This is a genomic window from Corallococcus sp. AS-1-12 (genome assembly GCF_020036995.1).
Classification (GTDB): Bacteria; Myxococcota; Myxococcia; order Myxococcales; family Myxococcaceae; genus Corallococcus.
The window spans coordinates 230,687-287,353 of sequence record NZ_JAIQDD010000005.1 but is presented as its reverse complement, the minus strand read 5'-3'; the positions used below and the strand labels follow the sequence as shown (position 1 = coordinate 287,353).

At 71.3% G+C, this 56,667-nt stretch carries 51 protein-coding genes and 1 other RNA gene (2 of these 52 only partly in view); 36 read left to right on the top strand and 16 right to left on the bottom strand.

Going from position 1 to position 56,667, the window contains the following annotated elements:
- The 9 genes from ftsE to K8556_RS10850 all read left to right on the top strand — a co-directional run.
- Window positions 1-259, top strand: partial view of a cell division ATP-binding protein FtsE gene (ftsE, locus tag K8556_RS10890; RefSeq protein ID WP_206876490.1) — the 3' end only. 434 nt of this gene lie to the left of the window's left edge; 259 of the gene's 693 nt are visible here — the last part of the coding sequence; its start codon lies off the left edge, out of view; it ends in the stop codon at window positions 257-259.
- Window positions 256-1,158: an ABC transporter permease gene (locus K8556_RS10885; protein ID WP_223739970.1), complete on the top strand. Its 903-nt coding sequence runs from the start codon at window positions 256-258 to the stop codon at window positions 1,156-1,158. Before ftsE ends, K8556_RS10885 begins: the two co-directional genes overlap by 4 nt.
- A gap of 89 nt (window positions 1,159-1,247) precedes the next feature.
- The gene (locus K8556_RS10880; protein ID WP_223739969.1) at window positions 1,248-2,384 is read left to right on the top strand and encodes a murein hydrolase activator EnvC; all 1,137 of its coding nucleotides are present in this window, start codon (window positions 1,248-1,250) and stop codon (window positions 2,382-2,384) included.
- Window positions 2,385-2,466: 82 nt separating this feature from the next.
- Window positions 2,467-3,327: an alpha/beta fold hydrolase gene (locus tag K8556_RS10875; protein WP_223739968.1), complete on the top strand. Its 861-nt coding sequence runs from the start codon at window positions 2,467-2,469 to the stop codon at window positions 3,325-3,327.
- Between the two features lie 84 nt (window positions 3,328-3,411).
- The gene (locus tag K8556_RS10870) at window positions 3,412-4,758 is read left to right on the top strand and encodes a S41 family peptidase (RefSeq protein WP_223739967.1); all 1,347 of its coding nucleotides are present in this window, start codon (window positions 3,412-3,414) and stop codon (window positions 4,756-4,758) included.
- A 67-nt stretch (window positions 4,759-4,825) separates the two neighbouring features.
- Window positions 4,826-6,709 (top strand): PEGA domain-containing protein, encoded by a 1,884-nt coding sequence (locus K8556_RS10865; protein WP_223739966.1) that lies wholly within the window; start codon window positions 4,826-4,828, stop codon window positions 6,707-6,709.
- A gap of 2 nt (window positions 6,710-6,711) precedes the next feature.
- Window positions 6,712-6,990, top strand: a complete 279-nt coding sequence (locus tag K8556_RS10860; protein WP_223739965.1) for a hypothetical protein — start codon at window positions 6,712-6,714, stop codon at window positions 6,988-6,990.
- A 247-nt stretch (window positions 6,991-7,237) separates the two neighbouring features.
- Window positions 7,238-8,215, top strand: a complete 978-nt coding sequence (locus K8556_RS10855; RefSeq protein ID WP_223739964.1) for a D-alanine--D-alanine ligase — start codon at window positions 7,238-7,240, stop codon at window positions 8,213-8,215.
- Window positions 8,216-8,532: 317 nt separating this feature from the next.
- Window positions 8,533-10,056 (top strand): cellulose synthase family protein, encoded by a 1,524-nt coding sequence (locus K8556_RS10850; RefSeq protein WP_223739963.1) that lies wholly within the window; start codon window positions 8,533-8,535, stop codon window positions 10,054-10,056.
- A gap of 93 nt (window positions 10,057-10,149) precedes the next feature.
- Here K8556_RS10850 and K8556_RS10845 read toward each other — a convergent pair whose 3' ends face one another.
- A complete protein-coding gene (locus K8556_RS10845) occupies window positions 10,150-10,677 on the bottom strand; it encodes a hypothetical protein (protein ID WP_223739962.1) in 528 nt (175 codons plus the stop codon).
- An 82-nt stretch (window positions 10,678-10,759) separates the two neighbouring features.
- On the opposite strand from K8556_RS10845, the gene K8556_RS10840 reads away from it, so the two are divergent.
- On the top strand, window positions 10,760-11,782 hold the full coding sequence (locus K8556_RS10840) for a PEGA domain-containing protein (protein ID WP_223739961.1): 1,023 nt from the start codon (window positions 10,760-10,762) through the stop codon (window positions 11,780-11,782).
- A 55-nt stretch (window positions 11,783-11,837) separates the two neighbouring features.
- On the opposite strand, the gene K8556_RS10835 is transcribed toward K8556_RS10840, so the two are convergent.
- A complete protein-coding gene (locus tag K8556_RS10835; RefSeq protein ID WP_223739960.1) occupies window positions 11,838-12,434 on the bottom strand; it encodes a hypothetical protein in 597 nt (198 codons plus the stop codon).
- Between the two features lie 50 nt (window positions 12,435-12,484).
- On the opposite strand from K8556_RS10835, the gene K8556_RS10830 reads away from it, so the two are divergent.
- The gene (locus K8556_RS10830; RefSeq protein WP_223739959.1) at window positions 12,485-14,323 is read left to right on the top strand and encodes a M1 family aminopeptidase; all 1,839 of its coding nucleotides are present in this window, start codon (window positions 12,485-12,487) and stop codon (window positions 14,321-14,323) included.
- Between the two features lie 6 nt (window positions 14,324-14,329).
- On the opposite strand, the gene ftsY is transcribed toward K8556_RS10830, so the two are convergent.
- Complete coding sequence (ftsY, locus tag K8556_RS10825; RefSeq protein ID WP_223739958.1) at window positions 14,330-15,886, bottom strand: signal recognition particle-docking protein FtsY; 1,557 nt, start codon at window positions 15,884-15,886, stop codon at window positions 14,330-14,332.
- Between the two features lie 68 nt (window positions 15,887-15,954).
- Between ftsY and K8556_RS10820 the strand changes: the two genes are divergently transcribed.
- Entirely contained in the window at window positions 15,955-16,518 is a 564-nt protein-coding gene (locus tag K8556_RS10820; RefSeq protein WP_223739957.1) for a hypothetical protein, read from the top strand.
- 10 nt (window positions 16,519-16,528) lie between these two features.
- Here the strand turns inward: K8556_RS10820 and rnpB are convergent.
- Window positions 16,529-16,922: RNase P RNA component class A (rnpB, locus tag K8556_RS10815), an RNA gene on the bottom strand.
- Between the two features lie 90 nt (window positions 16,923-17,012).
- Here rnpB and K8556_RS10810 point away from each other — a divergent pair.
- From K8556_RS10810 to K8556_RS10765, 10 genes are all read left to right on the top strand, one after another.
- Window positions 17,013-17,462: an AAA family ATPase gene (locus K8556_RS10810; RefSeq protein WP_223739956.1), complete on the top strand. Its 450-nt coding sequence runs from the start codon at window positions 17,013-17,015 to the stop codon at window positions 17,460-17,462.
- Complete coding sequence (locus K8556_RS10805) at window positions 17,449-18,216, top strand: tRNA(His) guanylyltransferase Thg1 family protein (RefSeq protein ID WP_223739955.1); 768 nt, start codon at window positions 17,449-17,451, stop codon at window positions 18,214-18,216. Before K8556_RS10810 ends, K8556_RS10805 begins: the two co-directional genes overlap by 14 nt.
- A 119-nt stretch (window positions 18,217-18,335) precedes the next feature.
- Entirely contained in the window at window positions 18,336-19,073 is a 738-nt protein-coding gene (locus K8556_RS10800; protein ID WP_223739954.1) for an SUMF1/EgtB/PvdO family nonheme iron enzyme, read from the top strand.
- A 217-nt stretch (window positions 19,074-19,290) separates the two neighbouring features.
- Entirely contained in the window at window positions 19,291-19,788 is a 498-nt protein-coding gene (locus K8556_RS10795) for a hypothetical protein (protein WP_223739953.1), read from the top strand.
- 46 nt (window positions 19,789-19,834) lie between these two features.
- Window positions 19,835-21,586 (top strand): Hsp70 family protein, encoded by a 1,752-nt coding sequence (locus K8556_RS10790; RefSeq protein WP_223739952.1) that lies wholly within the window; start codon window positions 19,835-19,837, stop codon window positions 21,584-21,586.
- Between the two features lie 6 nt (window positions 21,587-21,592).
- Window positions 21,593-23,113: a S16 family serine protease gene (locus tag K8556_RS10785; protein WP_223739951.1), complete on the top strand. Its 1,521-nt coding sequence runs from the start codon at window positions 21,593-21,595 to the stop codon at window positions 23,111-23,113.
- On the top strand, window positions 23,110-25,395 hold the full coding sequence (locus tag K8556_RS10780) for a DnaJ domain-containing protein (RefSeq protein ID WP_223739950.1): 2,286 nt from the start codon (window positions 23,110-23,112) through the stop codon (window positions 25,393-25,395). Before K8556_RS10785 ends, K8556_RS10780 begins: the two co-directional genes overlap by 4 nt.
- The gene (locus tag K8556_RS10775; protein ID WP_223739949.1) at window positions 25,392-27,176 is read left to right on the top strand and encodes a hypothetical protein; all 1,785 of its coding nucleotides are present in this window, start codon (window positions 25,392-25,394) and stop codon (window positions 27,174-27,176) included. Before K8556_RS10780 ends, K8556_RS10775 begins: the two co-directional genes overlap by 4 nt.
- A gap of 287 nt (window positions 27,177-27,463) precedes the next feature.
- On the top strand, window positions 27,464-28,615 hold the full coding sequence (locus K8556_RS39730; RefSeq protein WP_223739948.1) for an HNH endonuclease: 1,152 nt from the start codon (window positions 27,464-27,466) through the stop codon (window positions 28,613-28,615).
- A gap of 67 nt (window positions 28,616-28,682) precedes the next feature.
- The gene (locus K8556_RS10765) at window positions 28,683-30,413 is read left to right on the top strand and encodes a DUF262 domain-containing protein (protein WP_223739947.1); all 1,731 of its coding nucleotides are present in this window, start codon (window positions 28,683-28,685) and stop codon (window positions 30,411-30,413) included.
- A 3-nt stretch (window positions 30,414-30,416) separates the two neighbouring features.
- Here the strand turns inward: K8556_RS10765 and K8556_RS10760 are convergent, their stop codons facing one another.
- Both K8556_RS10760 and K8556_RS10755 read right to left on the bottom strand, forming a co-directional pair.
- Window positions 30,417-31,055, bottom strand: coding sequence for a ribonuclease HI family protein (locus K8556_RS10760; protein ID WP_223739946.1), 639 nt, complete (start codon window positions 31,053-31,055; stop codon window positions 30,417-30,419).
- Window positions 31,056-31,086: 31 nt separating this feature from the next.
- Window positions 31,087-31,821, bottom strand: a complete 735-nt coding sequence (locus K8556_RS10755; protein ID WP_223739945.1) for a zinc ribbon domain-containing protein — start codon at window positions 31,819-31,821, stop codon at window positions 31,087-31,089.
- A gap of 159 nt (window positions 31,822-31,980) precedes the next feature.
- Between K8556_RS10755 and K8556_RS10750 the strand changes: the two genes are divergently transcribed.
- Together K8556_RS10750 and K8556_RS10745 are read left to right on the top strand one after the other, a co-directional pair.
- Window positions 31,981-32,781: a carboxypeptidase regulatory-like domain-containing protein gene (locus tag K8556_RS10750; RefSeq protein WP_223739944.1), complete on the top strand. Its 801-nt coding sequence runs from the start codon at window positions 31,981-31,983 to the stop codon at window positions 32,779-32,781.
- A gap of 161 nt (window positions 32,782-32,942) precedes the next feature.
- Window positions 32,943-33,128, top strand: a complete 186-nt coding sequence (locus tag K8556_RS10745; protein ID WP_223739943.1) for a hypothetical protein — start codon at window positions 32,943-32,945, stop codon at window positions 33,126-33,128.
- Between the two features lie 160 nt (window positions 33,129-33,288).
- Here the strand turns inward: K8556_RS10745 and K8556_RS10740 are convergent, their stop codons facing one another.
- Window positions 33,289-33,582, bottom strand: coding sequence for a TIGR02300 family protein (locus K8556_RS10740; protein ID WP_223739942.1), 294 nt, complete (start codon window positions 33,580-33,582; stop codon window positions 33,289-33,291).
- 140 nt (window positions 33,583-33,722) lie between these two features.
- Between K8556_RS10740 and K8556_RS10735 the strand changes: the two genes are divergently transcribed.
- Entirely contained in the window at window positions 33,723-35,021 is a 1,299-nt protein-coding gene (locus K8556_RS10735; RefSeq protein WP_223739941.1) for a GYF domain-containing protein, read from the top strand.
- A gap of 225 nt (window positions 35,022-35,246) precedes the next feature.
- Here the strand turns inward: K8556_RS10735 and K8556_RS10730 are convergent, their stop codons facing one another.
- Genes K8556_RS10730 through K8556_RS10720 form a run of 3 tightly spaced genes read right to left on the bottom strand, consistent with a single transcriptional unit; the run spans window position 35,247 to window position 38,100 of the window.
- On the bottom strand, window positions 35,247-35,510 hold the full coding sequence (locus K8556_RS10730; protein WP_223739940.1) for a DUF3006 domain-containing protein: 264 nt from the start codon (window positions 35,508-35,510) through the stop codon (window positions 35,247-35,249).
- Window positions 35,507-36,883: a ComEC/Rec2 family competence protein gene (locus K8556_RS10725; RefSeq protein WP_223739939.1), complete on the bottom strand. Its 1,377-nt coding sequence runs from the start codon at window positions 36,881-36,883 to the stop codon at window positions 35,507-35,509. Before K8556_RS10725 ends, K8556_RS10730 begins: the two co-directional genes overlap by 4 nt.
- Complete coding sequence (locus K8556_RS10720) at window positions 36,880-38,100, bottom strand: ComEC/Rec2 family competence protein (protein WP_223739938.1); 1,221 nt, start codon at window positions 38,098-38,100, stop codon at window positions 36,880-36,882. The genes K8556_RS10725 and K8556_RS10720 overlap by 4 nt, the downstream gene beginning before the upstream one ends.
- Window positions 38,101-38,213: 113 nt before the next feature.
- Between K8556_RS10720 and deoC the strand changes: the two genes are divergently transcribed.
- The 4 genes from deoC (at window position 38,214) to K8556_RS10700 (ending at window position 41,972) form a co-directional block, all read left to right on the top strand.
- Entirely contained in the window at window positions 38,214-39,074 is an 861-nt protein-coding gene (gene deoC, locus K8556_RS10715; protein ID WP_223739937.1) for a deoxyribose-phosphate aldolase, read from the top strand.
- Window positions 39,075-39,095: 21 nt separating this feature from the next.
- Window positions 39,096-39,491, top strand: coding sequence for a TraR/DksA family transcriptional regulator (locus K8556_RS10710; protein ID WP_223739936.1), 396 nt, complete (start codon window positions 39,096-39,098; stop codon window positions 39,489-39,491).
- A gap of 36 nt (window positions 39,492-39,527) precedes the next feature.
- A complete protein-coding gene (locus tag K8556_RS10705) occupies window positions 39,528-41,255 on the top strand; it encodes a phospho-sugar mutase (RefSeq protein WP_223739935.1) in 1,728 nt (575 codons plus the stop codon).
- A 78-nt stretch (window positions 41,256-41,333) separates the two neighbouring features.
- On the top strand, window positions 41,334-41,972 hold the full coding sequence (locus tag K8556_RS10700) for a hypothetical protein (RefSeq protein ID WP_223739934.1): 639 nt from the start codon (window positions 41,334-41,336) through the stop codon (window positions 41,970-41,972).
- Between the two features lie 57 nt (window positions 41,973-42,029).
- Here K8556_RS10700 and K8556_RS10695 read toward each other — a convergent pair whose 3' ends face one another.
- From K8556_RS10695 to K8556_RS10675, 5 genes are all read right to left on the bottom strand, one after another.
- The gene (locus K8556_RS10695) at window positions 42,030-43,157 is read right to left on the bottom strand and encodes a hybrid sensor histidine kinase/response regulator (protein ID WP_223739933.1); all 1,128 of its coding nucleotides are present in this window, start codon (window positions 43,155-43,157) and stop codon (window positions 42,030-42,032) included.
- A 404-nt stretch (window positions 43,158-43,561) separates the two neighbouring features.
- Window positions 43,562-44,491 (bottom strand): ABC transporter permease, encoded by a 930-nt coding sequence (locus K8556_RS10690; RefSeq protein ID WP_223739932.1) that lies wholly within the window; start codon window positions 44,489-44,491, stop codon window positions 43,562-43,564.
- A complete protein-coding gene (locus K8556_RS10685; protein WP_223739931.1) occupies window positions 44,484-45,611 on the bottom strand; it encodes an ABC transporter permease in 1,128 nt (375 codons plus the stop codon). Before K8556_RS10685 ends, K8556_RS10690 begins: the two co-directional genes overlap by 8 nt.
- A complete protein-coding gene (locus tag K8556_RS10680; protein WP_223739930.1) occupies window positions 45,604-47,163 on the bottom strand; it encodes an ABC transporter ATP-binding protein in 1,560 nt (519 codons plus the stop codon). Before K8556_RS10680 ends, K8556_RS10685 begins: the two co-directional genes overlap by 8 nt.
- 38 nt (window positions 47,164-47,201) lie before the next feature.
- On the bottom strand, window positions 47,202-48,395 hold the full coding sequence (locus tag K8556_RS10675; RefSeq protein ID WP_223740139.1) for a BMP family protein: 1,194 nt from the start codon (window positions 48,393-48,395) through the stop codon (window positions 47,202-47,204).
- 60 nt (window positions 48,396-48,455) lie between these two features.
- On the opposite strand from K8556_RS10675, the gene K8556_RS10670 reads away from it, so the two are divergent.
- The 5 genes from K8556_RS10670 to K8556_RS10650 all read left to right on the top strand — a co-directional run bounded on the left by K8556_RS10670 (window position 48,456) and on the right by K8556_RS10650 (window position 53,253).
- Window positions 48,456-49,760 (top strand): thymidine phosphorylase, encoded by a 1,305-nt coding sequence (locus tag K8556_RS10670; RefSeq protein WP_223739929.1) that lies wholly within the window; start codon window positions 48,456-48,458, stop codon window positions 49,758-49,760.
- 14 nt (window positions 49,761-49,774) lie between these two features.
- A complete protein-coding gene (gene moeB, locus K8556_RS10665) occupies window positions 49,775-50,935 on the top strand; it encodes a molybdopterin-synthase adenylyltransferase MoeB (RefSeq protein WP_223739928.1) in 1,161 nt (386 codons plus the stop codon).
- A gap of 135 nt (window positions 50,936-51,070) precedes the next feature.
- Window positions 51,071-51,430 (top strand): PilZ domain-containing protein, encoded by a 360-nt coding sequence (locus tag K8556_RS10660; RefSeq protein ID WP_223739927.1) that lies wholly within the window; start codon window positions 51,071-51,073, stop codon window positions 51,428-51,430.
- 68 nt (window positions 51,431-51,498) lie between these two features.
- The gene (locus tag K8556_RS10655) at window positions 51,499-51,903 is read left to right on the top strand and encodes a cytidine deaminase (RefSeq protein ID WP_120566738.1); all 405 of its coding nucleotides are present in this window, start codon (window positions 51,499-51,501) and stop codon (window positions 51,901-51,903) included.
- Between the two features lie 12 nt (window positions 51,904-51,915).
- Window positions 51,916-53,253 carry a 5'-deoxyadenosine deaminase gene (locus tag K8556_RS10650; RefSeq protein WP_223739926.1) on the top strand — a complete coding sequence of 446 codons (1,338 nt, stop codon included), beginning with the start codon at window positions 51,916-51,918 and terminating at the stop codon, window positions 53,251-53,253.
- Here K8556_RS10650 and K8556_RS10645 read toward each other — a convergent pair.
- Window positions 53,250-54,662 (bottom strand): sensor histidine kinase KdpD, encoded by a 1,413-nt coding sequence (locus K8556_RS10645; RefSeq protein WP_223739925.1) that lies wholly within the window; start codon window positions 54,660-54,662, stop codon window positions 53,250-53,252. The genes K8556_RS10650 and K8556_RS10645 overlap by 4 nt on opposite strands.
- A 294-nt stretch (window positions 54,663-54,956) precedes the next feature.
- Between K8556_RS10645 and K8556_RS10640 the strand changes: the two genes are divergently transcribed.
- Both K8556_RS10640 and K8556_RS10635 read left to right on the top strand, forming a co-directional pair.
- Entirely contained in the window at window positions 54,957-55,694 is a 738-nt protein-coding gene (locus K8556_RS10640) for a PspA/IM30 family protein (protein ID WP_223739924.1), read from the top strand.
- A 33-nt stretch (window positions 55,695-55,727) separates the two neighbouring features.
- Window positions 55,728-56,667 carry the 5' portion of an ABC transporter substrate-binding protein gene (locus K8556_RS10635; RefSeq protein WP_223739923.1) on the top strand. Its footprint extends 248 nt past the window's final position, so the window shows 940 of its 1,188 coding nt (coding positions 1-940); its start codon is at window positions 55,728-55,730; the stop codon falls past the right edge of the window.

The window sequence follows — 56,667 nt, the reverse complement described above, 5'->3', positions numbered from 1 at the left end:
CGTGGTGATTGCTCGCGCGCTGGTGAACGACCCCACCATCCTCCTGGCGGACGAGCCCACGGGCAACCTGGACCCGGCGCTCACCGTTGAAATCATGGACCTGCTCACGGACATCAACATCCGGGGCACCACGGTGATGGTGGCCACGCACGACGCCACGCTCCTGTCGCGCTACCAGAAGCGCACGGTGCGCCTGGAGCGCGGGCTCATCGTCTCCGACGAGGACGGCGTCAAGGCGGCGCGGCGGATGCTGGTATGAGCGTGCTGTCGAAGGCGGCCTACTTCTGGCGCTCGGCGGCCGGGGGGCTGAAGCACTCGCCCTTCGTGCACTTCATCGCCGTGTCCACCATCGCCATCGCGCTGTTCGCGGCGGGGCTGGCGCGGGGCGCGTCGCACGTGGTGGACAACCTGCTCGCGTCGCTGGGCGGCGAGGTGGAGGTGACGCTCTACCTGGCGCCGCAACTGGGCGAGGACGAGGTGCACGGCGTCCACACGCGCGTGGTGGAGCTGAGCCACGGCGAGGTGACGGTGGTGCCGCCGGAGGCGGCGCTCAAGCGGCTCAGGAGCGAGCTGGGCGACCTGGGCGAGGCGCTGTCGGAGCTGCCGGAGAACCCGCTGCCCGCGACGCTGGAGCTGCGCGTGCCGGAGGCGCGCCGCTCCCCCGCGGCGCTGGCGGCCCTGGCGAAGGAGCTGCGCGCGCTGCCCGGCGTCACCGGCGTGGACTACGGCGAGGCCGCGGTGGAGCGGCTGTCCGCCATCGCCCGCGCGCTGAGCTTCGGGGCGCTGGTGGCGCTGGTGGTGGTGCTGGGGACGACCATCGTCATCGTCGCGGCCACGCTCCAACTGGCCATCTATTCGCGGCGCGAGGAGATTGAAATCCAGAAGCTGGTGGGCGCCACGGACCGCTTCGTGAAGGCGCCGTTCCTCCTGGAGGGGCTGCTGCAGGGGCTGTTGGGCGCGCTGCTGGCGGTGGGCGGGCTGTGGCTCTTCGGGCGGCTTCTGGGGCCCACGCTGGGCTCGCTCTTCGCGTTCCTCCTGGGGCCGGGCGTGGCCGCGCCGTGGGTGGAGACGCGCACCGCGCTGGAGCTGCTCGCGGCCGGCTGCGCGCTGGGGCTGGGCGGCAGCTTCGTCGCGGTGGGGCGCTTCCTGCGCGTATGAGACCGGGCGCGGAGGGCACCGCGGCAGGGCTGTGGTCGCGTCTCGGGGCGGCGCATCCCTGGCGTCGCGGCGGAGCGCTGTCCTCGCGCATGAGGCGCTTCACGTGGCTCTGGGCGCTGCTGGGCGCGAGCGCCGCGTTCGCCCAGCATGACGAGGAGTCGGAGCGCGCGGCCATCCGCGAGAAGCTGGCCGCGCAGCGCGCGACGCTGGCCCTGGTGGAGGCGAAGAAGCTCTCCGTGCTGGAGGGCATGGAGCTGATGGAGGACATGGCCGCCTTCTCCCGCCGCCGCGTGCGCGCGCTGGAGGGCGACCTGAACCTCTTCCGCCGCCGCGTCGCGCTCGCGGAGCGCGAGGAGGCCGTGCTGCGCGAGGCCCTGCGCGCCCAGTTGCGCCGGCTGTCCCCGCGCCTGCGCACCCTGTACCGGCTCCAGCGCCGCCGCCCGCTGGAGGTGCTCCTGTCCGCGGACGACTTCGCCGCGCTCATGTGGCGCGCCCGCGCGCTGGAGGCCAGCATGGCGGGCGACCTGGAGCTCCTGCGCACCGTGCAGCACGTGGCCACCCTCCAGCGGCAGGCGACGCTGGAGCTGAAGCGGCTGCACACGTCCCTGGCGCAGCGCGTGGCCTTCCTCCAGCAGCAGTCCAAGCAGGCCCAGGCGCAGCAGGAGGCGCTGGAGGAGGTGGTGGGGAGGCTGGCCGGCGAGGCGGAGCTGGCGAAGCGCGCCGTGCGCGAGCTGGAGGGCGCGGACGCGGAGCTCGCCCGCATGCTGGCGGACCTGCACGAGGCCCCCGCGACGAGCGGCTTCGGCGCGCTGAAGGGCAAGCTGCCCCGGCCCGTGGCCGGCATCGTGGAGGTGGGCTTCGGCCGCGTGGTGAACCCGCGCTTCAACACCGTCACCGTGCAGAAGGGCGTGGACATCCGCGCCCCGGCGGGCACCCCCGTGCACGCGGTGGCGGAAGGGACCGTCGTCTACGCGGGCTGGCTGCGCGGCTACGGCAACCTGCTCATCGTCGACCACGGCGACGACTTCCACACCCTGGTCGCCCACCTCTCCACCATCGCCGTCGCCGTGGGCGCTCGCGTGGCCCCGGGGGACGTGGTGGGGGAGGTGGGGGACACCGGCTCCCTCAAGGGCGCCTACCTGTACTTCGAGGTCCGCCGCGCCGGGCAGGCCGTCGACCCCGCCCCCTGGCTGGCCCCAGCCACCGCGGCTGCCGGGGCGCCGTGACATTGTCCGCTCTGATGCGCTGCGTCCAAGGGGCGGGCGCGTTAGAAACAGGGCGTCATTGGTGGACGAAGGAGGCCCTCGCGTGGACCTGATGGGTGGGATGCAGGAGGCGATGCGCCGCGTGCTGGTGGCGCGGGGCGTGGCGTCGGAGACGGTGAGCGTGGGTGGGCAGGCGGTGCACCACTACGCGCTGGAGGGGCAGGGCAAGGGGCCCCCGGTGGTGCTGGTGCACGGGCTGGGCGGGTCCGCCAACGGCTTCGGCCGCACGTTCTTCGGGCTGGCGAAGCGCTTCTCCCGCGTGCTCGCGCCGGACCTGCCGGGCCACGGCTTCTCCGGCGAGTACTGCGGCGGCCCCACCTGCGTGCGCAGCCAGTTCGACGTGCTGCGCGCCTACTTCGAGGACGTGGTGAAGACGCCCGCCCTCGTGGTGGGCAACTCGCTGGGCGGGGCCATGGCCGTCAACCTGGCCTCCGAGCATGCGGCCTGGGTGAAGGCGCTGGCGCTGGTGGCCCCCGCGGGCGCGGAGCTGACGCCGCAGGCGCTGTCGGCGCTGCTGGGGCACTTCGCGGTGAAGTCGAGCGCGGACGTCCGCGCCCTGACGCGCAAGCTCTTCCACCAGCCGCCCCTGGGCGCGCTGCTGCTCGCGCCGGCGCTGCGCAAGCTCTACACGACGCCCACGGTGCAGGCGCTCGCGGCGGACGCGCTCGCGACGCAGGCGAGCATCGCGCCCCAGGCGGTGCGGGACCTGAAGATGCCGGTGCTCTTCCTGTGGGGCGGCAGCGAGCGGCTCCTGCCCCCGGAGATCCTCGCCTGGTACCGGCAGCACCTGCCCGCCCAGGCGGAGGTGCACGTGGTGGAGGGCTTCGGCCACGTGCCGCAGATGGAGCGGCCGGACGCGTTCGTGTCCCACCTGGTGGGCTTCGCGGACCGGACCCGCCTCTAAGGGCGGGAATCGTCCGGCGGGCCGGGTGTAGACTCGGGGGCCTTGCGACGGCCCCTTCCACCCGACCCCCGAGGACGCGCTCCCGTGACCCGTTTCCCGAAGCCGTGGCGCGTGGGATTCGCCGCGCTCCTGTTGTGGGGCGCGCCCGTGCTCGCGCAGAAGCCGGGGGACGCGGCCGGCCGGGAGGAGTCCGCGTACCGCCAGTTGGAGCTGTTCGCGCGGGTGCTCTCCTACGTGGAGAACAACTACGTGGAGAGCGTGGACCGCAAGACGCTCATCCAGGGCGCCATCCAGGGGATGCTCGACACGTTGGATCCGCACACCGTCTTCATGCCTCCGGAGGTCTTCCGGGAGATGAAGATCGACACGTCCGGCGAGTTCGGCGGCCTGGGCATTGAAATCGCGCGCAAGGGCGACCGGCTGGTGGTGGTGGCGCCCATCGACGACACGCCCGCGGCGCGCGCGGGCATCAAGGCCGGGGACGAGCTGCTCGCCATCGACGGGGAGAGCACCCAGGGCATGGACCTGGGCCGCGCGCTCCAGAAGATGCGCGGGCCGGCGGGGGGCCGCGTGCTGCTCACGCTCATGCGCGCGGGCTTCAACGCGCCCCGGGAGCTGGCCATCCTGCGCGACCACATCCGCATCGTGTCCGTGGAGAGCGCGCTCTACGACGGCATCGGTCACGTGAAGGTGAAGAACTTCCAGGACCGCACGGACCAGTCACTGAAGAAGGAGCTGGACCGGCTGCGCGCGCTCAACGGCGGCAGGGAGCTGGACGGGCTGGTGCTGGACCTGCGCAACAACCCCGGTGGCCTGTTGGATCAGGCCGTGGCCATGAGCGACCGCTTCCTGCCGGGCAACCTGCCCATCGTGTCCACGCGCGGGCGGGACGGCCGCAACGCCTCCGAGGAGAGGAGCCGCGACCGCGACACGGAGAAGGACTACCCGCTGGTGGTGCTGGTCAACGCGGGCAGCGCCTCCGCGTCGGAGATCGTCGCGGGCGCGCTCCAGGACCACGGCCGCGCGGTCATCATGGGCACGCAGACCTTCGGCAAGGGCAGCGTGCAGACCATCATCGAGCTGGAGGACGGCTCCGGCCTGAAGCTCACCATCGCGCGCTACTACACGCCCAAGGGCCGCAGCATCCAGGAGAAGGGCATCACCCCGGACTTCCTGGTGCCGGAGGACGCCTCCGGGAAGGCGGCGAGCGAGGCGCCCCGGGAGAAGGACCTGCGCCGCCACTTCAAGGCGGAGCCGTCCCAGACGACGTCGGAGGTCGCCACCCAGCCCCGGACCCTGCCCGCGAACCTGAAGGACTGGGCGGTGACGGCGAAGCTCGCGGATCCACAACTGAAGGTGGCGCTCAACTACCTCCATGGGTTGGCGCCAGGGCCCGCGTCTCGGGCCTCCGGGAGCACGGCGGGTCGCTGAAACCCCCTTTCGAGGTGGCGTTCCGCCTCGCAGTGCGTGTAATGCGCACAGCAACGAGGGAGACCGGATGCGACGTCCTTTCAATCGCGCGCTGCACGCGACGCTCAGTGGCTGGCTGGTGGGAATGCTGGCCGTGGGCCCCGCCGCCGCGCAGCAGCAACACGTACCGCTGCGGCTGATGCCGCGAACGCTGCCGACGGCGGCGGGCCCCCGCGTGGCGGTGGTGGCCATTCCCGTGGATGCCTCGCTGGAGGGTGAGGCGCTGGCGCTGGCGCACTGGGCGGAGCAGGCCGTGGCCCGCTCCGGCCGGCTGGAGCTGGTGCGGCTGACGGACGCGCTGGACCCCCAGGGCGCGAGCGCGCGTCAGGCGAAGGCCGTGGAGGGCAACGCCGCGTTCAAGGACGGCGCGAAGGCCTACGACGAGCTGGACACCGTGAAGGCGCTCCAGAGCTTCGACAAGGCGGTGAAGGCCTACGAGCAGTCGGACCTGTCGCGCGCGTTCCCGCTGCTCAGCCGCGCGCGGGTGATGAAGGCCGCGACGCAGGTGGCCAACGGGGAGAACAAGGCCGCGGAGCTGGAGATGCGCGGCGTGCTCGCGGTGGATCCGCGCGCCACGTTCAATCCCAACTTCTTCCCGCCCGAAGAGGTCGCCTTCGTGGAGAAGGAGCGCAAGGCGCAGGTGGAGGGCGCGCAGGCCACGCTGAACGTGAGCACGCAGCCCGCCGCCGCGCAGGTGTTCGTGGACGGCACCTACCGGGGCGTGTCCCCGCTGGCGCTCACGGGCCTGACGCGCGCGGACCACTACGTGACGCTGGTGGCGCCGGGCTACACCGTGACGGAGGGCCGGGCGCGCGAGGGCGAGTCCTCCTTCTCCCTCACGAAGCTGCCGGTGCAGCAGCGCTACGCCGCGCTCGTGGAGCGCATCGCGAAGAACGCCGACGACGAGGAGCGGGACAAGGCGCTGCAGGAGCTGGGCGCGCTCGCGGACGTGCCGCAGGTGCTGGCGCTGCTGGTGCGCGGCGGCCCGGGCAACGCGCCGCTGACCGTCACCGGCCTGCGCATGGACGTGGCGGACGGCCACAACCTGTCCTACGCGCTGGGCCAGGTGCCGCGCGGCGAGGCGATGGCCACGGGCTCGGAGGCGCTGCTGACGGGGCTGGTCGGCCAGGACGCGGCGCGCGTGGACGGCAAGCCGGTGAAGCACTTCGCCAGCGGCGGAGGCGTGAGCCGCCGCACCGCGGGCTACGTGCTGCTCGCCACGGGCGTGGCGCTGCTGGCGGGTGGCATCTACTTCGGCCTGGAGGCCTCCTCCAAGGCGGACGCGTTCAAGACCGCGCCGCAGGGCAGCACGCGCGCGGACGACCTGAAGAGCACCGGCAAGACGTACGCGCTGGTGGCGGACATCGGCGTGCTGGCGGGCCTGGTGTCCGCGGGCGCCGGCAGCTACCTGGCGTTCTACAAGAAGGGTGGGGGCTCGTCGTCCAGCGCCCCCGCGAGCCTTCCGGCCAAGGCCGCCGCGCCGGTCCGCGAGGAGAAGCCCCTGGAGCAGGCGCTGCCCATGCCGCCCCCGCCCGCCACCAAGGCGGAGCCGGCCCCCAAGGCGAACGCCACGCCCACGCCCACGCCCGCCGCCGAGCCGGCTCCGGCGAACAATCCCCCGCCCCCTGTCTTCGAGCCGCCCCCGACGCCGCCGCCCGCGCCGCCCGCGAAGAAGATGACGCGCAAGGAGCGCGAGGCCGAGGCGAAGCGCCAGCGCGCGGAGGAGGCCCGCCTCAAGCGCGAGGAGGAGCAGCGCCAGAAGGAGGAGGAGGCCCGCCGCAAGCAGGAGGAAGAGGCGAAGCGCAAGGCGGACGAGGAGGCGAAGCGCAAGGCGGAGGAAGAGGCCCGGCGCAAGCGCGAGGAAGAGAAGAAGCGCCCCAAGCTCGACGAAGACGATCTCCGGAACTACTAGCCATGCGCCGCCTTTCATCGCTCATCGTTCCCTCGGCCCTCGCCCTGGGCCTGTCCGCCTGCAGCCTGCTCGTCAGCTTCGACCCCGAAGGGCAGCCCTGCGACCGCGGCCAGTGCCTGGAGGGCTACGTCTGCCGCGACCAGATCTGCACCGCCGAGGACGCCACCCCCTCCGACGCCGGTACGTCCGACGCCGGCACCACCGACGCCGGTGGTGACCCGGACGCCGGCCTCGAGGATGGCGGTCTGCTGTCCGACGGCGGCGCCGGTGACGGGGGCTGAAGTCCCTCTTGCCGGACCCGGCCTCGCGTCCCCTGCCTCCAGGGGCGCGGGGCGCGGCGCCCTGTCAGCACTCCCGCACGTGGCCCGGGGGCCGCGCCGTGTCCCCCCGGACACGGCCGCCTGCCGCCCCGGGCCCCGGGAAACCCCCGTCATTCCAGTCACTTGAACGCGACGTCCGCGCCGGGGAGCACTTCCGGTGCGTGGCATCATCAGTGCTCTGACGCGGGCCCAAGGAGGCATCATCGACATGGGCAAGCGCGTGGGAGTGCTGATGGGCGGGTGGGGCGAGGAGCGGGAGATTTCGCTCAAGACGGGGGAGGCCGTGGTGGCGGCCCTGGAGACCCTGGGGCACACCGTCACCCGCGTCTTCGCGGGCCCGGGCCTGGACCGGGCGCTGCGCGCGGCGGACATCGACGTGGCCTTCCTCGCGCTGCACGGCCGCATGGGCGAGGACGGCCGCGTGCAGGGCCTCCTGGAGCTGCTGGAGATTCCGTACACCGGCTCCGGCGTGCTGGCCTCCGCGCTGGCCATGGACAAGCCCATGGCGAAGAAGCTCTTCCAACTGCACAACCTGGCCTCGCCTCGGGGCTACCGGGTGACCCGCGAGGACGCGGAGCGCGCGCTGGCGCTGCACGGCGACAGCGGCTTCCCCTGCGTGGTGAAGCCCGCGAAGGGCGGCTCGTCCGTGGGCCTGTCCGTGGTGCATGACGCCGGGGCGCTGGTGCCCGCGGTGGTCCAGGCGTGCCGCTTCGGCGGCGAGGCCCTGGTGGAGCGCTTCGTCCAGGGGCAGGAGGTGACGGTGGGCATCCTCGGCGACAGCGTGCTGGGGAGCTGCGAGGTGTCCTACCCGCGCGAGGGCTTCGACTACGAGGCCAAGTACAAGGGCGGCGGCGCCCAGTACTTCCTGCCGCCCCGCCTGTCCGACACCCGCCGCGTCAACGTGGAGACCCTGGCCCTCGCCGCGTACCGCGCCCTGGGCTGCCGGGGCTACGGCCGCGTGGACCTGATGTGCTCCGACACGGAGAACGACGTGGTGCTGGAGTTGAACACCCTGCCGGGCTTCACCCCCACCAGCCTCCTGCCGAAGATCGCCGCCCGCGCGGGCCTGGACTTCCCCGCGCTGGTGCAGGGCGTGCTGGACCGCGCCACCCGCGACGAGTCCCACGTCGGGGAAGGCCCCGCTGTCGCGCCCGCCGCTCCCGTGCCCCTGCGCGCCGCGCGCTAGGTCCTCTGGCGCTCGGAGCACCTGGGACGTCGTCCCGGCATCGCCCCGACGCAGGGAAGAAGGGGGTGACAACCTGCGTCAAAACCGCCGCTGAAGGCCTCTCGAATCCGGGGAATAGTTTGACACGACCCGGGTGGCTCCCTATTGTCCGCCGGCGATCAGTAGCCGGAAGGTCAAAGCCCTGTCTTTTCGGGCACATACGGGGCGGGGCTCAGCAGACCCACAGGCGGCGGTCAGCGTGAGCGGTCGGTCGGCATGCCGCCACGTCTGGTAGGACCGCTGGCGCCAGTGCCAGCGGGAGGGGCTGAGCGTCACCGATGACCACCGTCGAGATCATCTTCCTGGCAGTCTACTTCAGCTTGCTGAGCGTGCTGGGAGTCTACGGCTCCCACCGCTACCGCATGGCGTTTTTGTACTACCGCCACAAGTTCAAGCTGCCGACGCCCAACGGCACGCTGAAGGCGCTGCCACGCGTCACCATCCAGTTGCCCATCTTCAATGAGATGTACGTGGTGGAGCGCCTGGTGGAGTCGGTGTGCCGCATCGACTACCCGCGCGAGCTGCTGGAGATCCAGGTGCTGGACGACTCCACGGACGAGACGTGCGCCATCGCGCGCGCCTGCGTGGAGCGCCACCGGCAGAAGGGCCACGACATCGTCTACATCCACCGCGTCAACCGCCAGGGCTTCAAGGCGGGCGCGCTGGAGAACGGCCTCAAGCTGGCCACGGGCGAGTACGTGGCGGTGTTCGACGCGGACTTCGTCCCCAGCCCGGACTTCCTGATGCGCACGGTGCCCTTCTTCGCGGACGCGAAGGTGGGCATGGTGCAGGTGCGCTGGGGCCACCTGAACCGTGAGTTCTCCATCCTCACGCAGGCGCAGAGCATCTTCCTGGACGGGCACTTCATCATCGAGCACACCGCGCGCAACCGCGCCGGCTGCTTCTTCAACTTCAACGGCACCGCGGGCATCTGGCGCCGCAGCACCATCTCCGACGCGGGCGGCTGGCAGCACGACACGCTCACGGAGGACCTGGACCTGTCCTACCGCGCCCAGCTCAAGGGCTGGCAGTTCATCTTCCTGCCGGAGGTCATCTCCCCCGCGGAGGTGCCGGTGGACATGAACGCCTTCAAGAGCCAGCAGCACCGCTGGGCCAAGGGCTCCATCCAGACGGCGAAGAAGCTGCTCCCCACCATCCTCAAGAGCGACCTGCCGCTGCTGGTGAAGCGCGAGGCCTTCTTCCACCTCACCAACAACATGGCCTACCTGTTGATGGTGCTCCTGTCCGTGCTGATGCCCATCAGCATGGTGGTGCGCTTCCAGCACGGCCTGTACGGCACGCTGTTCCTGGACCTGCCGTTCTTCATCACCGCGACGGCCAGCGTCTGCGTCTTCTACGTGGCCGCCCAGCGCGAGCGCGGCGTGAAGGGCTGGGAGCGCTTCAAGTACCTGCCCTTCCTGATGAGCCTGGGCATCGGCCTGGCCATCAACAACGCGAAGGCCGTGGGCGAGGCGCTGCTCAACCAGCAGTCGGGCTTCGCGCGCACGCCGAAGACGGGCGCCGAGGGCAAGAGCGTCAAGGCCGTGAAGAAGAGCTACCGGGGCAGCAAGACGCTGATGCCGGTGGTGGAGCTGCTCTTCGCCGCCTACTTCACCGGGGCGCTGTGGTTCGCCATCGACTCGCGCATCTACACGTCGGTGCCCTTCATCATCCTGTTCCTGGCGGGCTTCCTCTACGTGGGCGTGTCCAGCCTGCTGCAGGGCCTGGCGGGCCGGGCGAAGGCGCCGGACGCCGCCCCCGCCGTGGCGTCCTCGGAGGAGCAGCCGCGCCAGGCGGCCTGAGCCGTCCGCGCCGCGCTTCCCGCCGTCCCCCTCGCGCCGCCGCTTCCCTCCTGGAACCCCAGGGCGGGGAGGGCGGCGCGGTGCTTTTTCCCGCTACAGGCCCGCGTCGGGCGCGCCGCGCAGCAGCACCTGCTCCTGGCGCACCGGCGCGGGGCCGGAGGTCGCGGGGCGGCAGCCCTCGTCGATGGCGGTGCTGGACGCGGCCCTCAGCGTGAGGCCGGCGTCCGTGCAGGCCACCGCCTCCGTGGGGAAGGCGACGGGGCAGGGCGTCCCGGAGGCGCTGAAGCCGGTGGCGCGCGTCTCGCCCACGAAGCCCTCCGGCGTGCGTGTGAGGACGATACCCACCGAGCCTGCGTCCGGGGACTCCATCCCGCCGTCCGCCCACGCGCGCACCACCGCCAGGGACAGGGTGCGGCCGTCGTCCTGGCCCAGGTAGCGGAAGGCCGGGTTCTGCGCGTGGTGGTAGTCCCCGGACAGGTCCTTCTCACAGCCGGGCGGCACGTGGATGGGCGGCGGCACGGAGGCCGTGGAGGTCTCCACCCGGGGTGGGGCCTTGCCCGGACAGGCCGCGAGCGAGAGGACACAGAGGCCAAGGGGGAGGGTGACGAGGGCGCGGTGCATGGGGGGCGGATATTCTCCCAACGCACGGCCCGGTGGGACGGTGTTTGCTTCCCCTGGGATGACTCTCTAACCTTCGGCCGACATGAGTCTTCGCCGCTTCGCCATCCTGTCGCTCGTCGCCACCCTGGCGCTGCCGTCCGCGGCGTTCGCCCAGGACATTGATGACCTCCTGGGCCCCTCGGAGACGAAGCCCACGACGCCCAAGGGCACCAGGCCCAAGACCGCGAAGCCGCCGAAGCCGACGGCCAAGCGCAAGACGCCGCCCAAGAAGGAGAAGCTGGGCGCGCGCAAGGGCAAGACGGGCAAGAACGCCGCCACGGCCACCGTCGAGGACGCGGCCCCCGCGAAGGCCACGCTCGCGCTCAAGCTGGGCAGCAACGCGCGCGGCGCGAAGGTGACGGTGGACGGCCAGGAGGTGAACCCGCAGACGCCGCTGGAGCTGACGCCGGGGGAGCACACCGTCATCGCCCGCCGTCAGAACTACTCGGAGTTCAACCAGCAGGTGACGCTGTCGCCGGGCCTGACGACGGAGCTGGTCATCTCGCTGGACGCGGCCACGGGCTTCGCCACCCTGCGCGCGGACGTGCCCCGCGTGGTGGTGTTCGTGGACGGGACGCGCGTGGGCACCACCCCCATCGAGAACCACCCCCTGGCGCAGGGGCCGCACGAAATCGAGTTCCGCGGGCCGGGGCTCAAGGACGTGAAGAACATCAGCGTGCGCGCCGGCCAGCTCTACGTCGTGGAGGGGCGGCTGCGTCCGTCCTCGGACACCCCGGCGGCGGCGGTGGCGCAGGCGGAGGACGTGCCGCGCTCGACGGTGCTGGAGCCCTCGAAGCCCGCGTCGCCGGTGGAGCAGCCGGGCCTGGCGCTGGGCACCGAGCAGCCGCCGGAGGTGAAGGAGAGCACCAGCAAGGCCTGGTACCAGAAGTGGTACGTCTGGGTGGGCGTGGGCGTGGTGGCCGCCGCCGCGGGCGCTGGCGCCTACGCGGCGACCCGGGGCCCCGAGGCGCTCACCCCGGAGGCGGTGTGCGGCGGGAAGTGTGACGGCGACATCGGGTTCTCCGGCCTGCGCCCGTCGATGCCCGCGAACGGCGTGCGCTTCTGACGACGGGCGGGGCGGACGTGCTCGTCCGCCCCGGCTCTGGAAGTCCCGGGGCCGCTCAGTGGCCCCGCAGGTCGTCCTCGGCGCGTCCGGCGCCGGGCTCCAGCCGCAGGAAGACGTTCGTCACGCGGCCCACGCCCCAGTAGTCCAGCGCGGTGGCGCGGAGGCGGAAGGGCTCGGACTCCGGCAGCAGGGCGGACAGGTCCACCTCGTTGGGCTCGAAGCTGAAGGCGCGCCGGCCCACGTTGTCCACCTGCTCGTTGCCAATGAAGACGCTGTCCGCGAAGCCCACGGCGGCGCGGCGCGACACCTTCCCCTTCGTGTCCAGCACCTCCAGCAGCAGGAAGTTGTCCACGGCGAAGCCCTGCGTGCAGGCCGCGTCCCCGCAGAGGCTCGCCTTGGCGCCGTCCAGCAGCAGTTGAGGCGACTCGCCGGTGGCGACGACGCGCGGCGTGCGCTCGCCCTCGCGGGTGTCCACCTCCACGTCCTCGCGCCGCTGCTCCAGGCGGGCCGTCTCACGCTCCGGCGTGGCGCTCAGCAACTGGACCGAGCGCGGCGCGGGCGGCGCGGCGGCGGTGGACGAGGGGACCTGCTTCGCGCAGGCCAGGAGGCTCAGCGCGGCGGCGGAGAGGGTCAACGTTCGCGAGTGGCGCACCCGGAGGCTTGTAGCGAGCGGCCCTGGACGGGGTCAATTAGCATGCCCCCATGCGGACCTTCCCCGGATGGTGGCTGCTGTGCGCGTTGGCCGCGGGCCCCGTGGCCGTGGCGGCACCTCCCGCCCCCGCCGCCCCCGCCGTTCCGGGGGTGGGCAGCGTGGCGCCGGAGGTGCAGTTGTGCCTCCAGCACCTGAAGCCGGAGGAGCGGGACCGGGCCGCGCGGGCGCTGGGGCCGCTGGAGTCCGTGCCGCTCTACCGCGTGCAACTGGAGGTGGAGCCGAAGGAGCGGCGCGTCTGGGGCAAGGTGCAGGTGGAGCTGGTGGCCAGGGGCCCCAGGCCGGTGACGGAGCTGTACCTGCGGCTGACGCCCAACACCCGCTCCCGCCAGGTGACGCTCTCCGGCGCGAAGCTCAACGGCAAGGCCGTGGCGCTGGAGCTGGGGCCGGAGCCCACGCTGCAGCGCGTCCCGGTCGAGCCGCCGGTGCCCCCGGGCGGCACGGTGTCACTGGAGGTGTCGTTGAAGGGCACGGTGCCCCGGGCGGCGCCGGGCGCGGAGTCGCTGATGGGCGCGGGCGGGCTCCTGGGCGGCGGCGCGAAGGGGGGCCCGGATGACCACGGGGCCTTCTCCGCCACGGCGGACGTGGTGAGCCTGGTGGGCGTGGTGCCGCAGGTGCCGCCGGTGGATGACCAGGGGCAGCCGTGGGCGGGCCCGCAGGGCACGGGGGACCTGGCGCTGTACGAGCCCGCGCACGTGCTGGCCACGCTCACGGTGCCGTCGGGCTGGGCGGCGCACGCCACCGGCACGCCCATGGGCGCGGTGCCCGAGCGCGACGGCCGGGTGCGCTACAGCTTCGCGGCGGCGGCGGTGCGCGACTTCCCGGTGCTGGTGACGCGCGGCTACCAGTCCGCGACGGCCACGGTGAACGGCGTCACGGTGGAGAGCCACTTCTCGGCGCGGGACGAGGCGGTGGGCAAGCGCGTGCTCAAGTACGCGTCGCAGGCCCTGACGGAGTTCGAGAAGCGGCTGGGCCCGCTGCCCTACATCCACTTCCGCGTGGTGCAGGCGCCCCTGAGCGGCGGCGCGGGCGGCATGGAGTTCCCGGGGCTGGTGACGGTGGGCACGTCCCTCTACCGCGCGAAGCAGGACCCGCTGTCCCTGCTGGTGGGCATGCCCGGCATGGAGGCCTTCCAGGAGCTGCTGGACGCGCAGGGCGGCGCGGGGATGCTGGCGCAGGTGGGCTCGCAGGTGGGCGCGTCCCTGGAGCGCACGCTGGAGTTCACCGTGGCGCACGAGGTGGCGCACCAGTACTTCGCGGGGCTCGTGGGCTCGGACCCCATCCACGACCCGGTGGTGGACGAGTCCCTGGCGCAGTACGCGGCGCTCCTCTACATGGAGTGGGCCCACGGCCCGGAGGCCGCCGAGTCGCTGCGCAACGAGGCCCTGGTGATGCCCTACCAGTTCTTCCGCCTGACGGGCGGACGCGACGGCCGCGCGGACCGGCCCACGGGCGACTTCGACGGCGGCGAGCTGGAGTACGGCGCGCTCGTGTACGGCAAGGCGCCGCTGCTGCACCACGCGTCGCGCAAGCTGGTGGGGGACAGCGCCTTCTTCAAGGCCCTGCGCGCGTACGTGGACACGTACCGCTTCAAGTGGGCGTGCAAGGCGTGCTTCACGCAGGAGCTGGCGAAGGCGAGCCCCGCGAACGCGAAGGCGCTGACGCGGCTGCGCACCCGCTGGTGGGAGGAGGCCCACGGCGACGAGGACCTGGGCGCGGCGGACCTCCAGGGGCTGATGGAGGCCATGGGCGGCGGCATGGGCGGCGTGAAGCTGGACGCCCAGACGCAGGAGCTGCTGGAGCAGCTCCTGCCCCAGTTGATGGGGCAGTAGGGCTCTTCAGTCGAACAGCGCCTGCACGAACTCGCGCGGCTCGAAGCGGCGCAGGTCGGCGATCTTCTCGCCCACGCCCACCCAGACCACGGGCAGCTTCAATTCGTCGCAGATGCCGATGATGACGCCGCCCTTGGCGGTGCCGTCCAGCTTGGTGAGCGCGATGGCGCTGACGCCCACGGCCTCGTGGAACTGCCTGGCCTGCTGGATGGCGTTCTGCCCGTTGGTGGAGTCCAGCACGAGCAGCACCTCATGGGGCGCGCCGGGCAGCGCCTTGTCCATCACGCGCTTGACCTTCTTGAGCTCCTCCATGAGCGGGGCCTTGGTGTGCAGCCGGCCCGCGGTGTCCGCGATGATGACGTCCGCGCCCTCCGCCTGGGCCTTCTTCACCGCCTCGAAGATGACGGCGCTCGGGTCGCCGTTCTCCGGGCCCTTCACCAGTTGGGCGCCCGCGCGCTCGGCCCACACGTCCAGTTGCTCCGTGGCAGCGGCGCGGAAGGTGTCACCCGCGGCGAGCACCACCTTCTTGCCCTGGCCGGTGAGCTGCGCGGCCAGCTTGCCGATGGTCGTCGTCTTCCCGGCGCCATTCACGCCCACCACCATCACCACGTGCGGCGGGCCACCGCCCTCCAGCGAGCGCGGCACGGGCAGGTCCACCATGCGCGCCACCTCGTCGCGGATGGCGCCCTTGATGCGCTCCGGGTCCTTCAGCTCCGCGCGCTTGAGCTTGTCGCGCGCCACCTCCACCAGGTGGTCCGCGGTGCGCACGCCGATGTCGGCGGTGAAGAGAATCTCCTCCAGCTCCGACAGGACGGACTCGTCCATGGCGCGCTGGCCGCCGAACAGGCCGTTGAGCCGCGCCATGAAGCCCTGGTTCTTCGTGCGGTCCAGCCCCTGCGCCAGCGTGCGGCCGCCCTCCGCCTCCACCTTGGCGCGCGCGGCGGCCTCTTCGGCCTGACGGGCGGCCTCCGCCCGGGCGGCCTCCTGGGCGATGGCCTCGTCGCGCAGGCGCACCGCTTCGACCTGCTCCCGCTTGCGGCGCTCGCGCGTCTCGTCGTCGAGCGCCTTCTTGGCGCGGTACTCGACGCGCTTGGCCTCCTCCTCGCGCTCCTTGAGGGCGCGGACCTGCGCCTCCAGCCGGGCCTTCTCCGCCGGGTCCTTCGCGGCGTGGGCGGCGAACGAGGCCGTCTCGCGCTCCCGGCGCAGCTCGTCCATGCGCGCGTGGGCGTCATCCAGGTCGCGGCGCCGGGCGAGCTCCGCCTCGTTGGGCGGCAGCTCCACGCGCAGCTCGGGGCGCTCCGCGGGAAGCTGGGGCGCCTCCGCCTCGGGCTTCCTGGGTGCCTCCGGCACGCGCTTCCGGCCGAAGAGCTTGCGCGCCGCGACGAGCGCCAGGACGACGAAGACGGCCGCGCCGCCAATGCCGACAATCTCCCCGCCGGTGAGCCCGGTTTCCGGCGGGGTGCCCGTGCCCGGCTGCGTCGTCCCGCCGCCGGGAGTGGGGGCGGGGGAGGGGGCGGGGGGCACCTGCGCCAGGAGTGCGTCGAGGGGGCTAAGGGTCTTCATCGCCGCTCCGCATACACCAACACGCAGTTGGATGCAGCGCCCGTGGCCGGGTAGAACGGCCCTCCGTCATGCGCCTTCCGCCCCTGAACGTCCTGTTGACCGCCTCCGTCCTCCTGGGGACTTCCAGCGCCTGCATCGTGGAGGCCCCCGGCGGGGCCAGCGACCAGGAGCGCCGCGCGGCCACCGTCGCCCAGGTGCCCCCGCTGTCCATCCGCAGCGGCGCCAACCTGGGCGGCAAGGTGGAGGTGGTGGGCGCGTCCGTGCAGCCGGGCCGTATCCCCGCGGGGGACCAGGCGCGCGTCACCGTCTTCTTCAAGGTGCTTCAGCCGCTGGAGGAGGACTACCTCGTCTTCGTGCACGTGGAGGACGCGGACGGGCGCATGGAGCGCCTCAACGTGGACCACAAGCCCGCGGGCGGCCTGTACCCCACCACGCAGTGGAAGGTGGGGGAGACGGTGAAGGACGAGTTCGTCATCGCGCTGCCGCAAGGGGCGACGCCGCGCGCGCTGAACGTATGGATGGGGTTCTGGGAGCCGCGCAACGACAGCCGGCTGCCCATCACCAACCCGCAGGCGGTGCGCAACGACGGCAAGGGGCGCCTGCTGCTGGCGCAGGTCCCCGTGGGCGGGTGACAGGGAAAAAAACCGGAGCGGCCCTGTAAGCCGGGTTCTGTCCCCACCCCTTTCGGGATGGGCGGCGAACATTCATCTAGGGCCCTGGTTGCCCAGGGACCTCATCAGCGAGCAACCCGAACGCATGGGACGGGCCATCCCTGTCCCCTTTCGGGGACGCGCTCCTATTGGCTCTTGCTCCAGGTGGGGTTTACCGTGCCGTCCGAGTCACCCCGGACGCGGTGCGCTCTTACCGCACCGTTTCACCCTTACCCGCCCCCTCGCGGGAACGGGCGGTCTGTTTTCTGTGGCACTTTCCTGCGAGTCGCCTCGACTGGCCGTTAGCCAGCACCCTGCCCTCTGGAGCCCGGACTTTCCTCCCGCCATCCATGCCTGCGATGGCCGGCGTTCACCCGGACCGCTCCGGCACTCCGGGGATACAACAGCCAGCCCGGGCGGGTCCACCTTCAGGATGAGGCGGTGTCGTGCGTCCGCCTTCGCGAGAGGGGGGCGGCATGGAAGCGGTCATCTTCACGGGCATCCAGGGGGCGGGGAAGAGCAGCTACTACCGGGAGCGCTTCTTCGCCACGCACGTCCGCCTGAGCCTGGACATGCTCAAGACGCGGCACCGGGAGAAGGTGCTGCTGCGCGCGTGCCTGGAGGCGAAGCAGCCCTTCGTGGTGGACAACACCAACCCCACGGTGGCGGAGCGCTCCCGCTACATCGCCGCCGCGAAGCAGTTCGGCTTCCGCGTGGTGGGGCTCTACTTCCAGTCGAAGGTCGCGGACGCGCTCCTGCGGAATGATCAGCGCCCGGTGGAGCAGCGCGTGCCGCTGGTGGGCGTGCTCGGGACGTACAAGCGATTGCAGGTCCCCAATCCCGAGGAGGGCTTCGACGCGCTGTTCTTCGTCCGGCTGGGGCCGGACGGTTTCACCATGGAGGAGTGGCAACGTGAAGTTCGATGAGCTGGACGCGAAGATGCGCGTGTTCGAGACCGCGCACGACCTGTGCGTGCTGCCCGGAGTGTTCATGGTGGCGCGCATCGATGGACGCGGCTTCACGCGGCTGACGAAGGAGGTGCACGCCTTCGAGAGCCCCTTCGACGTGCGCTTCCGGGACCTGATGGTCGCGACGACCGGACACCTGATGGACTGCGGCTTCCGGGTCGTCTACGGCTACACGCAGAGCGACGAGATCTCGCTGCTCTTCCACCCGGACGAGGACACCTTCGGGCGCAAGACGCGCAAGCTCAACTCCCTGCTCGCGGGCGAGGCGAGCGCGAAGTTCTCGCTGCTCCTGGGGGACCTGGGCGTGTTCGACTGCCGCATCTGCGAGCTGCCGAACGCGGCGCTCGTTCGCGACTACTTCCGCTGGCGCAGCGAGGACGCGGTGAGGAACGCGCTGAACGCGCACTGCTACTGGAGCCTGCGCCGCGAAGGGAAGAACGTGGCGGAGGCCACGGGCATGCTCACGCGCCTGTCGGTGGCGGAGAAGAACGAGCTGCTCTTCCAGCGGGGCACGAACTTCAACGACGTGCCGAGCTGGCAGAAGCGCGGGACGGGGCTCTACCGGGAGACGTACGCGAAGGAGGCCCGCGACCCGAGGACGGGGGAGACGGTCCTCGCGGAGCGCCGCCGCCTCAAGGTGGATTTCGAGCTGCCGATGAAGGACGCGTACGACGCCTTCATCCTGTCCCTGCTGGAGGGCGTGGGGCGATAATCCTCCGGATGACTTCGATTTCGCTCCGTGGCTGTTCGGCTGTCGCCCTCCTGGTGTTCACGGCGGGCTGTGGCACCGCGAAAGAGGGCACGGCTCCACATGTCTCCCGTGTGGAGCCCGTGCCCCCGCCTGAGTCGGTGTGGCTGCCTGCCGGGCGCTTCGAGATGGGCTCACCGGCGGGCGAGCCGGACCGCGATGTGGACGAAGGGCCCCGGACGGAGGTCGCGTTCGAGCGCTTCCAGATGGACGTGACGCCCGTGACGGCGCGGGCCTTCGCGGCGCGACGTGAGCAGGTGCGCGCGAAGGATCCACAAGCGCGTTGGTGGACCGACGCGGAGACGCCGAACGGGTGGCTCGGCCGCTGCAACCTGGACTCCGAGCGCACGGAGCATCCCGTGAACTGCGTGGACTGGCGCGCCGCGCGGGCCTACTGCGAGCTCGTGGGGGGAGCGCTGCCCACGGAGGCGGAGTGGGAATACGCCGTGCGTGCCTCGACGACCTCCACCTTCTGGTGGGGAGCGTCGTTCGACGCGCAGCACGTGGTCGGCTCGGTGTCGTGCGGGGCGCGGGGTTGCCTCGGCGGCACGGCCCCGGTGGTCCAGTCCGGGCCGCGATGCAATGGCTGGGGGCTCTGCGACATGGCCGGGAACGTGTGGCAATGGACCGCCACCGGCTACCAGGAGCGGCTGGGCGAGGACGCGCCTCCGGATGCCTCCGGCGTGCCGGAGAAGCCTGTCCACCGGGGAGGCGCCTGGCTCAATCACATCCCATCCCTGTTCCGGTCCGCCCACCGGGGCCTCGCCTATCCAAAGAATGGATTGACGGGAGTGGGGTTCCGCTGCGTGCACCGGCCCTGAGCGACTCGGCGTCGGTGTGCGGGGGCACTCGGGGTGTCGCGGAGCCAGTCATTGCCGTTGGGGCCGTATGTCCTGGATGGCAGTGGCCCCCGGGGTCGTGAGGCGCTGTCCTACCCGGGGCGGGGGATTGCGCGCGTTCGCCCGGGTGCCGCAGGATTCGCGCCCACGCGCCCGGATGCCTTCGCGGCACGGCGCGGCGGTTTCGAGGGGGACGCACATGGTCATTTTCGGTTCGAGGCTCTACGGCAAGGTCGATGAGATTCCGGGCGTCGGCTACGTGGCGACGAAGTTCGGTCACATCAACTTCGTGCCGCTCATCCCGCTGGAGGGATGGCTCGTCGTCGCCGAGGAGGGCAATGGCTGGCGGGGAACGGCCATCTCCATGAGCGGCAAGTCCGTGCTCACGGCGTGGGCGCGCCTGCTGTTCCTGGTCGTGGGGATCATCTCGCTGCTCACCGGCATCTTCACCTTCGCCGGGAGTCATTCGGCGGATTCTGTCTTCAGCGGCCTGCTCGGCCTGGCCTGCATCGGCGGCCTCATCGCTTCGTACAGGTGGAGGTGGGTGACCCACGCGTCGCCGGAGCGCGCGATGGAGGTCGCCCGGGAGGCGGGGATCAGCGAGGAGGGATTGAGGCAGCTTCGCAACCTGTACGCCGCTCCGCAGGCCTCCACCGTCGCCGCGCCCGCGCAGCCGTGGACGCCGCCGGAGTCCTAGTCCGCCGCTCGCGGTCCTTCGCCGAAAGGCCTTGGGTTCTCCTCGCATGAGTCATGTCGTTGGCATCGATCTGGGCACCACGCACTCCCTGGTGGCCGCGCTCGACAGCGCGGGCCGTCCCAACCTCCTGACCAACCGGTTGGGGCAGCGGCTCACGCCGTCGGTGGTGGGGCTGGACGCGGAGGGCCGGCTCCACGTGGGCGAGTCCGCGCGAGCGCAGTTGCTCGTGCATCCGGAGCGCACCATCGCGGAGGTGAAGCGGCGCATGGGCCGCGACCTGCCGGTGACGCTCGGGGACCGGCGCTACAGCCCCACGGAGATCTCCGCGCTCATCCTGCGAGCGCTGCGCGAGGACGCCGAGCGGGCGCTGGGCGGCGCGGTGACGGAGGCCGTGGTCACGGTGCCCGCCTACTTCAGCGATGCGCAGCGACAGGCGACCAAGGACGCGGGGGAGCTGGCGGGGCTCAAGGTGGAGCGGCTGCTCAACGAGCCCACCGCCGCGGCGCTCGCGTACGGCGTGAACCACCTGGACGCCGAGCAGTACGTGCTGGTGTACGACCTGGGCGGCGGCACGTTCGACGTGTCGGTGCTGGAGATGTTCCAGGGCGTGCTGGACGTGAAGGCCTCCGCGGGCAACAACCAACTGGGAGGCAGTGACTTCGACCAGGCGCTGGCCGCGTGGCTGGGCGCGGAGTTCGAGCGCGCCCACGGCGTGTCGCTGGCCGGGAACCTGGCGGCGCAGGTGCGGCTCAAGGCCGCGGCGGAGGCCGCGAAGATCGCGCTCACGTCCGTGGAGGCCACGCCGGTCATCGTGCCGTTCCTCGCGCCGGGCCGGGGAGGCACGCCCGCGTCGCTGGAGGTGGAGGTGACGCGCGCGAGGTTCGAGGCGCTGATCACCGACCTGGTGCGCTCCACGCTCGAGCCGATGGAGAGCGCGCTGAAGGACGCGAAGCTGGCGAAGAAGTCCATCGCGGAGGTGGTGCTGGTGGGCGGCAGCTCGCGCGTGCCGCTGGTGCGCAGGTTGGTCGCCGAATACTTCGGGCGCGAGCCCCGCGACGGCGTGCACCCCGACGAGGCGGTGGCGCTGGGCGCCGCGCTGCAGGCGGGGCTGAAGACGGGCGCGGTGAGCGCCGCGCACGGCATCATGATCACCGACGTGTGTCCCTTCACGCTGGGCGTGGAGGTGCAGGCGACGGTGGGGCGCGAGCGGGTGGGCGGAGTGTTCTCGCCGCTCATCCCGCGCAACACGACGGTGCCGGTGTCGCGCACGGAGACCTTCGCCACGACGGCGGACGGGCAGCGCGCGGTGGAGATCCGCGTGTTCCAGGGCGAGGCGCGGCTGGTGAAGGACAACCTGCTGCTGGACGCGTACACGGTGGAGGGCGTGCCGCCCGGTCGCGCGGGGACGGAGAAGGTCGCGGTCACGTTCACGTACGACATCAACGGCATCCTGGACGTGACGACGCGGGTGGTCTCCACGGGCAAGGAGGCCACGCTGGTGGTGGACAAGCGCTCGCAGCGCCTGGGACCGGAGCAGCGGCTGGAGGCCAAGGAGCGGCTGGCGCGTGAATGGGGCGCGGCCCCGGCGGCGCCGGTGTCCGCACCCGTGTCTCCGGAGGCGGACGCGGATGCCTTGTTGAACGCGGCGACCGAACGGATCGCGACCGCGCCGGAGCATGTCCGTCCCCGGCTGGAGTCGCTGTGCAACGCCTTGCGCGAGGCCCGCGCGAAGGGCGACCGGGGTGCCGCGGCCCGTCTGGATGCCGAGCTCACGGACCTGCTGTTCGACCTGGGTTGAGCGCGCGTGCTCCTGACTGAGCTCAAGCGCGCGGTGGTGCTGCGTCCGGCCGAACCCTCGGCGCGGCTGGCATTGGCCGAAGCGCTGTTCCAGGAGCGTGACTTTCGCGGGTCCGCGGAGCACGCACGCAAGGCATTGAACCTGGGCGGAGGCGGGCCCGCGCGCCGCCTCTTGTGCGGAGCCCTGGCGCGCGACGGTAAACGGACGGAGGCGAGGACGCTGCTGGAGGCGGCCGTTCGCGAGGCGCCTCGCGATGCATCCCTGCGCGCGGAGTTGGTCACCTTCCTGGAGGAGGAACGGCCGGACGACGCGCTCGTGCATGCGTTCGAGGCCACCGAAGCAGCGCCCGGTGAGCTGGAGGCCTGGCGCGCCGTCATCCGTCTGTGCGAGCGCACGAACCGGCCTACCGAAGCCATGCCCGCGCTCAGGCGGGCCCGTCTCCTCGCACCGGAGGATCCCCGCCTCGCGGAGTCGGTGCTCGGGGCGCGAACGGCGCTCGGACTTCCGGCCAGCACCGCCATGCTGGACGCGCCTCCGCTGGAGCAGGCCGCGCAGGCGCTCAAGCTGCCCACGGCGCGTGCCGCGCTCTCCGAGGCGAAGCTCGACGCGGCCGTTGAAGCGCTCTCCCGGGGCGCGTTCGCGGAGGTGAAGCGGCAGCTCGTCATCGCACCCGCGGCGACCCGGGCCAGCGCCGCCGCGGCCCTGCTCCGCGCGGAGTTGCTGTGGCTGGAGGGCCGGCCCGCCGCCCAGGTCGAAGAGGCCCGTCGCGCCGTGCTCGACGTGGCGGGGGCCCCGGGGGCCGCGGCGCTGCGCCTGGGGGACCTGCGGCTCGAAGCGGGTGCGCTGGACGAGGCACAAGCGCTCTACGCCCGAGCGGGCGCGAATGGAGAGTCCCTGGCGGCGGCGGGCCGCGAGGCCGAAGTCGCCGAACGCCGCCGTCTGCTGGCGCGTGACCTGCCCGCGGTCGGGCGCGTGGGCGTGCTCGGCTGGCATCCCGGGGGCGGGCATGTCTCGCCGCTGGAGGCGGTGGCGGTCCCCGGGCGCGGCGTGCTGCGGTGCAGTGGCCGCGTGGGGCCCGAAGGTCAGGAGGCCGCGGACGTGGCCTTCAGCGTGGTGCGTGCGCGCGCTCCCGCGCTGAGCCTGGGGACGCTCACGACCCGTTACGACCTGCACCTGCACTACACGGACACGGAGGTCGGCAAGGACGGCCTGTCCTCCGGGCTCGCGCTCTCGCTGGCGGGCCTCTCCGCGTACACGCAGCGCCCGCTGCCCGCGCGGCTGGCCGTGACGGGCGAACTGACGCTGAACGGTGAAGTGCGGCGCGTGGGCGGCGTGCACGAGAAGTTGGTGGCCGCGTACCTCGAAGGCATGCGCGTGGTGCTGCACCCGCGCCGCAACCTGGACGACGTGGCGGCGCTGCCGCCCGAAGTGTCCGGACGCCTGCGATTGATCGCGGTGGACAGCTTGGATGAGGCGTGGCGGCTCGTGAACGCGACCGCGAACACGCCAGGACTGGAGCGAAGGTGAATAACGAGCCCCGCCAGAACCCCTACGAGGTGCTGGGCGTCGAGAAGGACGCGGATGCGCGCGCCATCAAGAAGGCGTACTTCGAGCGCGTCCGGCAGAACCCGCCGGAGACGCATCCGGAGGAGTTCCGGCGTCTGCGCGAAGCGTACGAGCTGCTCTCCGACCCCGAGGCACGCCAGGCCTTCGACGCCAGCGCCGCGCAACAGGCGGACGGCCCGGAGGCGGCGAAGAACGCCGCGCTCCAGGAAGCCATCAACCTGTTCGAGGCCGGCGACAAGGTCGGCGGCCGGAGACTCCTCACCGAGCTGCTCAACGAACAGCCGGACTTCCACGACGCGCGCATCCTGCTGGGCCGCCACTTCCTCTACGAGGGTGACGCCAAGGAGGCGCTGGCGGAGTTCGACGCCCTGCTCGCGCGGGCACCGGACCACTGGCAGGGGCACCTGCAACGGGGCTGGGCGCTGCTCCGCCTGGAGCAGATGAAGGAAGCCGCGGATGCCTTCTGGCGCGCGGGCAAGCACGGCCCGTCGGAAGTGGGCCCTCGGGTGGCGCTGGCGGACTGCCTGGAGGCGATGGGGCAGGTGGCGGACTCGCTCAAGGTGCTCGAGCAGGCGCAGTCGCTGCCCGGCATCTCGCGGATGGACGTGCTCGCCCTCAAGGTGCGGCGCATCGCGACGATGCTGGAGTTCGGCCAGGACGCCGACGCCGCGAAGGAGCTGGAGCGGCTGGACGCCGAACTGCCGGAGGACGCCGACCCCGAGCTGCGCCGGTGGACCGGAGGGCAGCTCTCCTCGGCCGCCGCGCACCTCTTCGCCCAGCAGAAGTCCAAGGGCGCGAACCAGTTGCTCGCGTTCGGCCGGCGCTTCAACCCGGAGAGCGCCACGGAGGTCGCGTATCCCACGCGCGTCATCCTGGACGTGGACGCCCTGCCGCCCGTCACCCGCGAATGGCTGCACGCGGAGGCCGAGCGGACCGACGGCTGGCGCGCCGTGATGACCTGGGTGATGCCGGCCATCCTCACGTTGGGCGCCGCCGCCGCCACGGCCTTCCTCCTGGCCTTCATCGCCTTCGGCATCTCCGAGCGCGATGTCTGGGATTGGGTCTGGTGCGCGGTCTTCGCGGCCGTCTTCTCCGGCGTCACCTGGGCCCTGGCGCGCAGGCTCCTGCGGGTGATGGCGAGCCCCTATGGGCGCTTCAACACCATCCATCCCCTGCACCTCATCCAGGTGGCCATCGACCGCATCACCGTGTGGCCGCTCGTGCACCTGCAGGACCTGCAGTTGGTGAACCGCCACGTCAACGGCGCCTACCAGTTCACGGCCATCGAGCTGCGCTTCAACGACAAGCGCATGACCCTGCCGGTGCACGGCCGGGAGAAGGCGGAGGCGCTGGCCCAGGAGCTGATTGCCCGGCGCCGCCGCGTGTTGGAGTTGCTGGGCCGGGGCATGCTGGACGCGGAGAGCGGGGTGGAGCATCTGCCTCCGGCGCTGCTGGCGCGCGCGGACACGAAGGGCCGCGTGCGAGCGGAGAACGCCCGCTCTGCCTGGCCCGGCGTGTTCGCCGCCGCGGGGGTGGGCGTGTTGCTGGTGGCCGGTGCCGTGTGGCCGCAGCGGCAGACCGCCTCGGCGCACGCCTGGACGCGCGTCGCGTCCCAGGGGGACCTGAGCTCCATGCTCAAGTACCTGCGCGAGCAGTCTGACTCCCGCTTCACCCCGCGGATCCAGGCCCGGGTGGACGCGGAGCTGGACAAGGCGCGCGCACGGCTGGAGGCGCGGTTGGAGCCGGGCAGCGCCGCGGCGCCATCCCGCGCGTTCTTTGGGAGCCTGCTGGACGCGGTCCAGCGCAAGCACAGCCGCCGCGTCAACGTGGAGTGGGAGGCGCCGGCCGGGACGCGGACGTCGGCCCGGGAGGACCCGTCGGACCTGCTCGTGAGCGCCTGGCAACGGACGGTGGATGAAGCGCTGGGGCAGGGCGTCCTCGTCGTGGACCAGGGGCGGGGGCTGCCGGTGAACGGACCGCCGGTGCTCACCCTGCGCGTGCGGGAGGCGCTGAGGCCCGGAGCGGGAGGCGCGTCCTCGCAGCGGGTCTGGTCGGTGGCCCAGGAAGGGCTCGGAGCGGACGCGCCGGTTCCGCCGCTGGAGCTGGTGGCCGACGCGGCGGATCCGCGTGCCCTGGAGGTCCTCTTCCGCGCGTGGGTGGACCGCTGGCACCTGCCCGGCGCGGGAAATCGCCGTCCGCTGTTGCTGACCGCTTCGACGCTCGTGCAGGAGGCCCGGCCGTGAGTGCACCTTCGACTTCTTCTCTCCGGGGCTGGTTGTTGCTGGGCGGCATCGGTGTCTGCGCGCTCGGCATCGCGGCCTCGACCCGGAACCTCAACACCGATGCGAAGGTGGTCTTCGTCAACGGGTTGGACGTACCGGTCACGGTCACCGCGGGCCCCGCGCACTTCACGCTCGCGCCGAACGCTCACCACAGGTGGCAGTTGCCCATTGGCCCGTTGGAGGTGGACATCCAGGGGAAGCAGGGCCGGCTGGCGCAGGAGACGGTGTTCGTGACGGGCGAGGAAGGCCTCTTCGTCTACAACGTGCTGGGCGCCGCGCCGCTCTATACGACGACGGTCACCTATTCGGTGAACCAGAACTCCAAGCAGTCGGACGCCACGCCCCAGGTGCTGGCGGGCACGTCCTTCCGGCACGTGGGGCGTATCGATTACATGCTCACCGAGCCGCCAGAGCGCATCACCATGCGCAAGGAGGACGGCAGGTCCACCCTGCGCACCCATCTGGGGCGAGCGAAGGGGGGCTGGAAGTCGAGCTACGGCTGGCTGATGGCCCTCCACCGCACGGCCGATGCGGCCCGCCTGGCGGAGGGGCTCTGGAAGGCCCTGCCGGAGACCCCAGAGGTGGAGTACGCGGCCAACGCCGCCAAGCTCCTGGCCGCGCGAGAGGAGGGACTCCTCGCGTCGCTCGCCGCCGCGCGAGCCCAACGCGACGCGCATCCCGAGGACATGGACGTGCAGCGGCTGTGGATGCACGACATGCGCAGGGCTGACCGCATCGACGATGTCCGGGCCCATTACCAGGCCGCGGTGGAGCGCGAGCCCGGCTCGCTGCTCCTGGGCATCCTGCTCGCGCGCCTGGAGCCGGAGCCCGCGGGGACGGAGCGGCTGAAGGCGCTGATGCGCGAACATGCTGGGGATCTGCTCCTCCGTCGGGCACTGGCGGTGCGCCACACGCGTCAGCAGCGTTGGGCGGAGGCGCTCCCGTTGCTGGAGGCGATGGAGCAGGAGGACCCCGACTACGCGCGCTACCTGAGCACGCATGCGGAGACGCTGGTGGCCCTGGGCCGCCGCAAGGAGGCGGCGCGCAAGCTGTCGGAGCATCTGCTGTTGCAATCCCAGGACAAGGAGGACCGGCTGGACCTGGAGGACGTGCGGCTCTACGCGAGGGTGGTGGGGCACGCGTCGCAGGAAGGTTCCGCGAACGAGGTGATGCGGCAGCTCGTCGAGAGCGCCCAGAAGGAGCGGCCGGAGGGAGTCGTGGCTGTGTGGCTTGAGGCTTCGCTCGGGCAGCAGGTGGACGCGGAGAAGCTGCGCGCGGTGCCTCCGGAGCATGGGCTCGCGGGCGCGGCGCGGGTGTTGATGGCGCTCGCGGAGGAGCCTGAGTTCGCCGCGAGGGCCGCCGCCAGCGTGGACTTCCTAGGCTTCCGCCAGCTCGACACGGAGACGGGCATCCTGTTGGCGGCGGAGTTCGAGAGGCTGGGGGACGCAGCGCTCGCGGTGAAGCTGCTGGACGTCTCCAACGCGGACCTGGGCTACGGCGAGCTGCAGGACGTGCTGAGCGGCAAGCTGCCGGTGGACGCCATCACGACGTTGGACTGGGGCGAGCGCGCCGCGCTGCACCTGGTGCTCGCGCGCCAGTTGGATGCCCGAGGCCAGGACTCCAAGGCGGCCTATGCGCTCGTGAAGAAGGAAGTGCTGCTGCCCGGCGCGGTGAGCATCGCGCTCCAGAACTGGGACCACCCCAAGCCGTCCCATACCGTGGCGGGGGACACGATGCCCTGACGGCGAAGGTGACGGGGGAACCCGCCCCGTGATTGCTGTGTGTGGACATCAGCTTGTCTGTCCTTGCTCAGCCGGCCATGCTTCTTACATCCACAGCCAACGCCGGATTCTTCAAGCAGCGAGGGCCTTGTCGTCCAAGCGCTCAGCTCTCATGCTGGGGACTTGTGAGCCTGAAGATGCCAGAACTCCACGACACGACTGTCTATACGATCATTGATCCGCAAAGACTCCGCGCAGCCGACCAGGGGGCTCGCCCATCGAAGCCGCTTTCTGAAGGAAGACAATGGGTGGCGGGACTTCGGGCGCTCACGGAGGCCGGACGGACAGGTAGAAGCCTCGCGGTCGTCTTCGCGGATGCACGGGCCACAGCCAATCTGCTGTTCGCGGCGCTCCTGTGTGACATCAAGATCCAGGGAGACAGAACGACCTTCCGCTTTACCCACCTCCAGTCCTTGCATGGGCAGACAAAGACGGGGTTGCGTCTCCTCTCAACAGGCGAGGCACTAAGTCCCGGGTTCATTCGACCCTACGCGCTTGTCCAGACGCCAGACTTCCTGAGAAGGAGTCCTTGGGATGTCGCAGGCGGGCGTAAGGCTGAGGAGGCGGAACGGAAGCGCGCCTTCCTGCTACATGTGAATCCCAAGAGTGGGTTCAGCTATGAGTCCGGCTTCAAGGCGACCGAGCCCTTGACCAGCGCGAGATTCCTGCTGGATTCAGGACGGGACCATGGTTGGTCCGTGGGCAATTGCTGGCGGATGATCCGCGAGGGAGACCTCCTGCTGTTCAGGTTCCGCGACAGGAACCATCCTGGCGGCGCGGCCGTTTTCTTCGCGGGTCAGGTCTCGCGGGCCCCCTTTATGCGACAAGGCTTCCGGAAGCTCCGCTATGTCGTGGAGGCTCACCTTACGAATCATTTGATGGAGAATCCGGTATCCGCCCAGCGTCTCCATGCTTTTGTTCCGAAGTCATGGGGGGCGTCAATTCAGGCTCTGGGGACCGGCTGGGAATCACTATTCGAGCCCGTGTGCCAGATCATGGACCCCCTTGGGGCACTGCAGCCTGTAGAACGCCCCAGGGTGATGGTACGTCGACTTGTCAGGGATTCGCTCTTCGCATCGCAGGTGCGGTCCATGGCGAATCATCGATGCGCCGTATGCCCCACACATCTGGACTACAGGGGCGCTGATATCCTGGAGGTTGCACACATCCGCCCTGTCGCTGACGGCGGCCCGGATGACCCTCGGAATGCGCTCGTGCTCTGTCCCTCGCACCATGCTCTCTTCGATGCGGGCCTCTGGGCACTTTCCAGGAATGGCAAGGTGGTTCGGTCAAGGAAGCTGCCTGCAGCCTTGGCCGAGCATCTAGGAGAGCGAATTCCCTTGGGGTGGAAGGTGGATGCCGATTGCATTCAGTGGCGCCGGGCCAAGATGATCAACTGACCGGGGGCTCCTTGGCGGAGACCCTGATTCGAAGATTGATGCCGTTGCGACGAAGGGATGGGATGTCATGAGCTATCTGCCGCGCAGCCTTTTCCGTCTCATTCAAGAGATAAACGTCTCGCTGTTTCTGCCCCACATCCAGCGTCCGTTCGTCTGGGAAAAGGAACAGATGCAAAGGCTGTTCGACAGCCTGATGCGAAATTATCCCATCCAGACATTCCTTTTCTGGAGAACTCAGGACGGCATCCGGGCACGTCGTTTCATGGACAAGGTGGAGTGGGACGCCAACCTGAGCGGTCTTTACGCGGAAGCAAAAAGTGAGAAGGGCATAGAGAAGACGTTCGTGCTGGACGGACAGCAGCGGCTCCAGACCCTCTATGCGCTCTTCGCTGGAAGTATTGTCGATGCGAAGACCCAACAGGTTCTTGAGGCCTATGCTGACGTAACAGCTGAAGGACGGCCTGGGCCAGACGGCATGGCCTTCCCACTTCGATTCGCGGCGGAGTCGCCGGGTCTCCAGTGGTACCGCTTGAGGGCCCTGACCAGCTCGGATCAGCAGAGAAGTGCCCATGACATCGCGGAGAACCTCAACGAGCGGCTGGAGGTCATGTCGGACGGACTCTCCAAGGAGGCATTGAAGACCCGCGAGAAGTCGGTTCGAAAGAACGTTTCGCAGATCGTTTCGCTCCTCAGGGAGGATAAGCACTTCTGGATCGAAGAACTCGATGGTGTGGCGAATAACTATCCCTACTCCCTCGTGCTCGACATCTTCGTTCGGGTGAACTCTGGCGGCACGAAGCTTGATGCCGCGGATCTGATGTTCGCGGCGATGAAGCAGAAGTGGGACGCAATCGAGGAGCAGGTTGAGAGCGTCGCGGACTCCCTCAACGAGCAGCAGCTTGCGTTTGACAAGTCCCTCCCACTCAAGTGTCTGGTGGTCACGCATGGGAAGGGCGCTGAGCTGACACCAGAGAAGTTCGCGGGGCCCGCTGGTGATGAGTTGCTCAATGCCATCTCGACCCGGTGGGATGATGCCGAGTCCGCGTTTGAGCAACTTCGGGACTTCATTCGCAACGATTTGGGGCTTTTCTCAGACCGGGTCGTGCAGAGCTATGGAAGCTTCGTCCCCCTCCTCGACTTCCTCTTCCACAACCCGAAGCCCAATGAAGTCAGTCGGAAGTTGATGGCCGCCTACTATTACAAGGCCCAGCTCTTTGGTTGGTTCAGCTCAAGCACCGATACGGTGATCAATGCCATGCATGGCGTCGTTGGGAAGCCGTGCGGTGGGGTGTTTCCGATTGGCGACATCAAGGCCTACTTCGCGCGCTCGGGTTATGAGGTGCTGCTGAACGACGACCATCTCCGCAATGTCCGTCACCGCTTCATGCTGCTGAACATCGTCTACCTGGATCAGTTCGGAACGAGCCCGTTCAACGTGAAGTACAGAGGCAACGAGCCGCACATCGATCACATTTATCCGCAGGCCAGCCTCCGCTCTCACTTCTTGTTGGGAACGGATGAGGTCAACCACCTTGGCAACTACCGTTTCGTTGGCGCGACCGACAACATGCGCAAGAACAAGGAGAAGCCAGCCGAATACTTTTCGAGGCTCAGGGACGCCGGTGTTCCCATTGGGAAGCACCTTCTGTTGGAGCCAGAGGCCGACGACCCGACACTCCTGAAGTGGGACGTCGAGACATACCGACACTTCCGCGACCGCCGCCTGGCCAGGGTGAAGGAGATCGCCGAGCGCGTGGTCAATGCGGAGCAGCCAATCGGCCAGGGGGCCGGGCGCTGACGGCTACATCCGCTCGTCGATGGCGCGGTTGCTCATCTCGTCCGCCTCCGCGTTCTGCGCGCGGGGGACGTGGGCGAGCCTCACCTTGCCGAAGGTGGCCAGCAGCTTCTGCGCCTCCTGGAACAGGGGCTTCAGCGTGGGGCTCTTCACCTGGTACTTCCCACCCAACTGACGGATGAGCAGCTCGCTGTCCGCGAAGACCTCCACCTCGCGGGCGCCCAGGCTCTTCGCGTGCTGCAGGCCGATGAGCAAGCCCATGTACTCGGCGTAGTTGTTCGTCTGGTGCCCCAGGAACTTGCCCAGGCGCGCCACCACCGCGCCCTCGGCGTTCGTCAGCACCGCTCCCGCGCCGGCGGGGCCCGGGTTGCCTCGCGCTGCTCCGTCCGAATAGACGCGCACGCGGTTCAGCGTCCCTCCCGCCGCGGGCGTCACCACCTCGATGCCGGGCGTCGCGGACTCGGGCGCGGGCTCTGAAGCGGCAGCCCCGGCCTCGCGTGGACCGCCGCCCAACTGCTCGGCGGCTTCGTCCAGCAACTGGCCCAGGTGCTCGCGGGTGAGCCCGCGAAAGGCGCGCACCGTCGCCGTCAGCGGCTCCTCACGGGCGATGTGACGGAGGACGTCGACGAGCGAAGGGGTCGGCATGGGGAGGGGACCGAAAGGTGACGCGCCGCCACTACTTCTCGGCGGCTTCCTTCGGCTCCTGCAGCGCTTCGACGGCGAAGATGATGCGGTTGCACGAGGGGCACACGTCCGTGCCCAGCGAGGTCCGCAGCATGTTGTACATCTGCGGGGGCAGGTTCATGTTGCAGCCCTGGCAGGTGCCCGCCACCACGCCCACCATCGCGGGCAGCTTCTTCTTGCGGATGACCTCGTAGCGGCGGAGCAGGGTGGCATCCACGTTCGCGGCGACTTCCGCGCGGCGCCCCTCCAGCTCCTTCACCTGGGACTCGGACTCGCCCAGCTTCCCGCGCAGCTCCGTCATCCGGCCCGACAGGCCCTGCTGCTTGGTGGCGTAGTCCGCCTCCTTGCCCTTGATGGCCTCGCGCGCCTGACCCAGCTCCTTCACCTTCTCAGTCAGCGCTTCGGACTGGGTGAGGATGCCCTTCTTCGCGATGTCGATTTCGCGAGCGAGCGCCGAGTACTCACGCGTGGAGCGCTGGTCGGACAGGCGCGCTTCCCACTTCTTCACCTTGTCCTTCTCGTCCGTGATGTTCTGCTCGAGCAGGGCCTTCTGCTTCTCGAGGTCGGCGACGCGTGTCCGCTCGGCCTCGATGCCATTGCGCGCGACCCCCAGCTCCCGCTCCAACTCGGAAATCTGGCGGGGATGCACGTCCGCCGCCTTTCGGAGCGAGGCGACCTCGAGGTCCACCTTCTGCAGCTCCGCCAAGGCCTTCAGTTTCTCCCGCAAGTTGCTGCCTCCCACACGGCCGCACCGACGCGCGGCTCGGCTCTTGTACCAACAAGGGTGCTGGGGTTCCAACGCGTAATTGGGGACGCCTCCATCCCGTGTTCCCCACCTGCCTCTGGAGCGTTTGAATCCGCTTCACGCACCCGTTAGACGGGGCACGTGTCCAGCCTCCGACTCCGCCCCCTCCTGGCCCCCGCGCTCCTCCTCGCCGCCACGGCCTGCCGCGAAGCCCCGCCCCCGCCGGCCCCCTCTGTCGCGCCCCCCGCCGCCGCCGCGCCGCGCCCCACCGGGCCGGTGAAGTGGGGCGAAATCGAGGGGCGGGTGGTGCTGACCGGGACCCCTCCCCAGGCCTCCAGCGCGTCGACCTCCGCCACCGTCGCCAGCGTGTGCGGCGACCAGGCGGAGGACCGCTCGCTCGTGGTGGGGGGGGAGGGCGCCCTGGCCCACGCCGTCGTCTCGCTCCAGGACGGCGCCGGGCTCGCCGAGCCGGAGACGCCCGCGCCGCAGCCCGTGCTGGACCAGAAGCAGTGCCACTACGAACCGCCCGCGCTCGCGGCGAAGGCCGGCGGCGAGCTGCTGCTGCGCAACTCCGACCCGCTGGTGCACAACGTGCGCGCCCAGGCGGGGACCAACCGCTCCGTCTTCAACGTGGCCATGCCCCTGGAGGGGATGACCCTGCGCCGCCCCCTGCCCGCCGAGCCCGGCACCGTCCAGGTCCGCTGCGACGTGCACCCCTGGATGCGCGCGGTGGTTCGCACCTTCAACCACCCGTACTTCACCACCACCACCCCGGACGGGCGCTTCCGGATGCGCGTCCCGGAGGGGTCCCACACGCTCGTCTTCTGGCATGAGCGGCTGCCCGAAGCGTCCCGGACCGTCACCGTCCGCGCCGGGGAGACCGTCCAGGTCGATCAGACCTGGGGCGTGTATGCACTGCGTCAGGCCGGCTCGGGGAAATAGGGCGCCCCTGACACGGTTGTCGCGTCCGGTCCCGGCGCAACGAAGTCATCGGCCAGGGGTTCCGTCCAAGTGCCGGGAAGCACGCCCCTTGTTCAGACTTCTGTCTTGGTGGCAAAATTGCTTTGTCGGAAGCCAACACTTCCGCCCGAGGGGGAGTCGTCATGCATCAGACCAGGAAGCAAGCCACGGTGTCCGCCGAGGCGGAGCGCCTGCCCGTGGGGGCTCGCCGCAAGGGCGCCCGGCCGGCGGGCATGCAGGAGATGGGGCCCAACCTCTACGAGAAGATCCAGAGCGCGCTCACGGAGCTGTCGCTGATGTCGTCGCACGAGCGGCTGAACGGTACCTGAGCGGTGACGTCCCGGAGCGGTGTGGCCCCTGGGGAGGGGCCCCCGTCTTCCGGGGGCGCCGTTGTCGGGCCCGGTGACTGCCTCGGGGCGCGCAAACGGCAACGGGGCCCGCCCGAACCGCTCGGGGGACCCCGGATGATGCGAACCTCTGAGCGCGACCCTACAGGTCGTCGTCTTCGGCGGGCTCGGCGCCGGCCTCGGCGTCCTCGTCGTCACCGAAGGAGTCGAGGTTCTCCTCGTCCTCCTCGGCCGCGGGCGTCTCCTCGGGCTCGGGCTCGATGACCTTGGGCGCGGCGGCCAGGCGACCACGCCGGCCCTCGGCGGGCTTGGCGACCACGTTCTCCCGCTGATCCGCCCCACACTTGGGGCAGATGGGGTCCGGCTTCTTCATGTCGTAGAACTTCGTCCCGCACTTGAAGCACGTGTGCTTGGTCCCGAGATCCTTCGCCGGCATGCGCCACCCTCGTAGAGCCTGGAGTGAAACAGAGGGCGGCTGAATAGTTGGGCCGAAGAAGAGAGTCAACCGTGTGTTTGCGCGGGAGATTTCTGGCGGTAGCATCCCCGCCGGTTTCCCCCGAGAGCCGGACGCCCCCTTTGAACTTCACCTGCGACAATTGCCAGAAGCGGTACTCCATTGCGGACGAGAAGGTCCGCGGCAAGACGGTCAAGGTCCGCTGCAAGAACTGCCAGAACGTCATCACCGTGGAAGGGCCCGCCGAGGAGGAGAGCACCCGCGTGGTGTCGCTCGCCGACGTGGAGCGCATCCGGGCCCAGGAGCGTTCGCTGGCGGGAGGTGCCGCCGCCGCGCCCGCGCCTGCCCCCGCTCCGGCACCGGTGGCCGCCGCGGCAGCTCCTGCGCCCCTGGCCAGACCTCCTGCGTCGGCTCCCCAGACCCCCTGGGACGATGAGCCCACGCGCACCGCGCCTCCCCGCCAGACGGCCGGGGCCCCGTGGTTCGTGATGGTGCGCAACAAGCAGGAGGGCCCGCTGGACGAGTCGGCCGTGGCCGAGTGGATGGCCGCGGGCACCATCAGCGCGCGCAGCTTCTTCTGGCGCCAGGGCATGCCGGACTGGAAGCGCGGTTCGGACATCCCGGAGCTGGCCGCGCTGCTCGCGCCCGCCGCGCCGCCGGAGCCGCCGCCTCCGCCGCCGGAGCCGCCGCCCGCGGTCGTCGCGCCGCCCGCGCGCGCCGCCCCCGCCCGCCGGGAGCCGGAGCCCCAGCAGCCCTTCTACGCGGAGAACGAGCCCGCCCCGTCCGAGGACGACCACAACGACGGCGGCTTCGAGCGCGACGGCGACGAGGACGAGGGCACGCTCTACGGCGACAAGCGCGCGGCGCCCGCCCCGGTGCCCACGCCCGCCCCGCGCCGCGCGGTGGCTGCGCCCGCGGACGAGTCCCCCGCGGCGAGCGGCGCGCCCCTCAACGAGCTGTTCTCCGACCTGGACCTGCCCGGCAACCGGGGCGACGGCTCGGACGAGGAGGACCCCGGCCAGGACGAGACGCGCGAGGACCCTCGCAACGACGAGGAGGAAGAGGACGCGCGCGAGGCGCAGGACTCGAAGGCCGCGCGCAAGCGTCCGGTGGTGCCGGCCCGTCGTGGCAGCCCGCTGAAGGTGGTGGCGCTGGTGCTGCTGCTGCTCATCGTCCTGCCGGCGGTGGCGCTTTTCGGCCTGTCGGCGGCGGGCATGCTGCCTCCCGCCCTCGCGGACATGGTCAACAAGGTGACCGGCAAGGCGTCCGCGCCCGCTCCGGCCCCGCGTCAGGCCACTCCCGCGCCGGGGGGCGCCGCCAAACCGGCGACGCCTCCGGCGGCCGCTGAACCCGCGACGCCTCCGCAGGGTGCCGCGGCGGGTGGCGAGGCCACGGCTCCGGCGGAAGGCTCCGCGCCGTAGCCATCCTGTGAGGTGGGCCTGCTTTCCGCGCGACGCGGCGGGCAGGCCCTCCCGACACGTCCTGTTCCGGCCGGGAAATCCGGCACGTCGAGCAGGACGGCCCGGTTCAGAGGGCGCCCTACGTCCTGCTTCGGCACGTCGAGCGAGCAGGACGGTTCGGTTCTGTGGTCGCCCTACGGCCTGTGCCGGCCGCGGAAGCCGATACGTCGAGCAGGACGGCCCGGTTCAGAGGTCGAAGTCGCCCGCGGGCGGCTTCTTGCCGCGCATCGCCTGTTCCCTCGCGGCGCGGACTTCGACGCGCAGGGCTTCGGTGGCTTCGGCGTCCACCGTCCCCGTCTCCAGGTCCACGACGTCCCCTTCGCGCACGCCGGAGGGCAGGGTGCCCAGCGCGCGGGTCACCTGCTGGCCGTCCACCACCAGCACGGCGACGTCGTCCTCGATGCGGTCCACCGTGGCCCTGGACCGGGGCTTCGTCTTCTTCTTCGTCACGGGTCGCAGTCTCCCGCGGGCTTGCGGCCCGACTTCAATGCCGCGTCACGCGTGCTCCACGTGAGCAGGTTCTCTTCGTTGATGAGCCGAACGCTCCGGCAGGTGGCCTTGTGGAAGATGCGCTTGTTCTTGCTCGCCATGTAGCTGCCCGTCATGGGCGTGCTGGTGGATGAGCGCACCGCCTTCGGAGGCGCCTCCTCCGTCCGCGTGCCCTTGCGCGCGACAGGCAGGTCATCCACGTCCGTCACGTTGCCGACGCGGGCCTTGCTGTCACGCGGTGCCTCGACGACACGCGCGGGCTCCGTCCGGGCGGCTGGGGACGGTTCGGCGGGGACCGGCTTCACCACGGGCGCGGGCTTCACCGTCCGCACCAGCGCCGGGCGCGGATCCAACCCCGGGAAGACGCGCCGCGTGCCGCCGGGCTCCCCCGGGGTCGGACGCTGGAGCGACAGCTCGAACTGCTTGCCGTCGCTCACCGCGTGCACCTCTCCGTTCACGTCCGTGCGGAAGGCCCGCGCGTCCACGCCGCGCAGCCGCGCGAGGAGCTCCTTCACCTTCGGGCTCCTGCCCAGGCTGTCATCCCCGCTGAGCACCGCCGCCTGCGGCCGCACCTCCTCCAGGTACGCCTGCGAGTTCGCCCCCTCCACACCGGGCGAGGCGACCTTCAGCAGCGTGGCGGAGGACAGGAGCCCGCGCTCCAGCAGCCGGGCCTCCGTCTCCGCGCGCGCGCCGCCCGCGAAGACCACCGATGTGTCCGCGTACGTCAGGCGCAGCACGATGGAGTTCGCCGCGTTGCGCCCCTCCGCGTCCGGGGCCTCCTTCAGGAGCGGCTCCGCGGGCGCCCGGGGCCAGAGCACCGTGAGGTTCACCCCGTCCTCCAGCGTCAGCCGGACCAGCTCCTTGGGCGCGGACGACGGCGGCGCGGGCGAGAGGATCTGCACCCCTCGCGAGCCCACCGCCGTCAACAGCGCGTCGTAGGCCTTGGACGTGTCCGGGAGCTGCGGCTCCATCAACCGCCGCGCGCCCACGCGCTTGAGCACCGCCTCCAGCGCGCCGTGGTGCCTGGGGTCCGGCTGGGTGAGCACCACCAGGTCCAGCTCCCGGCGCAGCAGCTCCGGCAGCCGGTTCACCAGGTGCGACTCGGCGGACGCGGGCCCGGAGTCCACCAGCACCGTGTTGCCTCGCGGCGTGACGATGAGCGCGGCATCCCCCGCGCCCACGTCGAAGAAGTACACGTGGAGCTTCCCGTCCGGCGCGCCGCCGAAGTAGCGCGACTTCTCCGGGGGCTTCTGCGCGGCCGGCGCGGGCGGCTGCTGCTGACAGGCCAGGGAGGCGAGCAGCAGCCCCACCCCCAGCGCGATGCGGGCCTTCATGGATGACAATCCTCGGCGGGGCGGCGCTCACGCAGGGCGTCGGCGCGGCTTGTGTAGACGGTGCGCTCGTTCTTCGAGCGCTTCAGGGTCTTGCAGCTCTCGCGGTGGAACACCTTGCTGCCCTTGAGCGACACGTAGCGCTCGCCCGTGGCTTCGGACGCGCTCGCGGGCGCCGGGGGCTCCACGGGCGTGCGCGTCCGGGGCACGCCGGGCTCCGGCTCCTTCTCCGTGGAGCGGCCGGAGCGGCCGTGGGGCGTGGGCTCGATGGGGCCGAGCGCCACCGGGCTCCCCGCCTGCTGCGTCCCGGACAGGCTCGTGGCCCCGGTGCCCTTCGTCGAGCGCAGCGTCACGGTGGTGCCGTCGCTCACCGCCAGCACCTCGCCGTCCTGGTCGGTGCGGAAGGCGCGGGCGCGCACGTCGCGCAGGCGGCCCAGGACCTCCGGGCTGGGGTGGCCGTAGTCGTTGCCCACGCCGCAGGAGATGACCGCCGCCTGCGGCTTCACGCGCTCCAGGAAGGCCGCGGTGGAGGAGTGCTTGCCGCCGTGGTGCGCCACCTTCAGCACCGTGGCGGTGAGGTCCACGGGCTTCTGGAGCAGCACCTCCTCCGTGGGCGGCTCCGAGTCCCCCGTGAAGAGGAACGCCGTCTTCCCGTAGGTGAGCTTGGTGACGATGGAGTTCGCGTTCGGGTCCGAGCGCGTGTTCGCGAGGAACGACTCCTGGGGCACGCGCGGCCAGAGCACGGTGAGCGCCACGCCTTCGCCCAGGCCCACGGTGAGCAGCGTCTGGGGCGCGTGGGGGTTGGGCTCCGGGCTCATCACCTGGCCCACCTCGCGGCCCACGAAGTCCAGCAGGTCGCGGTACGCCTCGCTCGGGTGGTCGAAGCCGGGGTCCATGAAGCGCTTCGCCCCCACCGCCTTCACCGCCGCGCGCAGCCCGCCCAGGTGGTCCAGGTGCGGGTGGGTGAGGATGACCAGGTCCAGCGGGCCCTTCACCAGCTCGCGCAGCCGCGCCGCCAGCCGCGCGCCGGCCTCTGGAGGCCCGCCGTCGATGAGCACCGTCTTGCCCGTGGGCGACACGATGAGCGCCGCGTCCCCCTGGCCCACGTCGAGGAAGTAGACCGAGAGCCGGCCCGGGGCGGGGGAGGGGAGGGCCGCGTGGCCCGGCACCGCCGCGAGGAGGAGGACAAGGAGTGCGAGCAGCCGCGCGAAGACCTTCACGGGTTGGAACTCTACAGCCCCGCTCCCCTTCGCGGCACCCCGTGCGTTGACCGGGCACCTCCTCCCCCCGCGAGCGCTTCCCCGAGGGCCGGGAGTGGGCTAAGGGGCGCGGCATGCCGTCCGACGCCGAAGCGTTCTTCACCGTCCTGGAAGAGCTGGTCGACCAGGCCCGTCATCGTCTGCACGCCTGGAAGGTCCAGCAGGAGGCCGTGCCGCCCGCGCCCGCCGCCGTCCTGAACCCGGAGGCCCCGCGCCCACCCGGCGTGAAGACCGCCACCGCGCGCGTGGACCCGGCCACCCTCGTGAAGGCCTCGGACCTGGCCCCGTACATCGACCACACGCTGCTCAAGCCGGAGGCGCGTACGGAGGACATCGTGCGCGTGGCCGAGGAGGCCCGTCAGTACGGCTTCGCCACCGTGTGCGTGAATAGCTGCCACGTGGCCACCGCCGCGCGCGTGCTGGCGGGGGCGACGGCCGTGCCCATCGCCGTGGTGGGCTTCCCCCTGGGCGCCGCGCTGTCGTCCGCGAAGGCCTTCGAGGCGCGCGAGGCCATCCGCGCGGGCGCCCGTGAAATCGACATGGTGCTCAACCTGGGCGCGCTCAAGGCGCACGACTACCAGCGCGTGCACCAGGACATCGCCGCGGTGGTGGAGGCCAGCCACCCCGTGCCCGTGAAGGTCATCCTGGAGACGGGCCACCTCACGGACGAGGAGAAGGTCGTCGCGTGCGCGCTGTCCAAGGCCGCGGGCGCCGCGTTCGTGAAGACGTCCACCGGCTTCGGGCCCGGCGGCGCCACGGTGAAGGACATCGAGCTGATGCGCGCGGTGGTGGGCGACGACGTGGGCGTGAAGGCCTCCGGCGGCGTGCGCTCCGCGGAGGACGCCGTGAAGCTCATCCGCGCGGGCGCCAACCGCCTGGGCGCCTCCGCGTCCGTGGCCATCGTCACCGGGCAGATCTCCACCGCGCAGTACTGACCCCCTCCGGAGCCGCGCACCGTGACCCCGAAGCAGCGAGAGGACTTCCTCCAGCAGTTGCTCGCGCTCCACGCGGAGCTGACCGGGAAGGCGCCCATGCGCATCGAGCCCAACCGCACCGACGAGGCGCGCGTGGGCGGCGACGAGGACGAGCAGCCCCTCAACGAGATGATGCAGGCCATCGCCTCCAGCCGGAACCGCAACACCGACGGCACGCTGGCGCGCGTGGTGAAGGCCCTGGGCAAGCTGCGCGAGGACCCGGACTCCTTCGGCGAGTGCGAGGAGTGCGGCGACGAGATTCCCATGGGGCGCCTCAAGGCCATGCCCTACGCGGAGTTCTGCGTCGCGTGCCAGAACAACAAGGACGGCCCCAAGGGGCCGGTGCGCCGCAAGCACCTCACCGACTACAAGAGCTGAAGCACCCCCCCTTCTTCAACGACGAGGCAACGCGCGATGGACACCACCGGACTCAGGGAGCGGGCGGAGGCCTGGCGCAGGGCGGATCCGGATCCGGAGACCCAGGCGGAGCTGGCCAATGTGCTCGCGACGCAGGACTGGGCGGACCTGGCGGACCGCTTCTCGCAGGACCTGGAGTTCGGCACCGCCGGCCTGCGCGGCGTGCTGGGTGCCGGCCCCAACCGGATGAACCGCGCCGTCGTGCGCCGCACCACCGCGGGCCTGGCGCGCTATCTCAAGGCCACCGTGCCGGACGTCACCACGCGCGGCGTGGTGGTGGGCCGTGACGCGCGCCGCCTGAGCCGCGAGCTGGCGGAGGACACCGCCGCCGTGCTCGTCGCGGAGGGCATCCCCGCGCACGTCTTCCCGGAGCCGGTGCCCACGCCCGTCACCGCGTTCGCCGTGCTGCACCTCAACGCCGCCGCGGCGGTGATGGTGACCGCCAGCCACAACCCGCCCGAGTACAACGGCTACAAGGTCTACTGGGGCAACGGCGCGCAGATCGTCCCGCCGCAGGACGTGGGCATCGCGGACGCCATCGCGAAGGTGGAGCCCGCCAACCTGGTCCCCCTGCTCACGCCCGCCGAAGGCCGCGCGAAGGGCCTGTGGCGCGACCTGCCGGAGGACGTGGGCCACGCGTACCTGCGCGCCATCCTGGACCTGCGCCTGTACCGCAAGGGCAGCGACACGCTGTCCATCGTCTACACCGCCATGCACGGCGTGGGCGGCGCGTGGGCGGCGCTCGCGCTCAAGGAGGCCGGCTTCCCGCGCGTGACGCCCGTGGCCGAGCAGCAGCAGCCCGACGGCCGCTTCCCCACCGTGCGCTTCCCCAACCCCGAGGAGCCGGGCGCCATGGACCTGTCGCTCGCCACGGCGGAGCGCGTGAAGGCGGACCTGGTGCTGGCCAACGACCCGGACGCGGACCGGCTGGCGGTGATGGCGCGGGATGCCTCCGGGAAGCTGCGCCTGCTCACCGGCAACGAGGTGGGCGTGCTGCTGGGCCACTACGTCCTCACGCAGGGGACGAAGCGCGCGCGCCCGCACGTGGTCACCACCATCGTGTCCTCCACGCAGTTGGGCGAAATCGCGCGCGGCCTGGACGCCGCCTACGACGAGGTCCTCACCGGCTTCAAGTGGATCGCCAACCGCGCGCTGGAGCGCACGACGAAGGAAGGCACCCAGTTCGTCTTCGGCTACGAGGAGGCGCTCGGCTACACCGTGGGCACCGCCACGCGCGACAAGGACGGCGTGGGCGCGGCCCTGGTGGTCGCGGACATGGCCGCGTGGTGCGAGGCGCGCGGCGTGACGGTGCTGGGCTACCTGGAAGAGATTCAACGCCGCTTCGGCCTGCACGTGGGCGCCCAGCGCAACGTGACGCTGCCGGGCGCGGCCGGCGCGCAGACCATCCGCGCCATCATGCAGGCCTTCCGCGCGTCGCCGCCCGCGAACATCGGCGGCACCCCGGTGAGCGCCGTGCGTGACTACCAGAAGGGCGAGGGCGGCCTGCCCCCGTCCAACGTCGTCGCCTTCGCGCTGGAGGGCGGCGGCCGCGTCACCCTGCGCCCCTCCGGCACCGAGCCCAAAATCAAATACTACTTCGAGCACAAGGAGACGCCCGCCCCCGGCGAGCCGCTCCCCCAGGCCCGCCAGCGCGCGGAGGCGAAGCTGGCGGCCCTCATCGACGCCTTCCTGGCCCTGGCCCGCGAGCGCGGCCAGCCCGCCTGATGAGTCCTGAATCACCCTTCAACTCAACCCACCGGGTCGTGGCCTCCCGTGCCGCGGCCCATCGCTGAAAGGAACCTCGTGAAGCGCATCATTCCTGGTTTCCTCCTGGCCGTGCTCCTGGCCCTCCCCGGCACCGCGATGGCTCGCGGTCAGGGCTGGTCCCTGCTGGCGGCGGAGACCGTCGGCTCGGGCCGCAACATGTTCAGCGCGCAGATCGGCTTCCCGGGCCTGTCGCTGGGCCTGCTGCACGGCGGCTCGGACACCGTGGATATCGGCGGCAAGTTCAGCTTCAACTGGGGCCGCGAGGGCCTGGTGGACGCGTCCGACGCGGGCCTCAAGCTCCAGGGCTGGCTGCGGGTGATGATCGCCAAGACGGACAAGGTGGCCTTCGCCATCACGTTCCAGCCGGGGCCGTTCGTCTACTTCCCCCGGGGGAACACGATGTTCGGCATGGCGCTGCCGGTGGCGTTCGTGGTGGGCATCCCCGTGGGCAGCGCGCTGATGATCAACGCGGGCCTCGACGTGCCGTTCAACGTCTACATCGGCGAGGGCATCGGGCCGGTCATCCCCATCCTCTTCGGAGGCGGCCTGGAGTACTTCGTGAACAACAACTTCAACGTGAACTTCAACCTGCGGATGGGGCCCTCCATCGTCCCGCGCTTCGACGACAGCTACTTCACGATGGAAGCGCTGGCGGGCGTGGCCTACCGCTTCTAGTCGCACGTCACGCGGGCGGGGACGGGGTTCCCCGCCCGTGTGGTGGCTACAAGGCGGCTACCAGGACGACGTCTGCTCGGGCAGCTCCACCGTGAAGGTGCTGCCCAGGTTGACGCGGCTCTTCACGGTCAGCTTGCCGCCCATGCTCTCCACCAGGGTGCGCGCCACCGTGAGGCCCAGGCCCACGCTCTTCTCCGGGGCCTTGGTCGTGTAGTACGGCGAGAAGATGGCCTGCAGCTCGTCCTCGAAGATGCCGATGCCGGTGTCCTTCACGAAGATCTGCGGGCCGAACTCACCGAACATGTCCGGCAGCTCCACGCCCACCTGCACCACGCGCGGACGGTCCTTCACGTCCTCCACGGCGTCCACCGCGTTGCAGACCAGCTCCGCCACCACCTGCTCCACCTGACGGCGGTTGAACACGACGGCGATGGGGTCCTCCGGCAGCACCGCGCGCACGTCCGCGCGGCCCAGGCGGCCGGCGGCGCGCAGGCGCGACACCACCTCCGGCACCACCTCCCGCAGGTCGAAGCGCTGGATGTCCTTGGGGCCCGTGGGGCCCAGGGACAAGAGGTGCTGGCCGTGCAGGCGCATCTGCTCGCCCGCCACGCCCAGCTTGAGCAGCTCCTCCGTGTCCGGCGGCAGCCCCTGGGCGGCGCGGGTGCGCACGTGCTCCAGCGCCCGCTGCAGGCCCACGCCCAACTGGTCCATCTGCGTGGCCAGGTCCGCGGCCAGCGTGCCCACGCGCGCCAGGCGCTCCATGCGCACCCAGCGCGTGCGCGGGTCCTGGAGCACTTCCGGGACGCCGCCGTGCTCGCGGTGCGCCTTGAGCTCCAGCAGGGTGTGGACGCGCACCTTCAGCTCCAGCGGGTCCAGCGGTTCAGTCGTCAGCAAGTCGTCCACACCTGCCTCCAGCACCTCGCGGCGCGTCTGGCGGTCCGCGGAAGGCGTGAGCATGAGGATGGGGAACTGCGGCGGGGAGAGCGCCTCTCGAAGGCGCCGGTACGCGGCCAGGCCCACCGTGCGGGCCCGCTCCACGTCCAGCAGCACCAGGTCCGCGGAGTGGCGCGACACCGCCTCCAGCGCGGCCGTCGTCCCGCTCGCGGGCAGCACGTCGTAGCCCGCCGGCGTTAGGATGGAGCGCACCCGCTCCACGCCGCCGGACTCCACGTCGACCGCGATCACTCGCGGGCGCTGGGGTGACGTCGAGCCTGTTGCCGTCGTCTGCATGTTCATGCCACCCCAGCCTGGAAACCGGACCGGCCAACGCCCGCGGGCGCTGTCCCGGCTCCGGGGGACCGCGTCCAGGAATCGCTCAGGCCCACATGCTGCGCCTGCTCGGTATCCAGTCCGCAATCCGACATGGTCGCACTCCCATGCCAGCGGCATGCCGGACGTCCACCCAACGGCAGATCAGCCCACACTGGAAAGACCGAAAACCTTGATCCAATAAGGTCAGGGGGTTGGCGGCCCGCCTGCGGATGACCTGACGCATCAGGGCAGGTGGCCGCTTCAGATTTGGCAGGTCCAACCTGACCAAAAGTGATTTCCGACCCGGGTCCTGGATTACCCGTTCCCTCTCAAAATGGTCAGCGGGATTCCTGCTCGAACGGAATGCCCAGCGCGGCGGGGGCGTGGCCCCGCTGGCCCTGGAGCGCCAGGACGAGGAGGGTCAACAGGTAGGGCAGGGCGAGCAGGAAGCCCTGGGGCACCAGGTCGAGGAGCCAGGGAGCGCTGGAGGCCAGGCCGATCCGCAGCGCGTTGCCGGCGGCGAAGAAGAGCGCGGCGGCGAAGGCGCCCAGCGGGGTCCAGCGGCCGAACACCATGGCGGCCAGGGCCATGAAGCCCAGGCCGGAGGGCGTGTGCTGTTCGAAGCGGTCCAGGACGGTGGTGGACAGCACCGCGCCCCCCAGGCCCGCCATCATCCCGCCGCCCAGCACCGCGCCCCAGCGCAGGGCGGGCACGGACAGGCCCAGCGTGGCCACCGCGTGCGGCTTGTCGCCCACGGCGCGCAGGCGCAGGCCCAGCGGCGTGCGCGACAAGAGCAGGTGGAAGAGGAAGGGCAGGGTGAGCGCCAGGTACGTGGGCGCCGCGTGGCCGGACAGGGCGCCCAGCAGCGGGACCTGGGACAGGCCCGGGACGTTCCAGCGCGACAACTGGGTGATGGAGGGCGTGCCGTTGGGGCCGAAGAACGACTCCAGCAGGTAGGTGCCGCCGGCCATGGCCACCAGGTTGAGGGCCATGCCGGAGACGACCTGATCCGACCGCCAGCGGATGCTGAGGAAGCCATGCACCGCGGCGATGCCCGCGCCCGCGGCCATGCCCACCCCCACCGCGAGCGGCGTGGGCATCACGAGCGCCGCCACGGCCGCGCAGAAGGCGCCCGTGCGCATCATGCCCTCCACGCCCACGCTCACCACGCCCGCGCGCTCGGAGAGCATGGCGCCCAGCGCGGCGAACACCAGGGCGGGGGCCGCGTCCAGCGTGGAGAAGAGGAGCGAGTGGAGCACCTCAAGCACGGGGCACCTCCACTCCAGCCTGGGCCTGGGCCTGCGCGCGCTTCTGGCGCCGCGCCAGCAGGGCGAGCCACACCATGCGGCCGGCGACGAAGAGCAGCGCGAGGCCCTGGATGAGCTCCGGGAAGCTCTTGTGCACGCCGAGCAACTGCATGCGCGTGCCGCCCGCGCGCAGCACGCCGAAGACGGCCGCCGCCAGCGCCGCGCCCAGCGGGTGGTTGTTGCCGATGAGCGCGATGGCGATGCCGTCGAAGCCGTACGGGGCGCCCAGCGAGCCCGGGTAGCGGCCCTCCGTGCCCAGCACCAGCACCGCGCCGGCCAGGCCCGCCAGCGCGCCCGCGAGCGCCATGGCCCCGCCCGCGCGCCACAGCGTGGGGATGCCCGCCGCGCGGGCCGCCTCCGGGGTGAGGCCCACGGCGCGCGTCTCGTAGCCGGAGCGCGTGCGGGTCAGCCACACCCAGACGCCCAGCGCCGCGGCGAGCGCCAGCGGGAAGCCCAGGTTGAGGCGCGAGCTGTCCCCCAGCAGCCGGGGAAGCTGCGCGGAGGGGAGGATTTCGGCGGTGCCGGTGATGGACGACGCGCCCTCCGCCACGGCGCGCAGCGGACCGATGACGAGCCAGTTGTCCACCAGGCTCACCGCCACCCAGTTGAGCATGATGGTGGAGATCACCTCGTGCACGCCGCGCTTGAGCTTCAGCACGCCCGCGATGCTCGCCCACGCCGCGCCCGCCACCGCCGCCGCCGCGAGGGCCAGCGGGACGTGCAGCGCGCCAGGCAGCGCCACGTGCGCGCCCACCAGCGCCGCGGCCAGCGCGCCCCAGATCATCTGCCCCTGCGCGCCGATGTTGAACAGGCCCACCTTGAAGGCCACCGCCACGGACAGGCCGGTGAGGGTGAGCAGCGCGGCCTTCATCGCGGCCTCGCCCAGGGGGCGCGTCACGGAGGTGGCGCTGCCGCCGTCCAGGAACGCGGGCCAGTTGCCCACGCCGCCCCAGAGCATCTGGACATAGGCGCGCGTGGCGGTGTCCGCGTCGCGCGTGATGGCGATGAGCAGCCAGCACACCGCGAGCGCCAGCAGCACGGAGAGCACCGACGGCAGCACCTGTCGCGCCCGCTCACCCATGGCTTGCCTCCGCGCCCAGCATGCGGCGGCCCAGCTCGCGCTCGTCCAGGTCCTTGCGCGGGAAGTGCCCCGTCACGCGGCCTTCGTAGAGGACGTAGACGCGGTCGGAGAGGGCCAGCACCTCCTCCAGGTCCAGCGACACCATCACCACTCCCGCACCCCGGGCCTTCGCGTCACGCAGGCGCTCATGCACCTGCGCCACCGCGCCGATGTCCAGCCCGCGCGTGGGCTGCACGACGACGAGCAGCTCCGGTCCGGCGTCCAGCTCGCGCGCCACCACGACCTTCTGCTGGTTGCCGCCAGACAGCGCCTGGAGCGCCACCGTCGGGTCGTTCGGGCGCACGTCGTAGCCGGTCAGCAGTTGCTCCGTGCGCTCGCGGCGGCCCTTGAAGTCCACCCACGGCCCGCGCGCGAACGGCGGCTGTCGGTGCCGGCCCAGGGCCACGTTCTCCTCCACGGTCATCGCCTTCACCACCGCGCGGGCCAGGCGGTCCTCGGGGACGTGGCCCACGCCGCGCGCCTTCGCCAGCGCCGGGGTCAGCCCCACCAGCGGACCGCCGAGCAGCGTGCCCTCGCCGCCGTCCAGCTTGCGCAGGCCCGTGAGGACCTCGGCCAGCTCGCGCTGTCCATTGCCGTCCACCCCGGCGATGCCGACGATTTCGCCCGCGCGCACGGTGAGGCTCACGCCCTGGAGCGCCGGACGGCCGTTGTCACCCGTGGCCCGCAGGTCCTTCGCTTCGAGCACGACCGGCCCCGTCGAAGCCGCGGCCGGTTCAATGGGCGCGGGGGGCAGCGGCGCCGCCGCGCCGGTGGTGCCGGTGCTCGAAAGGCCGGTGGTCGCGACAGCCGTCGCGGGCACGCCGGTCATCGCGGCGCCCCTGGAGCCTTCACCCACCATCAGCGCGGCCAGCGCGGAGACGGTGGTCTCGCTGGCGCGCACCTCCGCCACGGTGCGGCCCCGGCGCATCACCGCCACGCGGTCCGCCACGCCCAACACTTCCTTCAGCTTGTGGCTGATCAGCACCACCGTGCGGCCCTGCGCCACCAGCCCGCGCATCACCTGGGACAGCTCGTCGGACTCCTGCGGCGTGAGCACGGCGGTGGGCTCGTCCAGGATGAGCACCTGCGCGCCCCGGTGCAGCGCCTTGACGATCTCGACCTTCTGCTGCGAGCCCACCGTGAGCGTGTCCACGCGGGCCCGCGGATCCAACTGGAAGCCGAAGCGCTTCGCCGTGGCCGCCACCTCGTCACAGGCGCGGTCCAGGTCCAGCAGGCCTCGCTTCGTGGGCTCGCGGCCCAGCACCACGTTCTCCGCCACCGTCAGCGTGGGCACGAGCATGAAGTGCTGGTGCACCATGCCAATGCCCTTCGCGATGGCGTCGCGCGGGCTCTTGAAGCGCACCGGCTTGCCGTCCATCAGGAACGTGCCCGCGTCCGGGTGGTACAGCCCGTAGAGCACGTTCATCAGGCTGGACTTGCCCGCGCCGTTCTCGCCCACCACGGCGAGCAGCTCCCCCGGGACGATGTCCAGCGACGCGTCCTCCAGGGACACGCACGACCCGAAGCGCTTCGCGATGTGCTGGAGGGAGATCAGGGCTGCGCGACCTGGAAGGAGGACAGCTCCGCCTGCGTGCCCGGCACGGCAATCTTCCCGGCCAGCACCTGCTGCCGCAGCGTCTCCACCTTCTGGAGCGCCTCCGCCTTGCCCGGGAACTCCACGCGCACGTCCGCCATGCCCACGCCGTTCTCCTTGAGCCCCAGCACCTGCTCACCCGCCGTGAACCGGCCCTCCACCAGGTCCTTCGCGGCCTGGTACACGGCCAGGTCGCTGTGCTTCACCATGGACGTGAGGATGGCGTCCGGCGCCAGGTGGGACTGATCCGAGTCCACGCCGATGGCGAACACCGTCTTGCCCGCCGCCCGCGCCTCCTTCACCGCCTGGATGACGCCCAGGCCGTCCGTGCCCGCCGCGTGGAAGATGACGTCCGCGCCCTTGGCGATGAGGTCCTGCGCCACCTCCTTGCCCGCGGACACGCTGTTGAAGCTGCCCGTGTACACGGCCATCAGCGCGTCCGCCGCCTTCGCGTTCGTGGTGCGCACGCCCGCGCGGTAGCCCACGTCGAAGCGCTTGATGAGGGGGACTTCGATGCCGCCCACGAAGCCCACCTTGTTCGTCTTCGTCACGAGCCCCGCCAGCGCGCCCACGAGGAAGCTGCCCTCCTGCTCCTTGAAGAGCACCGTGCGCACGTTGGGCAGCGACTTCGCCTTGCCCTGCGCGTCCAGGAGCTGGCTGTCGATGAGCAGGAACCTGGCCTCCGGGTTCTCCGTGGCCACGTCACGCACCGCGTTGGCCAGCAGGTACCCGTTGCCGATGGTCAGCTTCGCGCCCTGCTCCACCAGCAACTGGAGGTTGGGGGCGTAGTCCTCCTGCGCCTTGCTCTGGAGCACCAGCGGCTGCACGGGCAGCGGCTTCACTTCCGGTGCGAGCGCCGCGAGGTCGGAGGAGATGGACTGACGCACTTCGCCAGCGGGGGCGTCCACGTACCTGCCGCCCTCGTACTTCTTGCCGGCGGCCCACAGCTCCAGGCCGCGCAGGGACGCGTCGTTGAACGAGTGGTCACCCCTGCCGCCCACGTCGATGACGAGCCCCACGACCACGGGCTTGCCCTCGGGGGGCTTCGCGGCGGTGGAAGTCTGGGAGGGGGCCTTGGGGGCGTCCTCGGACTTCTTGGAACAGGCGCACAGGAGCGCGGCCAGGGCGAGCACGTGGAGTCGACGGAGCATCATGGGGCTGGCTATCTACCAGATGCGGCCAGGGCTTTCCTTCTGCTATGGCCTTGCCCCGTGCAACCCTACGAGCTCATCAAGGCCAAGCGCGACGGCGGCAAGCTGGACCCGTCCGACATCCAGGCGTTCATCCAGGCGTACACCGCCGGCACCGTGGCCGACTACCAGATGGCCGCCATGTGCATGGCCATCTTCTTCAAGGGGCTGGACTCCCGGGAACTGGGGGCGTGGGCCCGCGCCATGCTCCACTCCGGTGAGGTCCTGGACCTCTCCGACACGCCGGCCATCAAGGTGGACAAGCACTCCACCGGCGGCGTGGGCGACAAGGTGTCCCTGAGCCTCGCCCCCCTGGCGGCGGCCTGCGGCGTGCCCGTGCCCATGATTTCGGGCCGCGGCCTGGGCCACACCGGCGGCACCCTGGACAAGCTGGAGTCCATCCCCGGCTTCAACGTGAACCTGTCCACCGCGGACTACCGCCGGCTGGTGCGCGAGGTGGGGTGCTGCCTCATCGGCCAGACGGCCCAGGTGGCCCCCGCGGACAAGAAGCTCTACGCGCTGCGCGACGTGACGGCGACGGTGGACTGCATCCCGCTCATCGCGTCGTCCATCATGAGCAAGAAGCTGGCGGAGGGCATCGACGCGCTGGTGCTCGACGTGAAGGTGGGCAGCGGCGCCTTCATGAAGACGGCGGACGACGCGCGCGTGCTGGCCCGCACCATGATTGGCCTGGGCGCGGAGATGAACCGCAAGGTCGTGGCCCTGCTCACGGACATGGATCAGCCCCTGGGCCGCCAGGTGGGCAACGCCCTGGAGGTCCGCGAGGCCGTGGACATGCTCCGCGGCGAGGCGCCCGACGACTACACGGAGATCACCTACGCCCTGACGGCGGAGATGCTGGTGCTGGGCAAGAAGGCCGCCAACGTGGAGGAGGCGCGCGGGATGCTGCGCCGCTCCGTGGAGGACGGCAGCGCCATCCGGAAGCTCAAGGAGATCGTCCAGTCGCAGGGCGGTGACCCGCGCTCCATCGACGACTACTCGCTCCTGCCCACTGCGAAGGCCACGACGGACGTGGTGGCGCCGCGCGACGGCTTCGTCACCGGCATCCATACGGAGGGCGTGGGGCTGGCGGCGGTGGCGCTGGGCGCGGGCCGGCAGCGGGTGGACAGCAAGATCGACCCGGCCGTGGGCTTCACGCTGCTCAAGAAGGTGGGCGACGCGGTGAAGCAGGGCGAGCCCGTGGTGCAGGTGCACTACAACGACGCCGGCCCCGTGGAGGACGTGAAGGCGCGCCTGCTCGCGGCCTACCGGTTCGGCGACCGGGCGCCCGCGGCCCGCCCGCTGGTGCTGGAGCGCCTGGAGTAGTGACGCAAAGCCCCATGGCCCCCACGTTCCGCGACCTGCTGTCGGAAGTGAAGAAGGAGATCCGCGAGGTCTCCCATGAGCACGTCCAAAAGCTCCTGGGCTCGGGCGCGAAGGTGAAGCTCGTGGACGTGCGCGAGGCCGACGAATACGCGGGCGGCCGGCTCCCCGGGGCGGTGCACATCCCCCGGGGCTACCTGGAGCTGCGCATCGAGGAGAAGGCGGACCGCGACGAGGAGCTGGTCCTCTACTGCGCGGGCGGCACCCGGAGCGCGCTCGCGGCCCGCACGCTGCGGGAGATGGGCTACACGCGCGTGTCCTCGCTCGCGGGCGGCTACAACCGCTGGAGCGACGCGGCCCTCCCGGTGGAGAAGCCCGTCGTCCTCTCCGCCGAGCAGAAGGAGCGCTACCGCCGCCACCTCATCCTCCCTGAGGTGGGGGAGGAGGGGCAGGCGAAGCTGCTCAAGTCGAAGGTGCTGCTCCTGGGCGCGGGCGGGCTGGGCTCGCCGGCGGCGCTCTACCTGGCGGCGGCGGGCGTGGGCACGCTGGGCGTGGTGGACGCGGACGTGGTGGACCTGAGCAACCTCCAGCGCCAGGTGCTGCACACGCTGGAGCGCCGGGGACAGCCCAAGGTCCAGAGCGCGAAGGCCGCCCTGGAGGCGCTCAACCCGGACGTGAAGGTGGTGCCGTTCCAGGAGCGGCTCACCACCGCCAACGTGGAGCGCATCCTCGCGGACTTCGACCTGGTGCTGGACGGCGGGGACAACTTCCCCACGCGCTACCTGCTCAACGACGCGTGCGTGCTGCTGGGCAAGCCCAACATCCACGGCTCCGTGTTCCGCTTCGAGGGGCAGGTGACCACCTTCCTGCCCGGCCAGGGGCCCTGCTACCGCTGCCTCTACCCCGCGCCGCCCCCGCCGGAGCTGGCGCCGTCGTGCGCGGAGGCGGGCGTGCTGGGCGTGCTGCCCGGGCTCATCGGGATGCTCCAGGCCACGGAGGCCCTGAAGCTCCTGCTCGGGGTGGGGGAGTCCCTGGTGGGGCGGCTCGTCACCTTCGACGCGCTGGGGACGCGCTTCCAGGAGCTGCGGCTGCGCCGCGACCCGGAGTGTCCGGTGTGCGCGCCGGGAGCGAAGGTCCAGCTCATCGATTACGAGCAGTTCTGCTCCACCGGGGCCTGAGCGGCCAGGAAGCTGCATTTTCAGGAGCAACGGAGCGGACGGGCCCGCGTATGATGCGCGGGCCTGGACCCGGGGCGGTGGTGGAACGCGACCCGGGTCGGATACGAGAGCGGCAGCGGCAGGGAGACGACGGCGATGTCCGAGCAGAACGAGAACCAGGACACCAGGACGACGGAGGACCGGCGCGACTCGCCCCGCGTCCCCATGCGCCTGAAGGTCGGCTGGGATGGGGCGGATGGCTTCCTGGAGCGCGCGGGGGACCTGTCCCTGGGCGGCGTGGGCTGGGTGGGCGAGGCCCTGGACGAGGGCAAGGACGTGATGGTGCGCTTCACGCTGCCCTCGGCTCCCGAGGAGGCCGTGGTGAAGGGCAAGGTGCTGGGGCCCAAGCCCGGCGCGGCGGGCCTGGTGGTGCGGGTGAAGTTCGTGGACCTGCCGGTGGAGCTGGAGCTGGCCATCGCCCGGCACCTGGACGAGCAGGCCAAGGGCGGGGCCTGAGACAGGCTCCGGGTTTCAGGCGGGACGGGGGCCCATCCAGGGCCCTTCGTCCGGCGAAGGAGGGCGGCATGGCGGAGGAGATTCCCTGGGAGCGGCTGTTCGAGGAGGCCCTTCGGGTCCGCCAGCGCGCGCACGTGCCGTACTCGAAGTTCCCCGTGGGGGCCGCCGTGCTGTACGCGGACGGCTCCATCGTGGCCGGCTGCAACGTGGAGAACGCCACCTATGGCCTCACCGTCTGCGCGGAGCGCAACGCGTTCGCCGCGGGCGTGGCCCAGGGCCGCGAGAAGCCCGTGGCCGTGGCCGTCGTCGTGGACACCCCGGAGCCCTGTCCCCCGTGCGGCATGTGCCGCCAGGTGATGGCGGAGTTCGCCGGACCTGACCTTCCGGTGCGAAGCCGCACCCTCAACGGGCAGGAGGCGCGCTACCCGCTCAGCGAGCTGCTGCCGCACGCCTTCACCCGCTCCTTCCTCTAGGACCCCCCTCACGTGGACTTGCTTCTCACTGGCGCGACCGTCGTCACCATGAACCGCGACCGCGAGGTGCTGCCTCGCGCGGACGTGCTCGTGCAGGACGGGCGCATCGCGAAGGTGGGCCGGGGCCTGAAGGTGAAGGGCGCCCGCCGCGTCCTGGACCTCACCGGGCAGGTGGTGATGCCCGGCCTCATCCACGGCCACCTGCACGCCTGCCAGACCCTGTTCCGCGGCCACGCGGACAAGCGGGAGCTGCTGGACTGGCTGAAGGAGCGCATCTGGCCCATGGAGGCGGCGCACGACGCGGCGTCCCTGCGCGCCAGCGCGGACCTCACCTTCGCGGAGCTCATCCGCTCCGGCTCCACGGCGGCGCTCGACATGGGCACCGTGCACCACTACGACGCCGTCTTCGAGTCCGCGCGCGACAGCGGCTTCCGGCTCGTTGGCGGCAAGGCGATGATGGACTCCGGCGCGGAGGTGCCCGCCGGCCTGCGCGAGACGACGGCGGACTCCCTGTCGGAGAGCCTGGCGCTGATGGAGCGCTGGCACGGCACCCACGACAACCGCCTGCGCTACGCGTTCGCGCCGCGCTTCGCCCTGTCCTGCTCGCCGGAGCTGCTGCGCGAGGTGGGCCGGCTGTCGCGGGAGAAGGGCGTGCGCATCCACTCGCACGCCAGCGAGAACCGCACGGAGACGGACGTCGTCCGTCAGGTGACGGGCCAGGACAACATCGCCTTCTTCCACGGGCTGGGGCTCACGGGCCCCCAGGTCACCCTGGCCCACTGCGTGTGGGTGGAAGGGGAGGAGCAGCGGCTGCTGCGCGAGTCCGGCACGGTGGTGTGCCACTGCCCGGGCTCCAACCTGAAGCTCGCGTCGGGCTACGCGCGCATCCCGGAGCTCTTGAAGGACGGCATCCCCGTGTCGCTGGGGGCGGACGGCGCCCCGTGCAACAACACGCTGGATTTGTTCCATGAGATGCGGCTCGCGTCCGTGCTGCACAACCCGCGCGTGGGCCCGGTGGCGATGACGCCCATGCACGTCCTGGAGATGGCCACGCTGCACGGCGCGCGCGCCCTGGGCCTGGAGGACGAGGTGGGCTCCGTGGAGGCCGGCAAGCGCGCGGACCTCACCGTGGTGGACACGCGCGGCTTCCACTTCTGCCCGCTGCCGGACGACGTCACGGGGCCGCTGGTGTACTCGGCGCGCTCCACGGACGTGTCGCACGTGCTCATCGACGGCAAGCTGGTGCTGCGCGAGGGCGAGTTGACGACGCTGGACGCGAACGCGGTGCTGTCCAACGCCCGCGCCCAGGCCACGAAGCTCTTCGCCCGCGCGAAGCTGAAGGCGTCCTAGCGGCGCTGCGCGGCCGTGGGGTCCGCGGACGGCTGCGAGGCCGGCTTCGAGCGCGGCAGGCGCAGCACGAAGGACGTGGCCCAGCCCTCCGCGTCCTCCACCGCCAGCCGCCCGCCGTGGGCCTCCGCCGCCAGCCGGGAGAAGTACAGCCCCAGGCCGTAGCCCCGGCGGCCCTCCTTCTCGCGGTGGCCCTGCATGTACTTGTCGAAGAGGGACTCGCGCGCCTCCGGCGGAATGGCGATGCCGTCGTTGCGCACGGCCAGCCACTGGAAGCCCTCCGTCTCACCGGCCTCCAGGCGCACCCGCCCGCCGGACGGGGCATAGCGGAGCGCGTTGGTGGCCAGGTTCTCCACCACGCGGATGAGCAGGCCCGCGTCGCCCACCAACTGGAAGCCCGGCGGGCATGACAGCTCCAGCCTGATTTTTCGCAGCCGGGCCGCGCCGTCCAGCGAGCGGCGCACCTCGTCGAAGAGGGGCGCCACCGGGAAGGGCTGCTTGCGCGGGGACAGCCGGCCCTGCTCCAGCCGGGGCACGTCCAGGAGGTCGGAGATCATCCGGTCCAGGCGCGCGGTGACGGCCAGGCCCGTGCGCACGGACTCCACCATCGGCGTGCCGACGGGCAGCTCCTGCTCCATCCACGACAGCGACAGCGTCACGGCGGACAGCGGGGAGCGCAGGTCGTGCACCAGGAACTGCATCAACTGCTCCTGGTGGGCCTGGAGCGCCTCCAACTGGGCGTTGCGCGCGTGGGCCTCCGCCAGCATCCGCTCGATGGTGCGGTGGGCGTCCTCCACGTCGTGGGTGCGGCGGGCCTCCAGTTGCCGGGCCACCTCCGCGTGCGACAGGTCCATGGCCAACTGCCGCAGCCGCCCGGTGCCGTAGTGGCTCACCGCCGCCACCAGCACCAGCGTCACCGCGGCCACGGCCATGGCGCCCGGGCCCACGCCCGCCTGGGCCATGAGGAAGGCCTGGGCCAGCGACGCCAGCCCCGCCGCGCCGTAGACGAGCCAGGGCATCAGCTCCAGGCCGGACAGCGCCACCACCAGCGCGAACAGCCCCAGGCTGAAGCCCGCCACGCCCGCGGGGAAGGGCGACACCGGCAGGGCCAACTGCTGGAGCCCGAAGACGAGCCCCACGTCCACCAGCGACTGCACGACGCCCAACTGCTTCGTCAGGGGCCTGGCGCGCAGCGCGAACAGCAGCGCCACCACGCCGCCGTAGCAGAGCAGGAGCGGCGGGTAGTGCGCCCAGTCCCGGGCGCCCGTCAGCCACAGCCCCAGGCTGACGGCGAAGAACACGACCGTGCCCACCAGCCGCACCGCGGCCCCGGCGCCCAGCACACGCCGGCGTTGGGCGGCCACCACCCGCGCGAGCTCGTCTTCAAAGGCAACGGGAGGGGTTGGTTCCATGCGACACACTTGTTTTCCCCGCTTCCTCCCCACCCGGCAAGTTCATGGCCACACCGTCTTTCGCGACCCCGGGGGGACCCTTTAAGGGACGGGGAGTGGCCGTCCGGGAGCCGTCCGGTGGCCCTGGACCCGGCCGGGCTGGCGGGCGGCGGCCTGGCGGTGGCGGTCCGGGGGCAATCATCCGTTCCCGGCGGGCGTAGTCACGATGACACGCGCCGGGCGGCTGGATGCTTGTGGGCGGCGGAGTTCGTGTAAGGTGACTGGGATTACGCACAGGCGGAGGTGAGAGCCGACATGTGGCAGCGATTCAAAAGAGCGATGCGGAGCTTCGCGGGCTTCTTCGTCTCCTCCATCGAGGACCCGGAGCTGATCCTCGAGCAGAACATCCGTGACCTGAACGACCAGGTCCCCAAGATGAACGAGTCCATCGCCATGGTCCGGGCGAATGTGACCCTGCTGGAGAAGGAGAACCAGAAGTACCAGCAGGACGTGCGGGAGCTGACCGCCAAGGTGAAGGCCGCCATCCAGGCGGGCCGTGACGACCTGGCCGGCACCTACGCGACCAAGCTGCAGGCGGAGAAGGAGGCGCTCGCCCGCAACGAGCAGCAACTGGACATCGCCAAGCAGGCCTACGAGAAGGCGCTGAACGTCAAGAAGGCGTTCATGCGGGAGAAGGACAAGAAGACCCACGAGGCGATGAACGCCATCCGGGACGCGCGCCGCGCCAAGTGGCAGGCGAAGGTCGCGGACACGATGGAGTCCTTCACCGTCGCGGGCGTGGACTCCACGCACGACGAGATGCTGCGCAAGGTCCAGGAGAAGACGGCCATCAACGAGGCGCGCATGCAGATGGCGCTCGACACGGTGGACCACCAGGGCGCGCTCATCGAGGAGGAGGCCGAGAAGCTCCAGGCCAACGAGCTCGTCAAGCAGATGAAGATGGAGATGGGCCTGCTGGACAGCCCCGCGCCGGTGTCGGACGTGGGCGCGGGTCCGGAAAAGACCATCGGCAAGAAGGTGGAGATCAAGTAGGTCTCCGCCCATGAAAGGGGCCGGCGCACACGGATGAAGCTGCACCGCGGACCCGGCCTCTTTCTCTTCCTCGCGCTCTGTGTCCTGGGCGCGGGGTACGTGTTCGCCTCGCGGGCGGGTTACCTCGACCGCCTGCAGGCGCGCTTCTTCCCCTCCACGCGTGAGGCGGTGCGGCTGTCCCCGGGCGACTTCCCGGCGGGCGTCGCGGCCCCCGTGGCGGACGTGGCGTCGGTGCCCTTGCGGCCCGTGCTCATCGGCTTCACCCCGCGCGGCTCGGCTGCCGCGCTGCTCGTCGCCACCGGCGGCGCCACCACCCTGGACAACCCCGCCACGCCCCCGGGCGCCGCGCAGGGGCTGCTCAAGACGGCCTACGCGCTGGACGCCCGCGCGGTGCTCTTCGCCCGCGAGGAGGAGCTGAGGCAGGCCCTGTCCGTGGGCGCGGAGAACGGCGGCGTGGACATGGCGGCCCTGTCGGTGGACCGGCTGGCGTCGTGGGCGCCCACCTTGAGGGACGCGGCGCCGCGCACGGTGCTGCTCGTGGGGCGCAGCCGGGGCCAGGAGGCCATGGCGGCGGTGGGCGTGCCGGACCTGGCCAGCCTGCGCGGCAAGCGGGTGGGCGTGTATCCGGGCGGCTCGTCGCACTACTTCGCCCTGTGGGTGCTGGCGCGGGCGGGGCTGCGCACCTCCGACGTGCGCTGGGTGGACCTGCCCTCCACGCTGGACGCCGGCCGGGCCCTGCGGGAGGGGCGGGCGGACGTGGTGGTGGGGCTGTGGGGCGACGTGGAGCTGGCGGCGAGGGACCGGGGCGGCAAGGTGCTGGCCACCACGGCGGACGCCCCGCACCTCTTGGCCACGGTGCTGGTGGCCCGGGGCGACTTCGCGGCGCGCTACCCGGACGCGGTGCGGCGGGTGCTGCGGGGGCTGCTGGACGCGGGGCAGGGCGTGCTCAAGGACCCGGCGGCCGGGGCACGGC

What these genes read in the sequence shown, in the direction of transcription:
- K8556_RS10885 (WP_223739970.1), top strand. Translation starts at nt 256, where the DNA reads ATGAGCGTGCTGTCGAAGGCGGCCTACTTCTGGCGCTCGGCGGCCGGG.
- K8556_RS10880 (WP_223739969.1), top strand. Translation starts at nt 1,248, where the DNA reads ATGAGGCGCTTCACGTGGCTCTGGGCGCTGCTGGGCGCGAGCGCCGCG.
- K8556_RS10865 (WP_223739966.1), top strand. Translation starts at nt 4,826, where the DNA reads ATGCGACGTCCTTTCAATCGCGCGCTGCACGCGACGCTCAGTGGCTGG.
- K8556_RS10860 (WP_223739965.1), top strand. Translation starts at nt 6,712, where the DNA reads ATGCGCCGCCTTTCATCGCTCATCGTTCCCTCGGCCCTCGCCCTGGGC.
- K8556_RS10855 (WP_223739964.1), top strand. Translation starts at nt 7,238, where the DNA reads ATGGGCAAGCGCGTGGGAGTGCTGATGGGCGGGTGGGGCGAGGAGCGG.
- K8556_RS10850 (WP_223739963.1), top strand. Translation starts at nt 8,533, where the DNA reads ATGACCACCGTCGAGATCATCTTCCTGGCAGTCTACTTCAGCTTGCTG.
- K8556_RS10845 (WP_223739962.1), bottom strand. Translation starts at nt 10,677, where the DNA reads ATGCACCGCGCCCTCGTCACCCTCCCCCTTGGCCTCTGTGTCCTCTCG.
- K8556_RS10840 (WP_223739961.1), top strand. Translation starts at nt 10,760, where the DNA reads ATGAGTCTTCGCCGCTTCGCCATCCTGTCGCTCGTCGCCACCCTGGCG.
- K8556_RS10830 (WP_223739959.1), top strand. Translation starts at nt 12,485, where the DNA reads ATGCGGACCTTCCCCGGATGGTGGCTGCTGTGCGCGTTGGCCGCGGGC.
- ftsY (WP_223739958.1), bottom strand. Translation starts at nt 15,886, where the DNA reads ATGAAGACCCTTAGCCCCCTCGACGCACTCCTGGCGCAGGTGCCCCCC.
- K8556_RS10820 (WP_223739957.1), top strand. Translation starts at nt 15,955, where the DNA reads ATGCGCCTTCCGCCCCTGAACGTCCTGTTGACCGCCTCCGTCCTCCTG.
- K8556_RS10810 (WP_223739956.1), top strand. Translation starts at nt 17,013, where the DNA reads ATGGAAGCGGTCATCTTCACGGGCATCCAGGGGGCGGGGAAGAGCAGC.
- K8556_RS10795 (WP_223739953.1), top strand. Translation starts at nt 19,291, where the DNA reads ATGGTCATTTTCGGTTCGAGGCTCTACGGCAAGGTCGATGAGATTCCG.
- K8556_RS10790 (WP_223739952.1), top strand. Translation starts at nt 19,835, where the DNA reads ATGAGTCATGTCGTTGGCATCGATCTGGGCACCACGCACTCCCTGGTG.
- K8556_RS10765 (WP_223739947.1), top strand. Translation starts at nt 28,683, where the DNA reads ATGAGCTATCTGCCGCGCAGCCTTTTCCGTCTCATTCAAGAGATAAAC.
- K8556_RS10760 (WP_223739946.1), bottom strand. Translation starts at nt 31,055, where the DNA reads ATGCCGACCCCTTCGCTCGTCGACGTCCTCCGTCACATCGCCCGTGAG.
- K8556_RS10745 (WP_223739943.1), top strand. Translation starts at nt 32,943, where the DNA reads ATGCATCAGACCAGGAAGCAAGCCACGGTGTCCGCCGAGGCGGAGCGC.
- K8556_RS10740 (WP_223739942.1), bottom strand. Translation starts at nt 33,582, where the DNA reads ATGCCGGCGAAGGATCTCGGGACCAAGCACACGTGCTTCAAGTGCGGG.
- K8556_RS10725 (WP_223739939.1), bottom strand. Translation starts at nt 36,883, where the DNA reads ATGAAGGCCCGCATCGCGCTGGGGGTGGGGCTGCTGCTCGCCTCCCTG.
- deoC (WP_223739937.1), top strand. Translation starts at nt 38,214, where the DNA reads ATGCCGTCCGACGCCGAAGCGTTCTTCACCGTCCTGGAAGAGCTGGTC.
- K8556_RS10705 (WP_223739935.1), top strand. Translation starts at nt 39,528, where the DNA reads ATGGACACCACCGGACTCAGGGAGCGGGCGGAGGCCTGGCGCAGGGCG.
- K8556_RS10685 (WP_223739931.1), bottom strand. Translation starts at nt 45,611, where the DNA reads ATGGGTGAGCGGGCGCGACAGGTGCTGCCGTCGGTGCTCTCCGTGCTG.
- K8556_RS10675 (WP_223740139.1), bottom strand. Translation starts at nt 48,395, where the DNA reads ATGCTCCGTCGACTCCACGTGCTCGCCCTGGCCGCGCTCCTGTGCGCC.
- moeB (WP_223739928.1), top strand. Translation starts at nt 49,775, where the DNA reads ATGGCCCCCACGTTCCGCGACCTGCTGTCGGAAGTGAAGAAGGAGATC.
- K8556_RS10660 (WP_223739927.1), top strand. Translation starts at nt 51,071, where the DNA reads ATGTCCGAGCAGAACGAGAACCAGGACACCAGGACGACGGAGGACCGG.
- K8556_RS10655 (WP_120566738.1), top strand. Translation starts at nt 51,499, where the DNA reads ATGGCGGAGGAGATTCCCTGGGAGCGGCTGTTCGAGGAGGCCCTTCGG.
- K8556_RS10645 (WP_223739925.1), bottom strand. Translation starts at nt 54,662, where the DNA reads ATGGAACCAACCCCTCCCGTTGCCTTTGAAGACGAGCTCGCGCGGGTG.
- K8556_RS10640 (WP_223739924.1), top strand. Translation starts at nt 54,957, where the DNA reads ATGTGGCAGCGATTCAAAAGAGCGATGCGGAGCTTCGCGGGCTTCTTC.